Origin of the sequence: Paenibacillus sp. 2TAB23, assembly GCF_052115165.1 — a bacterium.
GTDB lineage: Bacteria > Bacillota > Bacilli > Paenibacillales > Paenibacillaceae > Pristimantibacillus.
The window spans coordinates 1-57,519 of sequence record NZ_JBFRGD010000002.1; the positions used below are offsets into that span (position 1 = coordinate 1).

The following is a 57,519-nucleotide window of genomic DNA, read 5'->3' on the forward strand; positions in this document are numbered from 1 at the left end:
GACTTCGCTTCCGTTACAGATGAGCAACTCGCTGATGCCATTCGTTTGATTAACAACCGTCCTCGTAAATGTCTCGGGTGGAGGTCGGCTCACGAAGCCTTCATGGAAGAGGTGTCGCACTTAGCTTGACAATTCATCAAATAAAAAAAGTTTTGAAAGTTGTTTGAATTTGGCGTAACTTTTTGAGCATGTCCTTCGTCTATCATGTAAGATTAGAATTATGAAAGCTGGTTAAGGAGGGATCGGAAGCGCTAATGGCCATTCCGCAGGAAGAAGATAAGAGCACGGAAGCGCAGCTGGAGCCCACTGAAGAAAAGCGCAATTTACTGACGGTGAATGATGTAGAGCGCACATTTCAAGTTGGCGGTTCTCCGCTGCATGTATTAAAGGGCATTCGAATGGAGCTTAAGGAGAGCCAATTGATTATGCTAAGGGGCAGATCCGGATCAGGCAAGACGACGCTGCTCAATTGTTTAGGCGGTCTCGATACGCCAAGCAAGGGCGAAATCTTGTTTAACGGTTCGCCTTTCCATAGTATGAGTGATAATCAGCGTACATTAGTCAGGCGTAAGCACATGGGCTTTATCTTCCAAGCTTTTGCGCTTATGCCGCTTTTGTCCGCTCGGGAGAACGTAGAGCTTTCCCTTCGCATGGCTGGCATTCCTCGAGCGGAATGGAAAGACAGGGTTGTCCAGTGCTTGGAGCTAGTCGGCCTTGAACGACGGATGAACCATAGACCGTTCGAGCTCTCCGGCGGAGAGCAGCAGCGTGTCGCCATTGCCAAAGCCATTGCCCATAAGCCGATGCTGCTTCTGGCAGATGAACCAACTGCAGAGCTGGACTCAGGCATGTCGGCTCAGATTATGGCGGTATTCCAAGACATTATTCGCACTGAACAAGTTTCTATTTGCATGACTACACATGATCCTACGATTTTGGAGGTTGCCGACCATGTCTATGAAATGGTGGACGGGAAATTTATTTAAGCGTTCATTTGTTGTGGCAATGAGCGTTTCCCTAATATTTGCAAGCGGGTGCTCGCTGCTCCCAGCAGAAGGTGAAGAAGAGGTATTACCAGAAATTGCACCGCCCCAAATTTCGAAAAAGCCAGAATATGAAGTGACGACGGCTACTTTGGAAACGAAGGTGCAGGTTATCGGCAAGCTGATTTCACTGGAAGAAGAGACGTTGTTCTTCACTTTGGACGGCAAGCATTTGAAAGAGCTGAGCGTGAAAGCCGGTCAGCAGATTAAAGCGGGTCAAACCATCGGGCAGCTTGATGTCGATGATCTGGTTAAGACGCTGCGCATGGAACGGCTCGCATTCAAGAAAGAAGAAATTGCGATGAAGGAAACGCTTCGCATGCGTGACGAGATGGATCCGATCGAGTTCGAGGAGAAATCCATTGCTTTTGAAGAACGCAAGCAGAAGCTGGTAGACATGGAAGAGGAGATTGGCAAGGCGACACTGACTGCGCCGTTTAGCGGTACGATTGTTACGCTGAATGTGCAGAAAGGCGATTTGATCAAAGCTTACGCGCCGATTGCAATCGTAGCGGACACAAGTAAAATTACGGCAGCTGCCAAGCTTACCAAAACGGAGATTGAGAAAATAGCTGTTGGACTTGAGGTTGTTGCCAATATCAGCAATGTCGGCACGTTTAAAGGGAAAGTCAAGCTGCTTCCGGTTAAAGCAGACGACCCGAATGCTGGCGGCGGCACAGGCGGAACGCCTGGCGAGACGAAGCCGGAGAGACCAGAGGACTTCATGATCGTTGACCTTAAGGACTTGCCGAAAAACTTAAACCGCGGAACGCCATTATCCATCAACATCATTACGAAGCGCACTGAAAATGCCATCGTCATTCCTCCTTCAACGCTTCGTTCGATCGGTTCCCGTACGTATGTGCAGGTTATTGATGCCGAAGGCAAACGCGAGGTAGACGTTGAGGTAGGTCAGCAAACCTCTACGCAGATTGAGATTCTGCAGGGGTTGAAGCCAGGTCAGAAAGTTGTAGGTCGATAGCCAATGGGAATTCCGCTGTTTCGTTTTTTGTTCCGCAAAATGTGGAACACGCGCTGGCTAACCTTAAGCACGCTAGCAGGACTGACACTGGCGGTTGCTTTTGCAACGAGCATACCCATGTACGCGGATGGCGCACTCAAAAGAGTGGTAGCTGAGTCGCTGCAGCAGAAAAGCACTGGATTGCCGGCGGGCTCCTTACTAATGAGGTATCAATCTCCTGCTGGAGGCAAAACGGACATCACGTCGTTAACGGAGCTTCAACGGTATATCACGGATGGAGTACCTAAGGAGATTGGCTTTCCTTTCAACACGTATGTCAATAGCTATTCCATTCGCGGCTCGGAGGTTGTGCCAGAGGATCCGACTAAAGTGGATGCAGGCCGCAATCGACAGCTCACGATGATGACGATGTCAGGACTTGATAAAAACACGGAGCTTACTCAAGGCAGATGGTTCGTTAATGCCGAGGGCGACGGCGAGCTGATCGAAGCCGTTATGTTCGAGGAAGCGATGTATCGCAATGATATACATATCGGCGATGTGTTTGAATACCCGATATATGGCGGGCTTGATCTTACTTTAAGGGTCAAAATCGTCGGAGCAGTCAAGCCGCTTTCGGATACGAGCTCTTACTGGTATCAAGGCATGGAAAGCTTGCTAAGCTCGCTTCAGATTAGTGAGGCTGCATTCGATAAAATGCTGCTCGCTAAGAAGGGCATACCGCTTCATAATGCGAGCTGGTATTATGCCTTTGATTTATCGGAGATTCAGACGAGTCAACTAACGCCGCTTGGGAAGACGCTTGAGCGATTGAATATCGAATTGTATCAGCGTCTAAAGGATACTAGGGTCGAAATATCCTTTGCATCCACCCTTTCTGAGTTCAAAAAGCAAAGCTTGCAGCTGCAGACGCTTCTCTTTACGCTTGCTGCACCTATGCTGGCAATGGTCTTTTTCTTTATTGCAATGAATGCGCGTCAGTCGCTTGATAAGCAGCGCAGCGACATCGCGGTGCTTCGAAGCCGCGGCGCAGGTACACGGCAAATCATATGGATTTATTTGCTCGAAGGGCTGCTGCTCGGGGGCATTGCACTGGCGAGCGGACCCTTTATCGGCTGGTTTATGGCGAAGAGCATCGGATCGGCCAATGGCTTCTTATCCTTTGTCAATAGGAAGTCGATCCCCGTGGGGTTCTCTACGGAAGCAATCATAGCAGGTGGGGCAGCCGTGCTGCTTGCGCTTCTGGCTACGATTATCCCTGCTGTTATCTATGCAAGATCGTCCATCGTCAGCTATAAGCAGGATCTGGCTCGTTCAGACCGCAAGCCAAGCTGGCAGCGCTGGTTTTTGGATGTATTGCTAATTGGAGCAGCGGGCTACGGCTGGTATATGTTTAACGAGCGCCAAATGCTCACATTCCAGACGGGCATGACAACGGATCAATTAAATGTACAGCCGTTTCTATTTTTCGTACCGGCGCTGTCTATTTTTGCGCTTGGATTATTTTTCCTGCGTCTTTTCCCGTGGCTGCTCAAGTGCTTTACTTGGCTTGGACGCAAATTTTTACCTGTACCGCTGTATTTAACGCTTATGCAGCTGTCAAGGTCATCCAAAGGTTATTATCCATTGATGATACTGCTAGTTCTTACACTGGGACTTGGGGTCTACAACGCATCGGCGGCACGAACGATCGATTTGAACTCAACGGAGCGCACGCTGTATAAGTACGGCGCGGACGTAACGATTCAAACCGTTTGGGAAGGCTCGGCTGAGCTAACAACGACACCTGGCAATGGCGGTTCTGGCGGAAGCGGGGGCGGCTCGGGCAATGGAGGCGGTTCTGGCGGCGGAAGCGGCGGCGGTTCTGGAGGAGGCTCTGGTGGAGGCTCCGGCGGTGGCGGTCAAAGCGTACCGACCAAGATTATGTATACGGAGCCGCCATTTGAACTGTTCCGGTCTCTAGAAGGCGTAGAAGCAGCAGCTCGCGTCCTTCAAGCGAAAGGGAGCGTCGTCATATCTGGCAAGTCAATCGGTCAAGGTACCGTTATGGGAATCGATAACGTCGATTTCTCCAAGGTGGGCTGGTTCCGCAATGACTTGTATCCGGTGCATCCATTTCATTACTTGAATAACTTAGGCTTGTATGAGCAAGCAGCATTAATTCCTTCCAAGGTAGCCGAGAAATATCAGCTGAAGCTTGGCGATCCGGTTTCGGTTGGCTTTGCGGAAGGAAAGGTGGATTTTGTCGTAGTCGGCATTTTGCCATATTGGCCTAGCCAATATCCGGATAAATCGCCATTTATTATTACGAATTTGGATTATATTTATGACCAGCTTCCGCTTATACCATACGAAGTATGGCTCAAGATGAAGCCGGACGCCAAAGTAGCACCGATCGTTACCGAGCTCCAGAAGGCGGGAATCGAGCTTGCCTCAGTTAAAGATGTTAGAAGCGAGCTGATCGCGCAATCGAAGCTTCCTACGCGCGGAGGCGTGTTCGGGATATTAAGCCTAGGCTTTCTAGTATCAGTCGTAATCACGCTAGCTGGATATGTCCTATTCTGGTTCTTTAATCTATCGGGCCGCGTCGTTCAATTCGGCGTCCTGCGCGCGATGGGTTTATCCCGTAAGCAGCTTACCGGGATGCTTCTACTGGAGCAGCTGTTTACTGCAGGGCTAGCAATCGGACTCGGCGTGCTTATCGGGAAAACGGTCAGTCTGCTCTTCCTGCCATTTCTTCAGACCGCAGAGAATGTTGCAGAAACAGTTCCTCCGTTCCGGGTTATTTTCGATTCGAATGATACGAACCAATTGTTCATCGTAGTCGGAGTGATGATGTTTATTGGCGCGATGCTGCTCTTCCTTCATATTAGAAGGCTTAAAGTGCATCAAGCGGTCAAGATGGGAGAGGAACGATGACAACAGCGATGATCGATTGCGAAGGCTTGGTGAAGATTTACAAAACCGACGATCTGGAAGTCGTCGCTCTTCAAGGCCTCAACTTGAAAGTAAACGAAGGCGAGCTTATGGCAATCATCGGCAACAGCGGCAGCGGGAAATCAACGCTGCTGAATACGTTGGGCGGTCTTGACCGCCCCTCTGCTGGTCAGGTGCATGTAGGCCCATGGGATCTCCTTAAGATTACCGAAGAGGATCTTGTCAAGTACAAGCGAGAGACAGTAGGCTTTATATGGCAAAATAACGCCCGCAACCTGCTGCCTTATCTTTCGGCGCTTGAGAATGTAGAGATGCCGATGATGCTGTCGGGCAAGGTTGACCGTGCCTACGCGAAGCAGCTGCTCGAATGGGTGGGACTCAAGGAGCGTATGCACAACAAGCTCCATCAGCTTTCCGGAGGAGAGCAGCAACGAGTTGCCATTGCGATCTCGCTTTCGAACCGACCCAAGCTGTTGTTAGCCGATGAGCCAACAGGCTCCGTAGATACGGCTACTTCCGATTTGATTATGGATATTTTCCGCAGACTTAATCGCGAGATTGGCATCACCATTGTCATTGTTACCCATGATCTAACGCTTGCGGGTAAAGTCGATCGCGTGGTAGCGATCCGCGATGGTTTAACGAGCACAGAGTTTATCAAACGGAATCCGAACATCAATCCTGATGGGAGTGAGGTAGAGCTGCCTGCCGTTGCAACTGGGCTGCAAGCAGTCCATGAAGCGTATGTCGTGGTAGACCGCGTTGGTCGGTTACAGGTTCCGAAGGAATATTTAACAGCTTTAAATATTAAGGACAAAGCGACAATGGAATTTGACGGCGAGCGGATTGTCATTACTCCGCCGAAATCACTAGGGGGTTAATTGGAATGAACAAGAAACGTTTTAATGGAATGGGTATTCGAAAAATAACTTTAGTTAGCTTAACGCTTGCTTTGCTAATCGGTTTGCTAGCAGCATGCAGCAGCGGCTCAGAGGAATCAACCGAGAAGCGCGTGCTTCGAATTGGCGTCTTGTACGGCGGTTCGGACAACGAGCCTTATTTCCGCCAGCAGTACACCGATATGTTCGAAATGTCTCATCCAAACATTGAATTCGAGATCGTAGGCGCAATTAATTACGATGATCAACGTTTTGAGCAGTCAGATCCTGCGAAGCCGACGACACAGCCTGATCCGTACGAGAAAATGAAGGAGATGCTGAACGGCTCGAACCCGGTGGATGTTGTTGTGCTTGATTACAACATGCTTCGCCGTATGACGCAGGACAACTTGCTTCAACCACTTGATCCGTTAGTCGCACAGGATAAGTTCGACCTTACCGACTATGTTCCGACTGTAATCGAAGGAATCAAATCCGCAGGCGACGGAAATTTGTATGCATTGACGCCTACATTCAGCTCATCCGCTTTGTATTACAACAAGAAGCTGTTTGCAGATGCGGGTGTAACGCCTCCGACTGACAAAATGCAGTGGGCAGACGTGCTTAACCTTGCGCGCCAAGTGGCTAAAGGTGAAGGCGAAGACCGCAACTTCGGTTTCTCATTCAACCGCTGGCCGTCTGACGGCTTTAACGACACGCAAATATACAGCCAAGCGCTGCAATTAAAGATGTGGGATGACAAAGGCGAGAAAATGCTCGTGAACAGCGAGCAATGGGAAAGCGTATGGAATACCGTCTCTTCCCTTTATCAAGAAGAAATTATTCCTACTCAAGAATTTATTAACAAATTAAATGAAAAAGCAGTCGCTGACGGTGGAAACGGAAATGATCCGTTCTATGGCGATTTGTTTATCAAAGGCAGAGTAGCTATGACGATCGGTGAATACGGCTATATCAATGAACTGAAGAAAGCATCAGACAATGCTGCCAAAATTAAAGATTACGTACCAGTAGATTGGGATGTCGTTACCGTACCGGTTCACCCGAATGATCCTGAGGTAGGCGGCAGCATTATGCTGAGCCAATTGATGGGCATTAACAACAAAGCACAAAATGATAAAGATGCTTGGGAGTTCATTAAATTTTCCAACAGCAAGGAATGGGCGAAGCTGAAGTCGAGAAGCCTTTATGAAATGGTTGCACGCAAAGAGTTTTTGACGCCAATTGGCGGCTTGCAATACAACATGGACGCTTTTACATCACTTAAGCCGCTTCCACCAACAAGCACGGATTCCGAGAAAATTTTCCGTGAAAAACCAGGTATATGGGAAGCTCAATCACCAGGCTACGAGCTGTTCCAAGAGGTAATTAAAAAGACCAAAACGGCCAAAGAAGCACTTGCCGAATGGGAAACTCGCGGCAACGCAGTACTTGAGAAGCTGAAAACGAATCCTAACGGAGGAATGGACGGCGGCGGCGGTATCGGTGTTATGCCAGTGCCTAGATAATGAAAGATCGTAGATAACGGACCATTTAAAAAGCCCAAGAGCGGTTTCTAACCGCTTTCGGGCTTATTTTACGTCCTAAGTTATCCTCGAAGAAGAAATGATTGATACGCGGTCCAGGAGCCGTTATCGGTCTGATAGAGAAGGTGGATGCGGTCTATCGTCGTTGATAGATCAATCTCCTGCATGCGGAGGTTGCCGTACAAATCATGGAGCTCATCAGCAGACAGCTCTTGTCCGATCGTAAGATGCGGCGTGAATACGTAAGTAGGAGTCTCAACAGCGAGAGGTCCGCTGCATAGCTGCTCGTGAAGCTGTTGCATGGAGACCGTGTCTTGCAGGGCTAGGTATAGCACATGATTGACAGGATAGAAGGTTGATACCCTGTTCAGGTGAATTGAGAATGACGGCAGCATGGAGGTGATTTGTTCCAGATGGGCAACAGCCAGCTGCAGCTGTTCATTTGTCCATTCTTCAGCTTCTCTCACCGTTAGATGCGCAGGAATTGCCGAATAGTGCGGGTCATGCCTTCTTCGCAGGCTGTTTGCGTAATCCTGAACATGCTTTTCCGGAAACACAACGATACCGTATAACATGGATCTCAGCTCCTTCGCAATGATCTTACTTTGAGTATACCCGATTTGCATATAAATTAAGAAACCGAATAGGAGACTCCTCGTTCTATGAAGCCATCTGACATGCCGGTGATTGTGATGAGGAATATTGCATTGATTTATTGTATTATTCCAATTTTGGGGTATTCTAATGGCTACAACCTTTATTGAAGCGGCTAGCATACCGCTAGACATCTTAATCACAGTGGAGGGATTCGCATGAGGTGGGTGTACTGGGTTCGCCTATACGAGACAAAATTTCAGGCGGGGTGCTTGGTAAGAAGAATGGAAAACGACTGGTGGGTTTATGGCTATGAAAGCCCGCGTGAAGTCGAAGTTTTTCGCTCGCGGAAAGGTCGATTTGGCGTTAGATTTATACCGTAAAAAAGGCTCGAAAATAAATTAGAATATTTTGCTTGACTTAAAACATACAACTATAGTATATTATTTTATGTCGCCATTTCAAGAAGCTTTGCTCAAATGGATATACGTCGCGGGGTGGAGCAGCCCGGTAGCTCGTCGGGCTCATAACCCGAAGGCCGCAGGTTCAAATCCTGCCCCCGCAACCAACCTTTCGATGAATACGTTGAAATATACGTTTTTCGAGGGCCCTTAGCTCAGTTGGTTAGAGCGGTCGGCTCATAACCGATTGGTCGGGGGTTCGAGTCCCTCAGGGCCCACCATAGCAAACCTTCACAACATGCCGGGGTGGCGGAACTGGCAGACGCACAGGACTTAAAATCCTGCGGTGGGTGACCACCGTACGGGTTCGATTCCCGTCCTCGGCATACCTAGAAAACATTGATGATTCAATGGTTTTCACGAAGTACATAAGCTCTATAATGATGTAAGTCCTGTGTGTTTAAATGTATTACACAGGATTCACGTAAAGCTGAAAAACCTCTTTTGTAGTATCTGACTCGTTCAGGTACAACAAAGGAGGTTTTTTCATTGGACATAGGATTGAACAGCATAAAACCATACTTTTTTGAGCACGATAAACGTTGGTCGTTTTGACAAAATGAGTGCAAGGGAGGCTTTCGAGATGGTAAACAGAAATTTACAGCAAATCGCTGCCGATCTGCAAGAAAATCAAAAGCTGGAGCAAGCGCAGCAGGAAGTGCTGACGGCTCATCGACAGCTGCAGGAAGAAAATGAGGAGCTGCTCGAGGCAGAGTTGATGCTGCAAGCAGAGACGCAGCATGTGCTGCAAGCACAGCAGCTTGTTAAGAAGGAGCATCAGGACGTTCAGAAAGCACAAGAAAAGCTGCAACAAGCACAAGCTGCAGCGATGTCTTTGCAAAACAATCCGATTCAATAAGCAAATCGTACAAATCTCATCCGAAAGAGCCTGCGAATTCCATCGTGGGCTCTTTCTTCATGTCTGAATTTGCTCGGGCAGCCAGCCTTGCCGCATTATGGGCTAGCCTATGAAGCGCATTGTTCTTTTTATGTTTGCCTATATAACTAATTTTCACGTCTACATTTGGGAAGGAGGCTTGCAGCTGCTCAATTGCAGACCATATTTGATCCCGAGCCTGTCTGTATAACGAATTGGGGAAATAGCTGCTTGCAAGCAGCTGCTGGATTCGGCTGCAGTCGGTGTATATGACGGCGAGCTTCGGCTTATGCTTGGCCAATGCTAGAGCAAGCATATCGAGACTGTGCACGATTGCTAGCAGCTCTCCATAAATGGAGCCTTCATCTTGTTTGATAGGAAGCTGTGTAGAGGTGATCTCTAATTGCCTATTATGGATGATACAGCAGGCTGCACCGTGATTATTGCTAGCTGTGAATCCGGAGTAATCGCAGTAAAGGTAGATGATACCCTTGCTTAGAAATCGTTGCCTTGTACTAGGATAATCATAGGCTTTCTCTATTAACTTCTTCCATGCAGTGTTCATTTGCTATGAGCCTCCTACGAAAAATTTAATGGTTAATAGTCTCATCATAGATTTTAAACCATTGTAAGACATTCTATTCAAGCAAAGTAAGAGATGTTGTCTTAGAACGTCATTCATGCCCCTATACGATTCTTAACGCGCACACGTCTGGTCATGATCCTGCATTCTTGATCATATATCTAGATCCATGGGCGCTTCTTATACAATGAAGCAGGAGGGGGTGCGAGCATGAACGCTGGCTTCTGGGTTCGATTAGGTGCTTCGTTGTTAGATGGTTTGATAGTTGGTGTGCCGCTATTTATTATTTCATTGCTTATTACAGGAGGCCTTGAGGGTAGAGAGTATTTCACGGATATTTTATCATTCCTGTACACGCTGCTGCTTCCGGTCTTCTGGAATGGCTACACAATTGGCAAACGGATATGCGGCATCCGCATTCGCAAGCTGGACGGTTCAAGCCCAGGGATCGGTACGATGCTGCTTCGGAATGTCGTTAGCGGGCTTGTTTATTCATTAACGCTCGGAATAGCAGTCATTATCAGTGCATTTATGGTAGGGCTGCGCGAGGATAAGCGGGCAATTCATGATTTTATTGCAGGGACGGAAGTCGTTTCTGCAGATTAAGGCAATGAAAGAGCTTGCTGCAAGCAGTTGCGGTGAGCTTTTTTGTTTGCGATCATTTCTACTTTTGCTTTCTTGAATTTAAATGAAGTAAACTAGAGTAGACGGAACGTCGCCAAAGCAATGGAAGGCGGGGAATGATATGATCGATCGCAAAAACGGAGAAGCTTCGCTTAAACAAAGCTCGCGTCGTTTATATGCAGAGATTTTCTCCATAAAGGATACGCTTTACAATGACCTGCTTGAGCGTTTTCCAGAGGATGCTTCGCTCAAGGAGCATGCGGAGCAGTGGAAGGTCTGCATCATGACTGCAGCGGTCTCGACCGCGCTATTCAGCACAGCCTTGGCAGGGAGCAAGGAATTTCCTTACGTTTATTCGTATCTTCATTTAAAGCTTCAAGCACTCTATCCTGCAAGCGAAGCCGTATTTGAGGACTGTATGGCTGCAATCGCTAAGCTGCTGAATGGTACGGAATATCACTCAGGCGCTTTTGCTGAAGGACTAGCCTTGTGGCTGTATTTTACGATCCAAGGGAAAGAGTCATTTCAAGAAGAAGAAACACTGCCGTTCCTGCTTGCCGGTCAATATATGAATCAATATTTCTACAATTGGTTCGACACGCAGCAGAGCTAAAGATGAAACGTTTTTGAAACCGAATAGCCAGAGCAAGTCATCGATAACAGGTGCCTAGCTCTGGCTATTCGTTTGTTTAAATAGGAAGTCTAAATGATTGCTTTGCTAGAATGAATCTTTTAGAATGAATAGAGAAAGCGCTTACCCTATTATAATAACGATAATGGAATCATTATTTTATAGAACCTTGACCGATTGCCTGTAAGCCAATATGAGGAGCGATTGTTATGAAAAAAAGCTGGTACCGCCGAATGCTGCTTTCGTATTTCCCTATTTTTTTATTCACGATAACGATGCTGACCTTTTTATCGTTCTTGATGGTTAATGAGCTCTCGAATAATGAAACGGTCAAAGCTGACCGCATATCTACAGGCTATATTATGGATACTTTATCAAGATCCCTGAGAGGAATTGAAACGGACGTATTGGAGGAAATCGAAAAAAATGATTATTACCGTGATTTCATAAATGTTGATCGGGCGTCGGATAATCATGAGGTCACCTTTGGCGTTGTAGACAGTATGAGAGGCTTAGTTGCCAATGACAGCTTAATCGATTCCATGTATGTGTACCGAATTGAGGATAAACAGGTATTAACACGAATAGGGCTTGTATCATGGGATGATTTTGCAGACAAGGCATTTCTAGAGCAAGCTCTTGAACAGTCTGCATACCAAGGCTGGTCTGCCATACGTCCTTACCATGAGCTGAGCCTGGAAACCGACAAAAAAGTCATCTCCATGTACAAACGGGAGCCGCTGCCCTTTGGAACAGAAGGGCTTGTTGTCATTAACGTAAATTTCTATGCCGTCGAACGACTGATTCAATCAATGAAAAATGACTCCGTTACGTTTTTACATATCCGAGACAAGGATGGTCAATTACTATTCTCAACGATGCCTCCAGGCGAAGAAGGCGGCAAAGTTCTTAACCGTGTTGATATGGGAGTTCTAGGATGGACGTTCGAAAGCGGCATAAAGGCGGGACAGCTCTTTTTGTGGGTTTCGGTCATTTCTTACGTATGGGTCGTTATCGGTGTTCTGACGGTTCTGTTTGCCATTATCTATATTTTGTATATAACACGAAAAAACTATAAACCTATCCGTTTAATGATGAATCGGATTGAATCCATCCAGCTTCGAAGCGAGGGGATGGGCGCGGGGAAGATGGACGAGCTGTCGCTGATCGACCATACGCTCGAGAATTTGATTCAGCAAGCGTCCGATTTCGAAAAACAGCAGCAGGATCATATTTTGGCGGGGAGAAGGCAGCTCTTTTTTGACCTTATTCGGGGAGAAGGAGCAGCCAGCGCTGAAGAGAGAATTCTGAAGCTGAAGCTGCTGTCAGCAGGTACAAAGCTAGGGCAATTTTCATTTATCGTCGTTGAAATTGGTCAGTATGGGATTTTCAGCAGCGGTTTTTCTGTCATGGATCAGCATACACTTAAATTTGCTTTGTCTAATGTGCTGCAGGAGTTGGCTCAGGATGAGGGGATGTTTGCTTGGGCAGAATGGATCGGCGAGAGCCGGATGGGCATCATAGTCGGAGCAGACCATGAAAAGCTGGAATTAAAAGAGCGAATTCGTCGATTTGCAGAAAAAGGCGGCGTTTGGGTATCGGATAATCTAAGGATGGCATTAACCTTTGGGATAGGCCCGATTGTCGAGGATTGGGCACCGATCCATGTTTCTTACCAATCGGCAGTGGATGCGATGCTTCATAAACTATCGCTTAACAAGGATGCAGTTGTAATGAGTGATGATCTGCCGGGACAAGCTGGTAACATGTCGTATAAATATTTGCAGATGGCAGCTGATTTGGTACGGGAATTTAGATTGTCGACAGGCAACTGGCGCGAGCATTTGGAGAAGCTGTTCAAGTCATTGGAAGCGGATTGTTTGAAGGACGAAGACGTGAGGATGCTGCTTCAGACCTTGATGGATATGTTGGGTACGGAGCTAAGCAGTGTTGCAGAGGTTTTACATGAGCATTTTACAGCTGAAAACGCGGAGAGATGGAAACAGTCCGTTGATCATACTATGTCACTCACGGAGCTGAATGGCTTGGTTCTGGATCATCTAACAGAGCTGTACCATCATTATGTTGCTTTCTGCGAAACGAAAAACCATCATGCCATGATTACCGAAATGAAAACGTATATCGAACAAAATTTTGCGAATCCAGATCTCTCCTTGAAGCATCTGAGCGATCGTTTTCATATCTCGGGCAAATACGCAAGCTATCTCTTTAAAGAAGAATTCAATATGAAGTTTGTGGACTTCATCGTACAGCTCCGTATGGAACACGCGGAGGTGCTGCTCGCAGAAACGGAGGATTCTGTGCAGAGCATTGCTCTGCAAGTTGGATATGCCAACTCGATTACGTTCGGACGCGTATTTAAGAAAGTAAGCGGTGTAACGCCGGGGGACTTTAGAAGGTTGAAGTTAAAGCCCGGAAAACCCAGTAACCACGCGGGTTTATGAAAAATGTTTAGAATGCGAGCAAAGTTTAACAATCCATAATATGGGAATTTATGCTGAGGTTTATGATTAAGAAACTAGTTTATTGCAGACTATTCGAATGGCATGGCATACTTTGGTCATTCCGATACGGACTGCAATGAAGGGAATGAAAGCGCTGCCTAACGATCCCTGCAGCCCGGTTTGAATACTACTCGATATGATGAAGGGGTTGGAACGATGACTGGAAACACAAACACAACAAAAAAACGGTTCATTGCTTCGAAAACATCAATGCTTGCTTTATTAGTAGTTAGTACGATGGCATTCACGGCATGCTCATCTAAATCAGAACCGGCAGCAAACGGCAGTGATAATGGTAAAGCTGCAGAAGGCAAAAAGGTTACACTTAAAGTAGAAATTTTTGATCGGGGTAACGCTCCAGCAGGTTCTACGATTACAGACAACTACTTATCGAAATTGGTTCAAGAGAAATTCGGAGATGCCAACAATGTGAAAGTCGAATACGTACCTGTACCGCGTTCCGAGGAAGTAGCGAAGCTGAATGTACTGATGGCTAGCGGAAGTGATGTTCCGGATATTGTATTTACTTATGATCCGAATACATTCAACCGTTATGCCAAACAGGGTGGACTTACCGACTTAGGTCCGTTGCTTGAAGAGCACGGACAAACATTGAAAACATTTTTAGGTGATGAAGTACTCGAGTATGGCAAATTTGAAGGGACACAATATGCGATTCCGGCTAAACGTTCCAATACAGGCAAATATGCTTCCTTTATACGTGAGGATTGGCTGACCAAGCTAAACATGCCAGTTCCACAAACAACAGCCGAGCTTTATGAAACGTTGAAAGCATTTAAAGAAAAAGACCCTGGACAAACGGGCGGACAAGTTATTCCGCTTGGTATGACGATCGCATCTGCACAGTATGAGCCTTTGCTCTGGTCATTCATTCAGACGATGACAGAAGAGCAGCAATATACGCTTACCCAGCAGCTTGGATCGAATGATTATCCAATCCTGCTGCCAGGCTTCAAGGACGGACTTCAATTTATGAATAAGCTGTACAACGAAGGCCTGATCAGTAAAGATTTTGGACTAGATAAAGACAAAAAGAAAATGAGCGAAGATATTCAAACGGGTAAAGTAGGTTTCTTCAGCGAAGATGACATTAACATCTACTATAAAGACGGAACCTATGATTTGCTGCAAAAAACGGTAGAAGGTGCTGTGCTTTCAGCGGTTGATGTGTACACGAATGACCAAGGCAAGCATGCTAAACCGCAATACGCACCAAACGGTCTTTACATTATGGTTCCGAAGTCTAGCAAAAATGCGGTAGAAGCAGTTAAATATTTGAATTGGATGGCTTCAGATGACAATTTGTTCAATCTCCAAAATGGTGTATTGGATGAAAACTATTCGTTAGTGGACGGTATTCCCGTGGCGAATGAGAACCCGACGGAAGAGGCCAAAAACCGCTTATTCAATTCAGGTGATTTGGCGATCATTTCCAATGGTAAACAGCTCGGCAGCCTAGAGAAAAATCTCCAAGCAAGAGCCCTTTCCATGCCTAAGCAATTCCAAGAGCAGCTTGCGATTGCACAAGAGATTGCATACGCGGATACGATCCCGCTCGTGATGCTGGACAGACCAATTGAAGCACAAACCAAATATGCTACAACATTGCTCGATAAGTTCAATGAGATTATTGTAAAAACGACTATGGCGAAACCGGATCAGTTCGAAAGCACCTACACTACGATGCTTAAAGATTACATGGCAAACGGCGGTCAAGCGATTTTGGACGAGAGAATTGCAGCTTACAATGAAATGAAATCGAAATAAAGCGAACAAGTTGGAACATGTGCAGGAATCGGCTCTGGTTGAATTCCTGCACAGGCTCCTATTCAAAATTGGAGGCGACCGCTGTGAGCATGGGTGTTTATTTTCGCAGATATTGGCAGCTGTATGCGCTGCTTGTATTGCCGCTGTCATATTTTATTATTTTCAAATACGGACCAATATACGGCATACAAATTGCATTTAAGGATTTCAATTTATTTCAAGGCATCAATGGCAGTGAATGGATTGGTTTCGAGGCGTTTAAAGAAGTATTCGGCATGCGTGATTTCTATTTAACGCTGCGTAATACGCTAATGTTGAATTTCCTTGATTTGATCGTATCATTTCCGGCTCCGCTTATATTGGCAATCATGCTGTATGAATTGAAAACGGCTTGGTTCAAAAAGCTGTCTCAGACAATTCTTTATATTCCGCATTTTATTTCTTGGGTCATTATTGGCGGGATCGTCTATCAAGTATTCGGTACACAATCCGGCATGATCAATAATGTATTGTCTTCTTTCGGTGTAGAGGCGATTCCGTTTCTAACAGACAAAAATGATTGGCTCATCACCTATTTGCTTGTTGGCGTGTGGCAAAGCGCCGGCTGGGGAACGATTATTTATTTGGCCGCGCTCACAGGCATTAATAAGGAGCTATTCGAAGCGGCAGGAATTGATGGAGCGGGAAGGCTGAAACGAATTTGGCATATTACGCTTCCAGGTCTCAAGCCTACTATTATTGTCTTGCTCATTATCAACCTCGGCCATATGATTTCGATCGGCTTTGAACGTCCATATGTCATCGGGAACTTAGCGGTTCGGGAGTATTCGGATGTGTTAAGTACGTTTGTCTATCGGATTGGCATTCAGTCCGGGCAGTATACGCTGGCAACGGTAATTGGCTTATTCCAAGCTGTTGTAGGCCTCGTTTTCGTACTCGGCTCCAATTATGTTTCCAAGAAACTGACGGATGAGAGCATCCTGTAATTTTTTCGCAATATGCCATTAATTCTAGCATGCGACTATTTGAAAGGAGCGGACGTTATGAGAGAACAAACCGCTAACCGTGTATTTGATACGATTAATTTTGTAGTGTTATTGTTGTGCACACTGCTTTGTCTGGCTCCATTTCTTCATATATTGGCAATCTCGCTAAGCTCGGTTAAACCCATTCAAGCTGGCCTAGTAAGCTTAATTCCAATCGATCTGAATTTTGAAGCCTATGCGAAGGTTTTTACAGATCCTGCGATGATTCGCTCCCTTTTCTTCACGATGCTGCTAACCGTGATTTTCACCGTTATGTGCATGGTTTTGACAATCGCTATGGGATATCCTTTGGCGAAAAAGAAACTGAAGGGCCGTAAACTGTTTATGTTTGTCGTTGTCATTACGATGTTTTTCAGCGGCGGTATCATTCCTGAATACATCTTGATCAAAAATTTGGGATTGCTTGATTCCATATGGGCGCTCGTGCTGCCGGGACTTGTTAATCCTTTTTATCTGATTATTCTGATTTCTTTCTTCAATAATATCCCTGAAAGCTTGGAGGAATCGGCCGAAATCGATGGCAGCAGCCATTTCCGGACTTTGCTGAGCATTATGATCCCATTGTCGCTGCCTGTTATTACGACTCTCAGCTTATTCTATGCCGTTGGTCGTTGGAATGGGTTTACGGATACGCTCATGTATATCAACAGCCCGTCGCTTTATCCGCTTCAGCTCAAGCTGTACCAGCTTATTCAGAACAATATGGTCAGTGAGCTCATGCAGATGGAAGGGTCGCAAATGGCTACGGTCGTGCCTGAGAGCTTGAAAGCCGCAAGTGTTATATTCGCGACGGTGCCGATTCTTATCGTATACCCTTGGCTGCAGCGTTACTTTGTAAGCGGTGTAATGCTAGGCGCGGTTAAGGGATAGTCACCTGCAATCGGAATGATATGAGATGAAAGGAATGAAGCGGATGTATAGCAAGCTAGTAAAGATTAATGACGAATGGGTGCAAGAAGGCGCTGAACGCCAAATTATGGATTCAACCAGCCGCTATTATGGCGGAGTAGCAGATTCGGAGAATGGGATTGCCTGGCCGAGTCATGGCGGTACTCCAATGATTATGGCACTGTGGATTGCGGCTCTCGTGAATATGGATTCGAAATATTATCATAACGATGAGCTGGCTACAAGGCTTGTGCTAGGAAGTGAATTTATGCTTCGCTCGCAGCATGCTGACGGTACGATTTCTCCTGGCTGGACGAATATGCATTCACCGCCTGATACAGCATTTGTTGTTGTAGGGCTGGCACAAGCCTATGAGCTGCTGAGAAAGGATGATTGGGAGCCTCTGCAAAAAGCAGCATCGAACACGCTGCTTTTTCTAGAGCGGACGATTCCAGCGTTATTAACAGGCGGCTGCCATACGCCAAATCACCGCTGGGTACTGAGCGCTGCACTCGGATTCCTGTATAAGCTGTCTGGCAATGAGGAGCTGAAGGCGAGAGCGCTTGAATGGCTCGCTGAAGGAATGGATTGCACAGAAGATGGCGAATGGACCGAGCGCAGCAATGGGATTTACAATTCAGTCAGCGATGTGATGTTATTTCATGCGGCGGAGCTGTTGGATAAGAAGGAGCTGCTCGAGCCGGTTCGTCGAAATTTGAAAATGATGGCTTATATGATCCATCCAAATGGCGAAGTCGTTACCGATTATTCCGGACGCCAGGATTTCGGCAATAGCTTCACGATGGACAGCTATTTTCTCGTCAGCAGATTAATGGCCGTCCACGATCAGGATCCTCACTTTGAAGCGATTGCAGAACTTGCCGGTCAGACTTTGAAGCATCCGGGATGGCTGCCTAACAACGCGATGATAAGCTATTTGTTGCGTCCCGAGCTGCGCGAGCCATCCATTCCGCCCGCAGAGCTTCTAACGAACTACCGAGTCGTGGTAAATCGTGATTTTGAGCGTGAACGTTATTTAAGCGAGATGGAGGGTGCCGGGCATCACGGCATCATCTATCACAGCCGGTTGCATCCTGATTTCGGTGCACCGGTCGCTCGTGAACGAGATGGACAAACGAGCTTAACTGTCATGACAGAGTCCAGCTCCATGTTTGCGCTTCGGCATGGTCAAGCGAGGCTGCTAGCCGTACAAATCGGAACCTCCTTCGAGCCTGGGTTTGTCAAAATGAATGATCTAGAAGTGTTGGAGCATGGCTACCGATTGACAGCTGTTGAATCCAAGGGATACTACGGACCTATAAAGAAGAAAGATTTGCCGCAATCGGCTAGCTCGCCAGTAAGCCCTTGGTATTTGCTTCCGCATCATTTGAGAGAAACGACCCATTTGCAGCAGCATCATGTCGAGGCAAAGCTAATGAAAAGCGAGCTTGGCTGGCAGCTTACGATAAGCTGCGAGGAGCCGGAGAGTTTGATGACACAGGTTGTATTTGTATTCGGTGAAGAAGGTGAACTTACGGGAGATGGGGTCGTCCCTGCTGACGATGTCTGCTTCTGGAAGCAGGGAACAGCCCATTTTGCCGCTGGAGACGATTGGATTGAAATGGATTGCGGAGCGCATGAGCATCTTGTCAAAACGTTGAGAAATACAGGCGTTCCGTCAGGCTGTAAGGCGCTTATTGTCAATTTGATGACGCCTTACCACAAAACCTTTGATATTAGACTATCATCTAAAAGAGTGAAGGAAGACGAAGCGGTTGATAGGGAGCTGTTGATATGAGCCCATACTTTGAACCGCGCGAGAGCAGCCGATATTGGTATGGCGAGGATGACAATCGGATACTGGAGGTGCTAGCAGGACGTTATGTCGGAGCGAATCCTGCAGTTCCGTTTGCACTGCGTACGTTTTCCCATGCGGGCATCCTGCAAACGGAAACAGGTTTATATGCAATGAACATGGCTGAGAAGCTGCCGAATGCTGGGATTGGGGAATATGCCTATGTCTATGGGCTAGTCTGGAGCGATGATGAGCGTTCCATTGATAGCATCGTTGAGCCATTCGGGCCAGTGAAGCTGTTTATGAACGAGGAAATGATCTATCGATCATCAGTTGTGGAAGAGCTGAAACCAAAAGCGCAAGCGGTCATTCCTTTGTTGTTTCGTAAAGGATGGAATCGTCTGTTGATTGAAGTACGCAGCACGGTTGCCGGATTCGGCTGCTGCTTCGGTGCTGATGAAGCGAAGGTTCGCATTATGCAGGTTTTGGCGCCATTCGCTGAACGAATGGGTCATGCAGGATGGGTATACTCCGAGCCCGTGCGGAAATCACTTATTAGTGAGGATGGCTGCATATTGTCTTTTGGCGATTCGGAGGCAGAACACCAGCTTAGCTGGCTACCACGTACGACATGGGATGCAGCGGAGTCAAATGTGCCTAATTGCGAGCGTATATTCGGTGCTCCTTCCTGTCGATCAGCCGCATACGGTTGGACGGCGTTATGCCTGCCTGCTGGGGATACTGAGGTGCTTCTCGAAGGCAGCACATGTGGTCCTACTCAAATTTGGCTGAATGGACATCGCGTGGCATCATTTGCTGAAGCGGGAGCTTTCTCTATCAACGCAAGGGTATTCGCCGGAAGAAACGAATTACTTGTGCATACAATCAGCAGCGATTCTGGCTGGGGCTTTGAGTTAAGCGCGCAGTTAGAAGAAAGGGGCCAGCTCAATTTCCAAGCTCCGGTTCATATTCACGGTTATGAGGGTGCGTGGCTGTACGCAGGTCCGCTGAATCCCGATCAGAACCTATTGCCATCTGAGGTATGTTCGACTTCTCAATTATTTAAGGTGATTAACGGAGAAGGAGCGCTTGCTGGAAGCACCTATTGGTCGGTTGATGCCCCACATACGCGCCTACGGCCTTATTATGAGAATGCGATGCTGAGCAACAAATGGACGACGGGCAGTGCGACAAACTATGGTCGTTGGGATTATCCGCTCGGGGTTACGATGTATGGGCTGCTGAGAGCTGCGCGGGAGCTGGATAGAAAAGATTTAATGGATTACACGCTTAGCCATATTCGCGCCTGCACGGATCTGTATGATTATTCCATGTGGGACAAGGAAGCTTACGGATTTCCATCGCTGAATCACCAGCTTGTTTTGATGCATATGCTCGATAATTGCGGTTCATTTGGTTCTGCGATGCTGGAAGCGTACGGGCAGTCTGAAGACGAAACGTTCCTGAGAATTGCAGACCGAATAGCCGATTTTATGCTGCAAAAGCTGGAGCGCAAGGAGGATGGAGCATTCTACAGGGTATGTGACGGCGATTATTCGGCTAATACGATGTGGGCGGATGACTTGTATATGAGTGCGCCATTTTTAATTCGATATGCGGCTGCAACAGGCAATAGCGCCCCATTAAATGAAGCTGCAAGACAGTTTCTTTTGTACAAAAGCTATTTGTTCATGTCGGATGAAGCATTAATGTCTCATGTATTCGATTTCAAATACGGGAAAGCAACTCTTGTTCCATGGGGACGGGGCAATGGCTGGTGCTTATTTTCTTTATCGGAACTGCTTGAGAAGCTTCCGCTTGATCATGACGATCGGCCAGCGCTAGAGACATTTTTCGAGGAGATGTGCGCTGGCGTTGCAGACGTGCAGAGCGAATCAGGTCTTTGGCGGCAGGTATTGAACCGCTCGGATGCATATGAGGAAGCATCTTGTACCGCGATGTTTGCTTATGCAATGGCTCGCGGAGTAAGATTCGGGTGGTTAAAGCAGCGAGATTATTATAGGGATACAGCTTTGCGGGCATGGCAGGGATTAACGGGCTGTGCGATTGATAAGCAAGGCAACGTATACGGAGTTTGCAGCGGCTCACGATATTCTTATTCCCCAGATTACTATATGTACGATCTAAGAACTGTCCTTAATGATAATCACGGCATAGGAATCATGATGCTTGCGGGTGTCGAGATTGGTCGTCTGAAGGCGTATTTGAATAACAATAGACAAATGCCAATTGCGTAATGATAACGGACAAAGAAATGATTGCCAATTTCCAGAAGCTCTGAGCATAATAGAGGTATAGCGACTTTTGCGAGCGAGGAATGTGAATGAAAGCAACCATTTATGATATTGCTAGAGAAGCGGGTGTTTCTATTGCAACCGTTTCCAAAGTGATGAATGACAAAGGGAAAATCAGCGCGGCGCGTCGTAACCAAATACTTTCTATCATGCAGAGGCTTCAATATCAGCCAAGCGCGATTGCTTCAGCTCTGACGGGCAAGCATACCTTCACATTAGGTCTGCTTATCCCGGACATTGCGAATCCTTTCTTTGCCGAGGTTGCCCGTGCTGTGGAGGATCGGGGTCATCAATTCGGCTATAGTGTGATCATCTGCAGTACGGACAATAAGGATGAGCGTATCGAGAGATACATGACCGTTCTGAAGCAAAAACAAGTCGATGGCATAATTATCGGAACGGGTCTTGAAAATCATGCGATGCTGGAGGAGCTGCGCTCTATCATACCAATCGTCGTTATTGGGCGTGAGGTTGCTCCACTGGATGTTCCTACAGTAGTTGCAGATGATTATAGGGGCGGACGGCTCGCTGCTGAGCATTTGCTTGCCCTTGGGCATGTGCGAATGGCAGTCTTGGCTGAAAGCCTGCTCATTAGCAGCAGCAGGGACAGGCTCCGAGGCTTTCGAGATACTATTGAAGATGCGGGGTATGCGCTTCCAGATGACAGCATCATCGCTTGCGGACATGGACTAGAGGATAGCAAGGCGCGAGTCATGAAGCTGCTTAGAGGGGGAAATCGGCCTTCTGGTTTATTTTGCTTCAATGATCTTCTCGCGGTTGGAGCGCTGCAGGCAGCCAAGGAGTCCAATGCTCACGTGCCGTCGGAGTTATCCGTTGTCAGCTTTGACAATACCATCTTGGCTTCCGTAACTAATCCGTCGTTGACCTCGATAGCGCAGCCTATGAATCAATTGGGGGAAGCTGCTGTTGATTTGCTTCTCAGGCAGTTTGATCATGGGGATCTGGTCCATCAACGCGTTTCGCTTCGAACAGAGCTTATCGTACGCCAATCCACTGCTGCTGCGCATCCGCTTAAGCTGTTGTAGTTAGCTGCCCCACTATGCTAGAATATGGCTTAAATAATAGAAATCATTGGCTTGAAGAAGGCTCCTTCGTTTGGATCTGAGTGATCAGGTTTACACGAAGGAGATTTTTGTTTGAGGCATACGGGAAGGGATGCATAGAAATGTCGTTACAGTTAAGCAACGGCTGGCCACAGCGGTTAAATGGCGAGCTTGAGGCGCCTTATATGCGCGAGCTGTTTGACAAGCTTGATGCTTTATATGAGAGCACAACGGTATATCCAGAAAAGTCCGCAATATTCAATGCCCTACATTATACATCCTATGAACAAACGAAAGCGGTGATTTTGGGACAAGACCCTTATCATGGACCCCATCAGGCACACGGACTAAGCTTCTCTGTTCAACCAGGAATTAAGGTGCCGCCTTCGCTTAAGAACATTTATAAAGAGCTGGAATCAGATTTAGGCGTACAGGCGCCTGATCATGGAAGTCTTGAAGCCTGGGCTGGGCAAGGCGTGCTGCTTCTGAATACGGTGCTCACTGTGGAAGCAGGGAAGCCGAATACACATCAGGGATTGGGATGGGAGAAATTTACCGATGCCGTTATTGACGCCTTGAACGAGAGAGAAGAGCCGGTCGTGTTCATTCTCTGGGGAAAAAATGCGGAGGCTAAAGCGGCTGCCATAAATACGGAAAAGCATTTGATTATTTCTTCTCCTCATCCAAGCCCCTTTGCGGCGCGCAAAGGATTTTTCGGGAGCAAGCCGTTCTCGAGGACTAATGCATTTCTTGAGAGTGTCGGGCGAGAACCGATAGATTGGTCAATCCCAAAGTTGTCTGAGCTAATTCACACATAAAAAAAGGATTCCCCGCTTCTTCGAACCAAGGTTCGGAAGAGCAGAGAAGCCTTTTTAAATTGGTTATTGCGCGATGATACCCGAACTAGCTGAACCAGATGATCCTGGAGACGATTGACTTCCGCCTGCGAGTACTGGCTTTAGCTTGCTGTCGATGTAAGTGGATATCGATACGTCGGTTATCACTTGCGGATACATGGTATCTGGATTCGGAAGCAAAGTCTCTAGGTGAATAATCGCTTGCTCACCTTCGAAAGCGATTGAGGAGATCCGAAGTCCATATCCAGGATGAGGCATTTGAGCCGTAATGGTTACTTTGTTGATGTCAGCATTTACGGGCGTAACGTATAGCTTAGGATCGATTGCTGGCTGCTGGGGCTGCTCAGGCTGTTCTGGGATAGGCGTATTCTCCTTTGTGAATTGGATGGCACCATATAGCCAGCCTGCAGCTTCGCTGCGCGTAACGGCTTTCTTGGGATAGAACTTATTGGATTTGTCCAATGTAACCACTTTGCTGATGATTAGCTTCTGAATGCTGTCCATGTAATCCTTATTTACGTCGGCTTCGTCTTCAAGCAGCATGAAGATTTCAATGAAAGCATAGTCGCCTTTCGTAAGCATCGCTTTGAACAAATGGTGAGCGAACTGCTCACGGGTCATCACATCATTGGCTTTTACCGTTTTTGGTATTTCAAGGCCATTTAGACTCGCAATGATAAATGCGTCTGCGTACCAAGCATCATTTTTGAGATTCGTAAAGTAATCCTTTACTTCTGGCGCTTTGATAAAGCGGATATGGTCGATATTCAAATCCAAACCTTTGACAATCAATGATACGCCCTGGGCGTAAGTAAGCTTATCCTTCGGATTGAACTTATCCTGCTTATCGCCGCTTAGTATGCCCAGCTTTTTAAGCTCCGCGATCTTTTGCTCATTCGGATCCTTTTGCACATCCTTGAATGCCCATACGGTTTGTCCCAGAGTGAAAAGCATCATCGCAACTAGGGTTACGATCAATAGGGATCTTTTTTTCATGCGGTCACCTCATTTTTTTATTTGCTATAGCTAATTATTTGACGTTATGAATTGAAGAATGGTTGCAATGATTGTTAAAAAGATGAACCAGGGCCTCAGATTTGTTGAAACTCGCTCGTTTTCATTCGAAGTCACCATGGAGAATTAAACTCTTATATGTATATCATTTCGGTATTTCAAAGCATTTATCCGATATAGGGCGTTTTTTCTGAACGAAGGTTTGAGGAGCTAGACCGCAGTGTGGTAGTAGAGTTATTTTAGGCACGTTACTGGTTCAAGGTCTTGTTACAATTGTTGGAGGGAAATCCGGTTGAGGCAGGCTGGGAATGTAAACTAATCAAAGATCCATCTGCATAGCCGGAAAATTAGTCGAGGGAAGTATACCAATAGTTCTAAAATTATTTCAACAATGTATGAACCGCTCTCTATCTTATTACGTGTTTTGCGCTTCATTAAGCTTCATTCTCCTTTGTTGGTGAGACTTGATTGGGAACCGATTTTTAAAGATGAAGATCATAAAGAGTAGCTAGAGAGTCATTTAAAAACGAAGCTAGCAGTCGTTCTAGATGAGATGGGGCTTACTGCTGTCCGAAACGGAAAATTTGTCTAAAGTCGCTGTGCTGCTCCTATTTGTTTAAGGGGACGAGTGGGGGTGTTTAATCAAATGCTTTAGTTGAGCAAAGGGCACCAAATTCGCACCATTGCGGTTAGAATGCCATAGTTGTTTTAATCTCGAATACAACGAAAAAACCCCGCAATCCCTTATAGTAAAGAGAATTGCGGGGTTTTAATTCGATGATCTGAACAGGGTTCGAACCTGTGACCCCTACCCTGTCAAGATAGTGCTCTCCCAGCTGAGCTACCAGATCATATTAGCGACAATTAATAATATATCAGGGCGAAGAAGAGAAGTCAACATTTATTATTTGCCAATGCCCAGGAATATTCATTGAGGAGACGATCCAGCTCCTGGCTGATCTTGACGACGGCTTGATCGGTGAAATTGTTACAGGCTTCAAATAATCTGATCATTTCTGCTCTTAGTTCTTCAATTTTTTGCTGATAAAATCCTTGTTCCATGACAATCCCTCCAACTTTTCATCTGTTAAGACAAGAATAAACGAAGGTTGTTAGAATTTTTCCAAAATGCAATTAGATTAATGTTAGTTTTTCGAACATTGCGCTAGTTTGCAGCCTTCGTATGAAATTAACTACACGGTTTAGACTATTCTGAAACAACTTCAGAATGACTTATCTGTAACTTTAAGGAAATAAGAGCAATACCCAATGGGGATTTGCTTCGAACAGATGAAATTTAGACGCGAATATCAATTGTTTGTCCTAGGTTTGGCTGTGCGCTTTTTAGCATGTTCACGATATCTTGTCCTTGCTGCTTAGCTTGTTCTTTCGCTAGAGATAACACTTGAATGCTGGCTGCCAGTGCTAGACTGTTTTGATTCATGACGATAGATGCTGCTGCGATATCCATTTCACACCTCCTATTTAAGTTATCGGCATAAAGCAGGAACTTTTTTACATGTAAGGTACAATTAAAGGCGTTTTAACGATCTTGAGCTTGTTTTCGTATACTAAAGACGAAATTCTCGGCATACCTTTAAAGAAAGCGCGCAGGAGGCGGTTTCTGTTGGCTGCAGAGTATGCCTATTTAGCCCTCTGGCTATTAGGGATGTTTGGCATTATCGGAATAGTTATCGGTGCTGTGGCGAAGTTTGCCATGGAGGATTCATTATCGCATGACGAGCAATTCGTATGGAGAAGGCGGCTTCCGGCAGATGCAATGAAAAGGAAATAAAATAAAGGAACCGGCTTTCGCCTCTTAATAGGCTAGCCGGTTTTTATTCATTTCGCGCATAATAATCCTATACGAATGGGAACGATATAGATTGGCTTAAACAACTTGAATAGAAAAGAGGTATTCACGATGAACGATTTGAATGGCGGACAGAATGCGAGAGAGCATATTGTAGCTGTGCAAAAGGATGGAGACGGAGATCTTACAGCCTTTAAGACAAGCAGCGGGAGAGTTCTTGATTATGGAACAGCTCTTCAAGAAGTACAAGCCGGCAATATTGCAGGGGTGAATACGTTTAAAGGCAGGGATGGAGAGTTCTATATCCGAGGCGACGCAGATGGAGATCCAACTAATAATCTGGACCAGCTACCTCTTTTCTAAGCGAAGTAGTTAATGCTATTAAATATAGGGACACAACTCCACAAAAAAAGGCGCCTGCATGCATCGTTGCGGCGCCTTTTTTCGTTTAAGCAAGCTCGTAAGTGACATGTTGCTCGACGATACGCATGAAGCCGGTACGACCTGCGTGCTGATCAATCGCGTCTCCATAATGCATCAGCCAAGTTTTCTGCTGGATTGCGACAGGAAGACTAAGTAGTTCATCCAGAGTGGCATGAACGACACCAGGGGCTTCTAGCTGACAGTCGTGGTAAATCGTTGACACGCCCTCATCAACCAATTGTTGGAGGAGCTCTGGGTCAAATCGCATATCTGCCGTATAAAAGAAGCTTCCGTTAAATAGGATGGAGTAGCTCGGCTTGTTAGGTATATGCTTGGTTTGGATGAGCTTAACCTTAAGTCCAGGACTTAGCTCGGTTTCAATATCTGGTTTTATCGGACGGACCTCAAAGAAATCCTCGAGACGCTCAAGAGGCCCTTGCGTTAATCCGCCGCGCAAGGTCTGCTCCCAAAGGGGATCGACCAGTGATTCAGCAATATAGAGAACAGGTTTGCGATTATATTTGAACATCATCTGGAAGGCATATTCCTCCAACCCGCCGACATGGTCGCCATGAATATGACTGATCAACACCCCGTCAAGCTCCTGAAAAGAAATGCCTTGCTGGTGTAAAGCCTTCGGCAGCGTAATGCCGCAATCTACAAGCAGTCGAAAGCCGTTCACTTCAATAAGCGCATTGTTATTATCGTATTTTTTGGCAAAAGCACTGCCTGTTCCAATCATCGTTATGTTCATGCCAGTACCTCCTTCATCATTCCACATGTTTAATGTAGCAAATTTTTCATGCTCCTGACAATTGCTGATGCACATTCGCCCTTCGTTACATACAATGCTAAAGCGATACGCATAGTGGAGGCGAATGAAGGATGAGCAAAGGAAAAGGTAAAGTAGCTAAGAAAAAACAGCCTGCAAGCGACCGGAAACAGTACAATTACAAGCTTGTTCTCTCGGATACGTGTGCGGTTTGCAAAACACCCTGTGCAAGAGGCATGAATTATTTGGCCAGAATGAGAACGGCTGGTTCACTCGGGAAAGGCATTCCATGCGTACTGACGAGAACCTATGGGTAATGATGAGAAATAATCATGTGTATTTCCCAGGCAAGCGCAGGTTTCAACAACTTTTGACAGCGTTGGTCCTCTAGTACTACGGTAAAATAGTTTGTTCTCCTGCGCAACTTTGCCTGAGTTTCTGAGTATAACCTTTCATCCAGGCTATCGGATGGAGGGCTTACAACTATGAAACTCAGAAAAGTTGGAATTCTGCTGCTGCTGTTGTCAGTGTGGGGCGGTACAATGATGTTTGCGGATTCCGCATCTCAGAAGGTACGCGTCATTATTAACGGATCAGAGCAGGATGACGGCGGATTAATTGCAGAGAACAAAACCTACTTGCCGCTTCGTCAACTAGCTAATTCGATGCAAGCAATCGTCGAATGGGATAATCAAAGCAAACGGGCTACGGTTTATAAGCCAAATGTCCATATGTTCTTATTCCAGAATAATGCGGTATTCGGCAACGTAGCCAAAGGCTATCAAGGAAAGTTTAAAGTTTTTGCACAAATTGATAATTTAAAAACAGATGTTACAGCCGTTAAGGTATCGATATTCGATCCGAACGGGAAAGAAAAAGTGATTCAAACGGAGAGCGTGAATACTTCCAAAGACAATTTCTGGTATGCGACGGATGAGATCGATTATAAATTCGAAGCCAGCGGCAAGTACCCCATTCGGTTCTTTCTAAAGCTGAAAGGTTCGGATGAATGGACTGTCGTTTCCGAGAAATTAATTTCTTCCCTTTAAATGCAGCAGACACACATCCGGACGCTCCGTTTCCATAAGGAGCGTTTTCGTTTGACCATTGATAGAATGTCATGTTACTATACGATAGTCTGTAAACATTATTGAAATGGGGTAATAACATGAGCGAGCATCAGCATGGCGATGATTGCGGATGTGGTGAAGATCACGAGCATGAAGAGCATGTCTTTATCGTGACTGACGACGAGGGCCAGGAACGTGAAATGGTCATGGTTTATACGTTTGAATCGGAAAACAATGTATATGCTGTATTGTTGGATCGCAATGATCCAGAAGCAGACGGCGTAATTTTCCGTATTGAAGAAGAAAACGACGAGTCCTTCCTAGTCGGTATTGAAGATGATGCAGAGTGGGACCGCGTTACTGCGATTTATGAGGAAATTGCTCGTACGGAGAGCGAAGAGAAGTAATCCTGCTTCGAATCCAAGTAAGCACCGAATGACAAAAGATCGGCAAGCGATGCTTGCCGATCTTTTTTTGTGTTCCATGCCTCAGCTATGATGTTATTTCCTCGGATTAAAATAAATCGTTCGGCCATTGAACATGGTCAGCTCCGCTTTCAGTCGGCCGGCAATGTATTTACATAGCTCGTTGGCCTTCGACTTATCACCGTGTGTAGCTTCGTCGGGTAGAACGACCTGAATGCAGGGGACGATGCTGCCTGAAACGCTAGCCGCCATGCCTGGACCGAATATGATATGTTTATATAGCGGATTAAGGCCCTTTAAGTAAAACCAACGGTCATCTTGCTTTTCTTCTATCGTGTACGGAAAGGCGGCCTCAGCATAATTCCAATCAAGCTGAGAGCCCGTAAGGGCGGTTTGCTCACGGTAATGAACGAGCTGGTTCTTGATTTCCGCTACATCAAGTTTATCAACGACAGAACCTTGCACGAATTTTATGTATGCGCTTTGACTCATCGCGACTCACCTCTCACAACATCATAGCACGCCAATTTTAGGTTGACAATAAGTGGAATGGTGGCAGAGAGTATGCAGAAAGGAACTGCCCTAAGTCATCCTGGTGACTTTAAGAGCAGTTCCTATTTCCGCATCTATGAAATCGCAGTTTCTTCAACAATGACTTTGACAAATTCAATGCTTCGATCTTCAGGACCTTTAACCGGAAGTCCGACCTGCACATGATCGACGATATAATCGATATTTTTTTGCGTAATAACCTCGCCGGGCAGCAGAATCGGAATACCTGGCGGATACACATAAATAAATTCGGCAATGATTCTTCCGGCAGATTCTTTGAATGGAAGCACTTCAGTCTCTCCGTAGAAAGCGTCGCGCGGCGTTAGCGACAGCTGAGGGATATCTGGGATTTTGACGACAAGTTCTCGTGCTTCAGCGCCCTCATGGAACCTCTCAGACAGTCCGCGAAGCGATACCAGCAATTTTGAAATGGAATCAGAGGTATCACCAGGCGTAACTAGGCAAAGAATGTTATACATATCGCTCATTTCAATCTCAACATTATAATTGTCGCGAAGCCAGTTTTCCGTTTCATATCCGGTAATGCCAAGGTGGCGAACGTGAATGGAAACCTTGGTCGGATCGTAATCATAGGTCGCTTCGTCGCCAAGGATCTCCTCGCCGAAGCAGTAGAGACCAGGAATTTCATTGATTTGCTTGCGTGCGTATTGTGCATGTTCAATGGCGCGTTCTGCGATAGCATGTCCATTCAGAGCGAGATTGCGTCTTGACGTATCGAGCGAACCTAGCAAAATGTATGAAGTAGACGTCGTTGTCAGCATACTGATGACCGTTTGAATTCTGTGCGGATTAACTCTGCCTTTGCGAACGTTGAGAACAGAGCTCTGCGTCATGGAACCGCCAAGCTTGTGGACGCTTGTTGCGGCCATATCCGCGCCAGCCTGCATCGCTGACATCGGAAGCTTCTCATGGAAATGGATAAGCACGCCATGCGCCTCGTCGACGAGTACGGGAATATCGAAGCTATGAACAAGATCGACGATTTCCTTAAGGTTCGCGCATATGCCGAAATAGGTTGGATTAATGACAAGAACAGCCTTGGCATCCGGGTGGCGCTCCAGCGCTTTGCGAACGGAACGTGTTGTTATCCCGTGATCGATTCCAAGATTATTGTCCCTTGCTGGAGAAATGAATACAGGTCTGGCGCCCGCGAATATAATGGCAGCCATGATCGATTTATGAACATTGCGCGGAACAATAATTTTGTCTCCAGGTGCGCATACGGTTAGAATCATGGTCATGATGGCTCCGCTTGTCCCTTGCACGGAGAAATAAGTATAATCCGATCCGAAGGCATCGGCGGCTAGCTTCTGCGCTTCTTCAATAACGCCTGTTGGCTGATGCAGGTCATCGAGCGGTGCTATATTGATTAAATCGATCGACAACGCGTTATCGCCGATAAATTCGCGGAATTCCGAATCGCTGCCCAATCCTTTTTTATGTCCAGGAATATGGAATTGTACGGGATCCTGCTCCGCATGACGGCGAAGCGCGGTGAATAGCGGGGTTTTATTATGATCCATCGCTCTCATCCCTGCCTTTCATTAGAGGTTACAAACAAAGTTGAGTATAGCAAATACAGGGGGGAATGCAAGCTTCAATTTTATGAAGAGCATGTGGCAAGCCGATTTGTTCTTCAATTGTTCATACATCGTTGATAAATGGTTATGGTAACATAGGTTGGTGGAGGGGGTGCAGCATGAAGGATAAACGAATACTAATCGTAATGGCAATACTAATGACGACATTTATAGGTTTTGGGATTATCATCCCGGTAATGCCGGAAATTATTCAAGCGGCAGATCCGAATAAAGCGGAACTGCATACTGGACGAATGCTGGCTATTTATTCAGCCGTTTCCTTTTTCTTATCCCCATTCTGGGGTGGCTTATCCGACCGCATCGGCAGGAGACCGATCATTCTAATCGGCGTACTGGGCTTTGCGGCAAGCTTTCTGTTGTTCGGCTTGTCATCAGGAAACTTGACGCTAATGTACCTTTCAAGAGTGCTTGGCGGGTTGTTCTCCGGGGCAGTCGCATCCGTCATTGTGGCCTATGTCGCAGACATTACGCCGCCGGAAGAGAGAACCAAGGGCATGGGGCTTGTTGGAATGTCGATTGGACTCGGATTTACGATTGGGCCAGGCGTTGGCGGATTGCTGAGCGTATTCTCGCTGGAAATGCCATTTTACACGGCGTCTGCTCTAGCTTTAATTACCTTTGTGCTTGCTGTTTGGAAGCTCAAGGAGTCACTCCCGCAGGAGCAGAGGAGAAGGGGCACGGAGAAAAAGGTATCAAGATGGGCGGCATTTACCGGACCGCTTAAGTACTTGTATATCCTTGCCTTTTTCGTAACCTTCACACTGGCGGGCATGGAAGCTACACTTCAGTTTTTCGGCATGAGGCGCTTCGATGTAACACCACTGCAGGTCGGCATATTGTTTTTTGTTTGCGGTTTTGTGGGAGCACTCGTGCAGGGCGGAATTGTGCGTCGCCGAATTAAGAAAGGCGAGGAGCCGAAGTATATTGCAATCGGCTTGGTCATTTCAGCGATCGGATTCTTCCTACTGCTCGGTGCGCATTCGCTATGGTGGGCTACGATGTCCTTGGCTGTGTTCGGTATCGGCAATTCCTTGATCAGACCTTGTGTCACTTCTCTTATTACGCAAAAGACAACAGTAGGCCAAGGCGTTGCATCTGGGCTCAGCTCTTCAATGGACAGCTTAGGCCGCATTGCTGGACCGCTGCTAGGTTCCTTGTTTTTTACGATTCAAATGGGTTTGCCTTATTTGCTAGGCGGGATATTATGCCTAGCCGCATTGCTGCTGCTGCTTCGCTTCCGCCAGTTGGACAAGCCCAGGCTCGTTGAACGGGAAGCACAGGCTGCCAAATAAGTAAAAGCCGATTGTCCGTATTCTGCGGATGATCGGCTTTTTTTCAATTATAAGACCTTATATATTTCACGCGATAAAGTATTCTTCTATTTCTGCGAGAAACGGATAACCTCGCCTTGCAGAGGACGGCGTAGCCGTTTCTTCTTGATGAGGATTATGGAGTCAGTCCCTTAAGTATAAAAGTGATTGTGGCTTCTCTTTCCGTATCGTCTTGCCATGTCGAGTCCGGAGCATGGATGGAGAGGGAACGGCAAAGCACATAGCCAATCAATGCAGATGCCGTTAATCGGATAACGGTAACGGGAGACCAGTCAATAATGCTGCCCTGCTGTTGAAACTTTCGGACGTTGATACTGAGTTTATCGAGCACCTTGGAGAGGATAAGCTTCTGGAACTGCTCCTGAAGGTCCGGATGGAACGGGATCTCTTGAATGAAAATTTTAAACACCTGCATATGCTTCTCAAGGAAGGCGATGCGGTTCTCGATGATTGCACGCAGCAGCGCATCGTAGCTGTCAAAGCTGCCGTCGAGCACTTTGTAAAAATCTCGCAGCACAAACGGGGCTACAAGCTTGGCCATCACAGGCGCAACGATGGAAAGCAGCAGCTCTTTTTTTGTTTTGTAATGGCGAAATATCGTTCCCTCCGCAACACCTGCCCGCTGAGCGATCTCACTCGTCGACGAAGCGGCAAAACCTTTCTCCGCGAATATTTCGGAAGCCGCCTGTACGATTTTTATTTGTTTTTCAGTCATTTTGGTTTCGTCGTTGTCTAGCTTCAATAACTCTTCGAGCCATTGATCAACGGGTTCCTGCATGAAAGCCACTCCTTCGTACAACACCTTTCTGTCCATTATAGCAAATGCTCGGCTTACCTACATACGGCGATGCTTTTTGAGCGCTACGACATTCATGAGCGCAAACAAGACGGAGAAGCCAATCAGCACATAAACATCGAGCTGCAGGTCAGACCAGCCTTCTCCACGCAGCATAATGCCCTGCATAGCATCTGCGCCGTAAGTGAGCGGCATGATCAAGCTTAGCTTTTGAAGCCAAGGATTCATCGCATCCATATTGAATAAGCCGGAGAAAAAGGCTTGCGGCACGATGACGATCGGGATGAATTGAATGATCTGAAATTCACTGCTCGCAAAGGAAGACAGCAGCGTTCCGAGCGTTAATGCTGTTAAAGACAACAAAACATTGATGAGCAGCATAGATCCGATGCTTCCAGCCATATACAATCCCAGTACATGGACCGAATACCAAGCGATTAATGTAGCTTGCAGTAAAGTGAATATGCCGAACCCTGCTAAATAGCCGGCCACAATCTCGCTTCTTCTAATCGGAGTAGCAAGCAAGCGCTCCAAGGTCCCGCTTGTTCGTTCCCGCAGGAAGGAAACGCCTGCAAGCAGGAAAACGAAGAAGAAAGAGAAGAAACCGATGAGGACGGGACCAAATGAATCAAAAGGAGCCAGATCAGGTCCGCCATGCAAATAGTTTACGACAGCTGCAGTATGGCCTCCTTCTATTTGTGTGGCGTTCTGTACCAGCAATAAAACCGCCCGGTTAACCGAAGGGTCGCTTCCCTCAAGCAAGAGCTCGGGTATTCCGCTGCCAGCTTGGAGAATGGCGTCAAGCTCGCCTGCTTGCAGAGCTGCCTTCGCGATTTCGTAGTTGTCATACGGTACAATTTCAGCATCTGCCTTTAATTGCTCGAATTTATCCGTAAACGCAGCTGGAGCATCCATAATTCCGATTACAGGAGATATGGCTTGGCCTCCAAAAACAAGCTTCATTAAGCTAAGAATGAGCAGGGGAGCAAGAAATAGTAAAGCGAGTGTCCGTTTGTCTCTTAGAAACTGATTGACAATACGGACGGCAAGTGCGCGTACTCTCATTCCCGTTCACCAAGAGTGATAAAAGCATCCTCAAGCGTGCTGCTTCCCGTATGCAGCTTAATGGCGTCCGGGGTATCTAGGGCAATCAGCTTGCCGTTCTGGATCAGTCCGAGCCGATCACATTTCTCAGCCTCGTCCATGACATGCGTGGTTAGTATTATTGTGATTCCTTGCTTGGTTAAATGAACGAGTTCTCTCCAAATCGATTTTCGCAGCAAAGGGTCGATGCCTACCGTCGGCTCGTCGAGCACGAGCAGCGACGGCTCATGCAGCAAAGCTATGGCGAGCGAGAGTCGACGCTTCATACCCCCGGAGTAGGCAGAGATTTGCACATTCAGATGTTCGTGTAAAGAGACGAGCTCTATTGCGTACTGAATCCTGGATTCAAGCGCGCTGCCCTTCAGACCAAACATCGCTCCAAAGAATGCTAAGTTTTGTTTGCCAGTCAATTCATTATATAGCGCATCAGATTGTGCCATATAGCCGAATGTCTGCAGCATTTTAAGTTGAGGCATGGTTTCGCCGTGCATGTGAACCGTCCCGGAATCTGCCCGATCAATTCCAGTCATTATCTTTATGAGCGTTGTTTTTCCTGAGCCTGATGGCCCAAGCAAGCCAAAAAGCTCGCCTTTAGGTATGGAGAGGGTAATACCGGAAAGTACTTTACGCCTGCCAAAAGCACGTGAAATGTCATGGATTTCAATGGCAGGACAGATTTGCGATATATCGGATGACGTAGACCTCATATCTTCACACTCCTTTTTAAAAAATGAGTAAGTACTCACTCTATTATAAGTCGAAATGTATGCGCGTCAAAGGGAGGTTATGCTCTTTTTCTAAAAAAACAATATCGGTCTTCAGGCGTAGGCGTCTTACGACCATGGGCGAGAGTGAAAGCCGTTCTCTGGACGTTTTTGCATGCCTTTTCTTCCCATTATGATTAGAAAAGACAAAACAAATAGAAAACCGTAGAGGGAAAAGGAGTCGGAATTAAATGAGTAAATTAACAGAATGGTCTTTCCGAAATAAAGCGGCCATTATCCTGATCGTCATTATGGCTTTAGTTATGGGGGTAATCAGTTATCTAAGGCTGCCAATGGAGTTTCTGCCTGCAGCTGACAATCCGCAAGTCATGATTACGGCAATCGGGCCAGGAAATGACGCAAAGTCAATGGAGCAGAAAGTGACCAATCCGTTAGAAGCGGCTGTTACATTCGTGAAAGGAAAGACGAGTATGCTCTCGACCTCTGGAGACGGATACGCGCAAATCAATCTGAACTTCGACTCTAAAACAAACATGAAAGAAACGAAGGCTGAAATTGAGCGCATAGTCGACCAAGTTCAGCTGCCATCGAATGTAATGAAGCCGTTTGTCGTTCAATTCAACACATCGATGATTCCCATTGCATGGGTAACTCTCACTTTTGATGAAGGAATGAGTGAGCAAGAGAAGGAAGCGAAGCTAAAGGAAGTCACGACCGAGCTGCAGAAATCGGAAGGTGCTGGCTCTGTCAGTATAAGCGGCAAATCAACGCCAGCCGTACATGTCATTCCGGATACAGCTAAGCTGGCCCAGAAGGGGATCACCTTGCAAGCTTTGATGGGCGTACTGCAGGGAAGAGGCGCTTCCGTTTCGATCGGTGAGAGAACGATCGATGGGGCTGCGGGCAATATTAATGTGTTTGACCAGGTAACGGGATTGGAGACGCTTCGCAAGCTTCCGGTAGCTGCTAGCGTTACGCTAGCAGATGTCGCGACTGTTGAGCTTTCGAAAGACCAAGAGAGCATCAGCAGAATGAACGGTAAAGATGCCATTATGTACACCATTTCGAAATCGGCGGACGCCAACGCCGTCACCGTTGGCAATGGCATCGAAAAAACGGTTGAACGCTTGAATACGGACATGAAAGGCATCGAGGCTTCTATCATTTTGAGTACTTCGGACTCCGTAGTTTCTTCAGTCAACAGCATGCTTCGTGAAGTTTTGCTGGGAGCCTTATTCGCAACTATCGTTATCTTATTGTTTATGCGTAATTTCAGAGCAACGATCGTAACGATCGTATCCATTCCATTATCACTTGGCATTACTTTATATCTCCTGCAGCTGTCAGGCGTTTCTCTAAATATTATTACGCTTGGGGGCGTTGCAGTCGCGGTAGGCCGCCTTGTCGATGACAGTATCGTCGTGATTGAGAACATCTACAGAAGACTTCAGAAAGAGTCGTTCTCCGTCAAGCTGATTACGGAAGCGACGAAAGAGGTTGCATCCGCCATTACTTCGTCAACGCTTGTAACGGTTGCGGTATTTCTACCGATGGGTCTCTTGCGGGGCTCCCTGCAAGCATTCCTGTTGCCGTTCGCTCTTACGGTTGCGTATTCGCTGCTTGCTTCCTTGCTAGTCGCACTAACTGTCGTACCGCTCCTGAGCGCCGTATTACTGAAAGGGACGAAGGAGAAGGAGCATGCGGGTTCACCCAAGTTCGCCGCATTTATTCGCTGGAATCTCGCACATAAATGGGTGCCGCTTCTGATCGCCGTCGTGTTATTCGCAGGTTCAATCAGCGCTTACGTGTTCATGCCTAAAGGAGCGCTTGATTCTTCTAGCGCGGAGAACATAAATGTAACGCTGCAATATCCGAGTGAAACACCAGCCGAGCTAGTACAAGAGGAAGGGAAGAAATTTGAAAGCATTCTGACTGCCGATCAAGATATTGAATGGGTCATGATGATGCTCGGCAACAGCTCCGATGCTGCCCAATATGGTTCTGTATCCTCACCTACGCTAATCACCTATATGATCGATCTGAAGGATGGCGTAGATGCTGAAGTGTTTATGGACAAAGTAAAATCGCATAAAGAAAGCTTTAAAGACGCTGAGCTGACAGCAGACGCTTCAGATCTCATTATGGGAGGCGGCTCCTCGCAAATTTTTATTGACGTAACAGGCGACAATGTGGAAGAACTCACGCAGACGGCAGAGAAGTTGATTGCGGCTATTAAGCCGATTGACGGTGTTCAAAAAGTGGAAAGCAATCAAGAAGAAAAGAAATCGGTTTATTCCTTTAAAGTTGAGCCTACTTTGGCAAAAGGCCAAGAGGTTGCCGTACAGCTGCAAAGCATGTTGAATCCTCTACCTATCGGTTCCATTCAGATAGAATCCACCGATACCCAGGTTCTGCTGCAGCCCGTTGTCAATCCGAATTCCAAAGCAGCGCTTGAGAAGCTGACTGTTATGACAGAATCGGGCCCAACCCCAATCTCTGAGGTGGCAGAGCTGATTCGAACGGAGGAACCGGCGCTATTCTACCATAAAGATGGAAAAACCTATCTTCGCGTGACAGCGAGCGCTGATCCGAAAGAGCTTTCTGTCGTTGGCTCAAAGATTAATGAAGCAGCCGCAGCGGTTCAATTGCCGGAGGGTGTTGCGATCGCAGTCGGAGGCGCATCGGCTGAACAATCCAGTGATTTTGCGGATTTAGGATTAACGGCATTAATTTCAATCGGTCTCGTGTATTTGATTATGGTGCTGACATTCAAGACGCTTCGCGCGCCGCTTGCGATCATGATCTCGCTGCCGCTAGCTGCTATCGGAGCTGTGACCGGCCTGCTCATATCAGGTGTTACCCCTGATTTCACGGCTATGTTCGGCGCGTTGATGCTAATCGGCATTGTTGTGACCAATGCAATCGTGCTCATTGATCGCGTGAAGCAGAATGAGCAATCTATGTCGATACGTGAGTCGCTAATTGAAGCTGCCACTACGCGTATGCGTCCGATCATCATGACGGCTGTAGCTACCGTGTCGGCTATGCTGCCTTTGGTATTCGGCTCGCATGAATCAGGCAGCATTGTATCGCAAAGCTTGGCTATCGTCGTCATTGGAGGCTTGATCGCGGCTACGCTGTTGACCTTGATTATCGTCCCGTGTGTCTATGAATTGTTGTTTTTCAAAGTCTCGCGGAATCAAAGAAGGGCAAATGCGGCTATCGCGCAAGCAGAAGCAGCTGCGACGCTGCAGGCATAAATGTATGGAACGGAGAACTGCTGATTGCCAAGCGATGCTTGTCATCGTATGGCTTGAATAATAGAGAAATGGCTGAACAGGCAAAGCGCCTGTTCAGCCATTTTTTGTAATACGAAGCCTGTTAGCCATTGCGAGGACAAGCTTGTTTATGCTCAAATCATGATTTTCATTTAGAGGTTAGCCATGCGATAAAGAGGCATGAGCTTCTCATATGTGGAAGAAGCAAAGGCGAGCAGCGCATCTCCGTCGCGTAGGATAGGGTCGCCAGCCATGACATGTCTTCCAATTAGCAGCTCGGCTTTCTGTACGTCACGGAAACGGATAAGCGCATCTTTCCAGTCTTGCTTGGTCATCGTGGCGATAGGGGTCGATTCCTTTTTCATATGGTCGAGCGAGAGGACATAGTCCTGCGGCACAACAGCGATAACGTCATCGATTTGATTCAGGAAAGCGGTAGCGATATTCGATTTGTTCGGAACCTCGTAAATAAGCGCCATCCATAGGAATAAATGATCGTCAAACAAGCCGAGCTGGAAATGGGGATGTGCTTTATAGCCGCGTTTGTTCGCGGCGATCGCAAGCCAAGTATCCTTAGGCGGGTTGACCTTGCGGCGCGCATGCCTAGCAACGTGCAGATACATTTCATTGCCTGCATGAACGGCCGCATCTACTGTAAGCTGTCCGCCAATTGCGTGAAATTTCGGCTGAATCTGATTCTGGATTGCTGCCATTCGCTCTTCAAGTCCAACTAGGTTGAACACGTCGAAATCGGCTTGTGTGAACCCGTCTAGCTTGGAAGTTGTAGTCTGTGCTGTCATCGTTGTGGTCTCCTTCATGAATAAACTATTATTGGTGGATTAATTTCAAATAAAAAATGGCGATTTGCGTTCGATCTCGAAGCGCGAGCTTGTTTAATATTTCGGTAATATAATTTTTGACCGTTCCTTCACTCAAAAATAAGGAAGCTGCCATCTCTTTGTTGGATTGACCGTCTGCAATTAATTGGACGATCTGAACCTCGGCGGGCGTTAGACCGTTTATCGTTAATGGTTTTCCCGGCTCGGCGCGCGGCGTCTCCAGCATGCCTGCCAGCTTGCGGGCAATGTCCGGATGAATGAGAACGTTGCCCTCATACACGGTTTTAATGCCGCTGATAATGCGGCTTGGCGGCACGTTTTTGAGCAAATAGCCGTTCGCACCATTCCGTATCGCCTGAGCGATATACTCATCGTCATCAAATGTCGTCAGTATTAGCACGGCAGGCGGGGTTTCAAGCGCTCGCAGCAGCTTAGTTCCTTCTACGCCGTCACAGACAGGCATTCGAATATCCATCAACACGACATCAACAGCCGTTTGACGGACAAACGCTACAGCATCATGACCGTTACCACATATCCCAGCCACATGTAAATCATTATCGAGATCTAAGATGACCTTCATGCTCTCGCGAATAAAAGGATCATCGTCTACCACAAGCACTTTAATCATAAGGCAACTCCATTTCTGCATGCTCTCAAAATTTGCTAGCCGCCTAGAAGGGGGAGGGTTGTCGTAATGGAGAAACGAGCGCCGCGATCCCACTCGATCTGTCCCCCGACCAGTGCTATTCGCTCTTTCATGCCTTTCATGCCTAGTCCTGCTTCAATTGGCTCGTTCGGGATGATCCCGTCATTTGCAATCGTCAGTGCGACATGCGCGGCATTAAAAGCCAGATCAACCGTAACGGATGTCGCTCTCCCATGCCGAACGGCATTCGTAATCGCCTCCTGCGCATTTTTGAAGAGTATGAGCTCCATGCTCGGATAAATCGGGCGTGCATGGCCGGTAATTCGGAAGCTTACCGCTATCCCCATAGCGATTGCTGACTCTTCCACCAGGCGATCCAGTGCATACCGTCTAACATCCTGTTCTTGGTCAGAAGCGATTCTTCTGACGGTTCGACGCATGAGCTCCATGCTGTCCTGCAGCTGATCGCGTATCTGCTCGACGGTCAACCTTGCTCGGTCTGCATCGGCATAAAATAAATGCAGCGCTGCTTCCGACATCATCTTGACGCGAATAAGCCGGTGACCCAAATCATCGTGGATGTCTTTGGCAATGCGGTTTCGTTCCTCAATCTGAGCCTGCTGCTCGACTTGCCGCGCATAATCCTGCATCCTGCGCCTTGCGGCGTCAAGCTCAGCGTGGCTTGCAGATAAAGCCTCATACAAATCCTCGATTTGATGCTGCTTATTCTCATATTCATTTGCGGCATAAAGTATGGCAGATGTGGTGATCCAAAGCAGCGATGCAGATAACAATAATACTTGTTGACTGTCCTGCAGTGCAGAGAGCAAGGCAACCAATCCAGCTAGCGACCAGATGATGCTGGCCGCACGCTCAGGTTTGTATCGGCAGGAAGCGATGAGAGTGGAGAAAAGCAATAGAAACAGCACTCCGCCGAACGAATGAGCAAGCCATGAAAAGCAGATAAGCTCAGCCAGCAGCAATAGAATACGATATTTAAGGTGAATCGAGCCTGATCTTATGAGCAGCAGCGCAAATAGCACACAGGCTGTGTATATGGCATAATGGCTGGGCGCAACGTTTGCAATGCTCAGGACCGACGGGACTGCAACAAGCAGTGTCCGAATTCGGTTTAGCAATATATTCATTTGATAGAGGCTCCCGCTGCTGAATTTGCTTCATTATAGCATAATCACCTTGGCTCTAACGAGCAGGTTGTTTTCTTTTCATACAACCTTCATGCTGCAGTATGGCTGTTGCAGAGGATATGACTTTTGTCACTTTGAGGTTATGACTTTATAGACCTGTTTCCAGCGTGCGAATAACATACAATGGGTTTATCAGATACGAAACAGGGAGTTGAAGAAACGATGAGTCTAGTTGTATTCCGCGAGGTTGTTAAAAAATACGATACGGCAATAACAGTTAATCATCTTAACTTTTCAATAGGTGAAGGAGAGATTTTCGGCTTGCTTGGACCTAACGGTGCAGGAAAGAGTACGAGCATCCATATGCTGTCCGGTTTGCTTGCGCCAAGCGGAGGAGATATTCTGGTGGACGGCTATTCCATTCGCAAGCAGCCCATCGAGGTAAAAAAGAAAATTGGGCTCGTACCGCAGGAGCTCGCGATTTACGAAATGCTGACTGCCCGAGAGAACGTTACTTTTTTTGCGAAGCTTTATGGACTTCGAGGCTCGCTGCTTCGAGACCGTGTCGATGAGGCCTTGCAATTCGTTGGTTTGCTTGAAAAGGCGAAGGATAAGCCCTCTACTTTCTCGGGCGGAATGAAGCGGAGACTTAATATAGCATGCGCAATCATGCATCGGCCAAAGCTGATCATTATGGATGAGCCGACTGTCGGCATTGATCCGCAGTCTAGGAATCACATTTTGGAATCCGTAAGATCATTGAACAAACTCGGATCTACGGTGATATACACGAGCCATTATATGGAGGAGGTCGAGGCGATATGTACGAGAATTGGCATCCTCGACCAAGGCAAATTGATTGCTTGCGGCACGAAGGATGAATTAAAGCGTCAAGTCGGTCAAGGTGAGAAGCTGATCTTCGAAATCGATCGCAATTCGGTTGAAATGCAGAGAGAAATCTCAGAGCATCCTGGCGTGCAGCATTTGGATGAAAGTGATCTGGGATTAAAGCTTACAGCCACGGTGAAAGAATCACCGTCGATCCTACAGGATTTATTGTTCATCATTCAGAAGCACGGCATTAATCTCCGAAAGTTGACCAGGGTCGATCCGAATCTGGAGTCGTTATTTCTACAAATGACCGGACGCACTTTGCGAGACGAATAGGAGGAGTTAAGCGATGAGAGCTTGGTGGACGACCGTTTATTATGAATGTGTGAAATACAGCCGGATGCGTTCGTTGCTTGTTATCCTTATTGGGCTGCCACTGTTATTGATCCTGCTGCTAGGCAGTGCGTTTAATACGGATATCAAGCCCGCAAAGGTTGCAGTATTCAATGCTGACCACGGGAATATGAGGGAAGGCGTTTCATTATTCTGGGAAGAGGCAGCCGCAGGTCCATATATTAAGGTATTGCAAGCGAAATCCGCGAGCGAGGTGCAGGATTGGGTGCGCGAGGGAACTGTAGATTATGGGGTGAGTATTCCCAGCGATTTCTCCTTGCAAGTAGAGGCAGGAAAAGCTTCAGAATGGCTGACCTATGCCGGCCGATACGAAGAGAAAAATATAGCAGCGGATGCTGTGGTCAATCGCTATTTGTCCACTGTTAACTTGCAGCTTGCAGCTGCCTTGACTCTAGGTGTGACGAATGCGGGGGACATCCAAAAGGATTCATCGGCTGAAAATTCCATCCTTGTCCATAACTTAGGCATGGGAGATAGCGAGATTTTCGGAGAGACGTCCGCTATCCAATACTATTCGGCAGCGTATTTGATCATGTTTTTAATGTATGGCGGAATGGCTGCTGCAATTGCATTAATCAATCAACGCGAGAGCGGTACACTACAGCGCATGTATACGAATCCCTCTTCCTTTCGCATGATGATGTTAGGCATTATCTGCGGAGCGGGTATGCTTGCTGCTCTGCAAGCGATTGTCATCCTTGCATTTACGAGCTTTGTGTATGATGTGGATTGGGGCGGTCAGTACGGAATCATTGCGTTAATTTGTTTATTAACAGCCGCAGCGGGAGTCGGTTTGGGGATTACGATTGCCTCTTTTGCCCAGAACAAAAAAACGACTCAGACGTTTTTTTCAATCATCGTCTTCAGTATGACTTTTTTGAGCGGCGGCATGATGACCGGCATTGAGAAAATGGTAGGAGGAGCTAATAAGTTAACGATCAATCATTGGGCAAGCACGAGTCTTAGAGCTGTCATGACGGGGACTGGACAAACGGAAGTCTGGCAGGAAATTGGCGTACTGGCATTGTTTGCACTCAGTCTTCTTATTATTGCAATCATTAGATTGCCAAAGGTGGTGAAAAAGTATGCTTAGCTTGCACATTGCCGCCCATCTCATTCGCAGAACGATGGGTTCGCGGCGCGGACTGATCATGAATGTCCTGCTTCCTGCCATTATTTTATCCATTATGGCAGGCTTGCTTTCTGGGTTGATGGGCAGTAAACCGGTTATCGTCGTAAATAATGCGGATACAGGCAGCTTGGGAGCTTACCTGGCTGCGGCATTGGAGAAGGAACCGCTTTTTGTGATTCAAAAAGACGCAAACCTGAAGGATGGAGATCTAAAGGCGCTTGTCAGCGACGGGAGAGCGGATGCTGCAGTGTATGTTCCGGCTGATTTCTCTTCACAGATGCTAAACGGGACTCACTCCAAAGCTATCGTATACCAGATGAACGAACAATTATGGAATGCCTCGCTATCGGCTATGCTGGCTGTTGAGTCAGATAGGCTCTATGCGACTGCAGAACTTATGAGGGGAAATGAGGCATATGCAGCCGATCCATCACTGCTTACAGCGCTGCTTGAAGCGCAAGCAGCACCAACAATTACTGCCATTCAATCAGAAATGAAGCTAGGGCAAGTTGTATCTAATCCGATGATGATTGGCCTTATCCTCATGTTTCTCTTGCTTCTTGTCAGCCAATCGATCGGATTTGTTATGGAGGATCGTGAGACGCGAACGATGGCTAGAATGTACACAGCACCATTGAGAGCTTTTGATATTGCCTTCGGCAATTTTATGGGAAGCATGCTTGTAGGCACGATTCAACTCATCATTGTGCTGAGCTTGCTATACTACGCATTCGGCTATTCTCTGGGCATTCCGTTTGGCTCGCTGCTTCTCGTTCTGGAATGCTATCTGCTTGCAGCAGTGGGACTCACCTCTGCCATAGCAGGTCTTGTTCGCAACAGCACGCAGCTGTCGCAAATCAACAATCTCCTTATCATTCCGTCCTGCCTCGTCAGCGGCTGTTTTTTCCCACTTTCGATCATGCCCGATTTCATGCAGAAGCTGGCTAATTTCACTCCCCAAAAGTGGGCGATCCAAGCGATTGACCGGTTAGGCGGAGGTTACAGTTTTTCTGAAATTGGCTTGCAGCTGTTGATTCTGCTTCTATTCGCGGCAGTGCTGATCACGTTCGGGTCCGTTGTGCTGCGGCCTAACCGTACCAGCTAACATGAACAGGCAACGGTTGGAATTTGCGCTTGACTTCATCACATTTGTATTGTAAGTTTGTCAAAAGTTAATGACAAAACAACAGCTTTGACCAAGACTATGTTGATCAGACCACGTTTATGCAGAGAGGAAGCTCGCAGGCTGCAAGGCTTCCATAAACGATTGATCAATTCCTATCTTGCGAGCTGCGGAAGCAAGCTGAGGAGCCTGCTGCTGCCGGAACATTCATTCCGTTATCGAATAAGAGCTGTTTTTGCTTGACTGCAGCTATATTAGGGTGGTACCACGAACGCATTCGTCCCTTTCGAATGCGTTCTTTTTGTATCTGGAAAAGGGGAACTCGAATGAATGGGAGTGTTGTTTGAGATGAGACAAAGTCAACTATTAATGCCAACCCTGCGTGAGTCGCCTTCTGAGGCAGAAGCAGCAAGCCATCAATGGATGCTGAGAGCCGGATTGATCAGACAGCTCGCGGCAGGCATATATACGTATTTGCCTTTGGGCAGGCGAGTGCTAAGAAAATTGGAGCAAATCGTACGGGAGGAAATGGATCTGGCAGGTGCTCAAGAGGTATTGATGCCGGCTATGCAGCCTGCAGAGCTATGGAAGGAATCCGGGCGTTATAAGGTATACGGCCCTGAGCTGATGCGCCTGCGCGACCGTCATGATCGGGAATTCACCCTCGGCCCGACACATGAGGAAGTGATTACGAGTCTCGTACGCGGCGAGGTGAGCTCTTACAGGCAGCTTCCTCTTACGTTGTATCAGATCCAGACGAAGTTTCGCGATGAGAAACGGCCGCGTTACGGTTTGCTGCGCGGCAGGGAGTTTCTGATGAAGGATGCCTACTCCTTCGATGCAGACTGGGATGGCTTGCACCGCAGCTATACCAGCATGTATGAAGCTTATCACCGGATATTTACGCGCTGCGGACTTTATTTCCGCTCGGTCGAGGCGGATGCAGGTTCGATTGGCGGAGAAGGCGGCACGCATGAGTTCATGGCTCTTGCCGATATTGGCGAGGACACGATAGCGGTATGCGATTCATGCAGCTATGCGGCGAATTTGGAAAAAGCGGAATACGGAAATAAGGAGCAGGGGCAGGAGCAGGCTGCAGGCGCAGAATCGTCTGTAAGGGATGAGCACGAGGCGGAGCTTGTTCGGCATCATACGCCGAATATTAAAACGATCGAGCAGCTTTCACAGGCGTTCGAGCTCGGAGCGTCGGCTTTTATCAAAACATTGATTTATGTGGTAGATGGCAAGCCTGTGGCCGTTGTCGTACGGGGGGATCATGAGGTCAACGAAATAAAAGTGAAAAACAAGCTGTCTGCAGCGCATGTTGAGCTTGCGGATCAAGCCACTGCAGAACGTGTCACGGGAGCACAGACGGGCTTCGCCGGTCCAATAGGGCTTCAGATTCCGATTCTTGTAGATCATGCGGTGCTTGCTATGGAAAGCGGAATTGCGGGAGCGAATGAGACAGACTTTCATCTTGGCAACGTCAAGCCGTTCATTCATCTCTCGCAGGCGGCAGCGGGTGATTTCCGGAACGCAGAAGCGGGAGATTGCTGCCCTCGCTGCGAGGAAGGCCGATTAGCCTTTCACCGCGGCATTGAGGTCGGCCATGTATTCAAGCTGGGTACGAAATATAGCGATGCTTTGCAGGCGACTTATTTGAATGCGTCAGGGAGGGAACAGCCTTTTATCATGGGATGTTATGGAATCGGCGTTTCTAGGCTGCTGTCAGCTGTGCTGGAACAGCATTCTGATCATAATGGCATTATATGGCCGCGTGCGATTGCTCCGTATCAGGTTCATGTCGTTCCTGTATCTGTTAAGGATACGGTGCAGATGGACTTGGCCGCACATATTACGGCTAGGCTTAGTGAGGCTGGAGTCGAGGTGCTTATGGATGATCGAGATGAGCGGCCAGGCGTTAAATTCAAGGATTCAGACCTCATTGGCATTCCACTGCGAATCGTGATCGGCAAACAGGCTGCAGAAGGAATCGTGGAGCTGAAAACAAGAAAAACTGGCGAGGTGAAGCAATTGGGCCTTGAGGAAGCGTTGGCTTTTGCGACCGGAGCAGAATATTAATGCAAGGCCGGCCTCTGCACAAAAGCAATTCTGAATCAAAAATATCCGCGAGCGCCTATAGCATATAAGCACATAAAGGGTGCGAGCTGTCTTCATTTGGAGGCAGCCGCGCCCTTTTTTAAGGAAAGTAGCCTTTCGGCGTAAAATTAGTCAATAATCCAAGTTGCCAGAACATAAGATGGAGTATAAGATAAAAGTAAGAACAAATTATCAGAACATTTCGTCAACTATACTGAGGTAAGGGAGGGATTGCCGTGAACAAAAGCCATGAAGTCGAATATTGCAATTTGGAACTGCGATTTGACCGCCGGCAAATCCAAAATCTCATCCGCGATCTTATTCAGGAGGGTTATTCCTTGTATTGGAGTGAGACGGAGGGACAATTTCTAGTTTCGATCCGGACCGGCCGCAAGCTGGTGAAGCTCCAATTCCAACGCATGAAGAACCGCTACAAAATCGTCGGAGACTACATTATTAAAGACGAGAAGCTGTCAGAGTTGATTGAAAAGCTGATTAATGACACACGTGGACATGCGGTTGTGAAGCGTATCAAAGATCGTCAAATCGTCATTGAGAGTATCATGTTCGGTGAGATTATACGACTTGTGGAGGTGTCCGGTATGGAACATCGGATTATTTATCAGAAGAAGCCTTTCGTTACAATAGAAGAAATGATTAGAGCCTTCCAATCGAAGCGGGCAGAAGAAAGAGCCATCGTGCTCCGCTATGAGCTTGATTACGAGTTGTCGATGCTGTTTGACGCGCTGCAGGGCACGGATGAGGAAGCGGTTTCGGAGTCAAAAGAGCGATTGATGGCACTTCGCTCGGAAATGCTGCAACTGGAACTCTGATGATAGATGTTGATTCCCCCATGAAAACCTAAAAACGATCAATCGCTGTGGATCCCTCCAGCAATTGGTCGTTTTTAGGTTGTGCGAGAGATTAGAATTTACGTTTGTTCCATAGGGCAAAAAGGAGCGATTATGACAAATATAAGATAATCTTTTTGAATCGGTCAATAATTCTAATGCCGCATATTCGACATTTTTCCGCTTAGACAGTTTTCTTCTTGGGATAAAAAGAGTAAAATAAAACTATTGTGACCCAAAATAGATGATGAAGGATGGAAGAAACCAGATGTCAAAACAGCAAATTGGCGTAATCGGATTGGCCGTAATGGGCAAAAACCTTGCTCTTAACATTGAAAGCAGAGGCTTCACGGTATCGGTGTTCAACCGTTCCCGCGAGAAGACAGATGACCTCGTACAAGAAGCAGCAGGCAAAAACCTTGTTCCAACATACAGCATCGAAGAATTCGTACAATCTCTTGAAGTTCCGCGCAAAATTCTAATCATGGTGCAAGCAGGCGCTGGTACAGATGCAACAATCGATTCACTCGTTCCTCATTTGGCTGAAGGCGATATCATCATTGATGGCGGCAATGCTTATTTCCCTGATACGGTTCGCCGCAGTAAAGATTTGGAAGCTAAAGGCTTCCGTTTCATCGGTACCGGCGTTTCCGGCGGCGAAGAAGGCGCATTGAAAGGCCCTTCCATTATGCCAGGCGGTCAGAAATCCGCATATGAGCTTGTTGAACCTATCCTTAAAGCGATTTCCGCTAAAGTTGGCGATGATGCTTGCTGTACATATATCGGTCCAGACGGTGCAGGCCACTATGTGAAAATGGTGCATAACGGTATTGAGTACGGTGACATGCAGCTTATTTGCGAAGCTTATGACCTGCTCAAAAACGTGCTGGACGTTAGCGCGGAAGAGCTTCACGAAATTTTCTCAGAGTGGAACAAAGGCGAGCTAGACAGCTACCTTATTGAAATTACAAGAGATATCTTCTCCAAATATGATCCAGAGACTGGCAAGCCGATGGTAGATGTAATCTTGGATTCCGCTGGCCAAAAAGGGACAGGCAAATGGACAAGCCAAAGCTCGCTTGATCTTGGCGTACCGCTTTCTATTATTACGGAATCGGTATTCACTCGCTTCTTGTCCGCAATGAAGGAAGAACGCGTTGCAGCAAGCAAAGTGCTTAACGGTCCCGCAAAAGTGCCTTTCACAGGCGACAGAGCCGCATTCATCGAGTCCGTTCGCAAAGCACTGTTTGCAAGTAAAATTTGTTCGTACGCGCAAGGATTTGCTCAAATGCGTGCTGCTTCCGAAGAATTCAACTGGGATCTGAGCTACGGCGAGATCGCTATGATTTTCCGCGGCGGCTGCATTATCCGTGCACGCTTCCTGCAGAATATCAAAGATGCTTACGACCGTGATCCTAACCTGCGCAACCTGTTGCTCGATTCCTACTTCCAAAACATCGTTGAGTCTTATCAAGGCGCATGGCGTGAAGTGATTGCAGCAGCTGTTACAAACGGTGTACCGGTACCAGCTTTCTCAAGCGCGATCGCTTATTATGACAGCTACCGTACAGAGCGTTTGCCAGCTAACCTTCTTCAAGCACAACGCGACTACTTCGGTGCGCATACGTTCAAACGCTTGGACAAAGAAGGAAGCTTCCACTTCAACTGGATGCAGTCATAATACCAATCAGCTATTACGGCTTTGGCTCGCGAGGATTGACGTTATGCAAGCCGTAAGTTGCTTGACGCAGCCACTCGCGCAGCCGGTCCGCTTCTTGATCAGAGCAATGCCTCCGATGAATAAGGGACATGGCCGCTTCCGCAAAAAAACGAAAGTTCTGTAATAAACGTGGCTGCGAAAGATCCAGTAAAGCTGGATCCTCGTCAGCCACCTTTTTTTTAATATATTCAAGCATCCAGACGACATCCTCTCGGCAGAGGGGATGATCAGGATCAAGAATACGATGAATACGCTTTTGCGTCGGATGGAGATCTTGCAGTGGTTGATCACTGGTCATCGCTAGCGTCACTCCTGTTCTTGAAATAACATCATTATCATCCATACGACATATGCAACTTTTTTATACCCTAGAATAATAAAAAAATGATATGATGTTGTAGAAAAAATGGTTTAGGATGAATGAAAAGGGTGAATCGTTCACGATGGAAGAGCAACGTGGTAGTAAATTAGTGCTGATCGGGTTTATGGGAACCGGCAAATCTACCGTAAGCAGGCTGCTTGCAGAGAAGCTAGGCTGGAAGCGGGTCGATGGCGACGAGGAAATCGAGAAGCATGAAAATCGGCAAATTTCCGAAATATTTGCATCTGATGGAGAAGCAGGCTTTCGGGATATTGAATCGAAGGTGCTTCATCATATTTTGGCGGATGAGGATTGCTGCGTTGTTGCAACCGGAGGAGGCGCCGTTCTTCGCGAAACGAATCGCCAGCTCATGCTCGGGAATGGATTCGTCGTTGCGCTTAAAGCAAGCCCCGAACAAATCTTGGCCCGTGTGAAGACGGATACAGCTCGTCCACTGCTGCACGGTGATGCAGAAGAACGCGTGAACCTTCTGCTTGAGCAGCGCAAGGAAGCTTATGATTTCGCGCATCTGACGATTGACACGACGAGCTTGTCTGCGGAAGAGGTCGTTGCTGCAATATTGGAGCAATCGCGATTTAAGCAATCATAGATGGATCATCATTTTATTTGGCTTCGACACCATCTAAAGTGTATATATGAATAAAAAGGGAGATCATACGAACTATGGACGTTTTAGTGACACCAACGCCTAAGCTTGAGGGRGAACTTCAAGCCCTTTCTTCAAAAAATTACACAACTCGTTATTTGTTGGTTGCAGCGCTTGCAGAAGGGACAAGTACGATTTATTTCCCTGCGCATAGCGAGGATAGCGATGCAATGCGCCGTTGTATCCGTGATCTTGGCGCGACCGTTGAAGAGGATGAAGAAAAAATCGTTATTACAGGCTTTGGCAGAAACCCAAAGCCGGTAGAGCAGCTTGATGTAGGAAATGCAGGCGCAGTATTGCGTTTCTTGATGGCGATTGCCGCTTTGTGCCCTGATGTAACCTTCATTAACCGATATCCGGACTCGCTTGGCAAAAGACCGCATAGCGACCTTATTGAATCTCTAAGCGCTATGGGTGTTACCATCACGCATAATGATGGTAAATTACCTATTCGCATTCAAGGTGGGGCTCCAAAAGGCGATAAAATTCAAGTTTCAGGAAATATTAGCTCGCAATTTCTAAGCGCGCTTCTGTTTCTTACACCTTTATTGCCGGAAGACAGCGAGATTGAAGTGCTTCATGATCTGAAATCGAAGGTTGTCGTCGGTCAGACGCTGGAAGTATTGGAACAAGCCGGCATTGTCATTCATGCCGATGAGGATTATATGCGCTTTCGTGTACCTGGTGGCCAAAGCTATGCAGCGAAGACGTATTCGGTTCAAGGAGATTACCCAGGTTCCGCGGCGATTCTTGCAGCTGCTGCGGTAACGCAGTCAGATGTTATTGTTCATCGATTGGAAGAGCGCAGCAAGCAAGGAGAACGTGCTGTAGTCGATGTGCTTCAGATGATGGAGGTTCCTCTCACTCACGAGAACGGTATCGTTCATGTTAAAGGCAATGGAAAGCTAAAAGCAGTCGAGTTCGATGGAGACCATGCAACGGATGCGGTGCTTGCTATGGTAGCTGCAGCCGTATTTGCAGAAGGAACATCACGTTTCTATAATGTAGAGAACTTAAGGTACAAAGAATGCGACCGTATTACGGATTACCTGAATGAGCTGCGGAAAGCTGGCGCCAATGTGGAAGAACGGCAGGCGGAAATTATCGTCCACGGACGCCCAGAAGGTGTTGAGGGCGGAGTTGAGATAAACGCGCATTATGACCACCGTGTTATTATGGCATTGACGGTTGTCGGCTTGCGTGCGAAGCAGCCTATTCGTATTCGAGACGCACATCACGTCGCCAAATCTTATCCTATTTACTTCGACCATTTGAAAGCATTGGGAGCAAACGTGGAGTGGATTGAAGGTTAGTGCGAGAGTGAAGCAATAGCAGTCTTTTTCAAAATAAGAAAAGAGGTGTTTAGGATGGCTTTCGAAAATCCTTCGCGTGAGCAGATAAAGGTTATTCTTGAGAGAAGCATGACGGTTGCGGTAGTCGGATTGTCCGACAAGCCTGATCGTGTATCGTACATGGTATCCGAAGCTATGCAAGCTAAAGGCTATACGATTATCCCCGTTAATCCAAACGCCGATTCGATATTGGGTCAAAAAAGCTATGCTTCGCTAAAGGACATTCCAGTGCCTGTTGATATTGTCAATGTGTTTCGCAGAAGCGAGCATACGCCTCCTGTCGCGCAAGAGGCAGTTGCGATAGGCGCTAAAACCTTGTGGCTGCAGCTTGGCATATCCAATGATGAAGCGGCTGAAATTGCGATTTCTGGCGGTCTTGAGGTTATTATGGATCGTTGCATCAAGGTGGAGGATTCAATCCTGCTTCCTGGAGGGAAATCCAAAATATAACGGTTATAAAATAGTGGTCACTTCTACAGAATAAGAAGGCTTCATAAGCGAGTGCTTTACTTGCTTGAAGACTTTATGTTTGTAATCCAAGGAGGACACGACGTGAATCAATATTCGCAACAACCGGGTAATTACCAAGGGCAACAAAGCTACCTTAACCAAGGCACGCACTTTGAGCCAACGGGCAATGTGCAATCACACTATCAAGGACAGCTTAGCCAACCGACTTTTGGCAGACAAACGAACTCCATTGTGTCGAATACGCCAGGAGGTTATCAAGCGTCTAATTCTTATAGCCAAGGTATGCAGCATTTCACACCTAACAGCTATTCGAATTCGACTCATCCGGTAGGAACGAATCATTCATTCATCTCGCATCAGCCGGTTCAAAGCCACGCGCAATCGCCGGCAACGGCATTTGGCAATGTTGGCCCGGTTATCGCACATGTCGGCTATCAAGCTGGATATGACAATCAGCAATCGTTTTACCAGCCAACGTCTAACATCGGATCGAATTTTGCACAGCAGAACTCCAATTCCCATTTCGGAGGTTACGCACAGGCAAACCAACAGAATGGATACGGAATGACACCGACTCATTCGAATACTTCGCTCCATCCTGTTTATGAAGCGACCAATGCCTATCAACAATCGGGTCCGGTAATTTCACATGTCGGCTGGCAATCCCAAAGCGCTGCTAATTCCCCTTACTCGGGCGGCATGCGATAACATCGTTTTAAAATCATAGGAAAAGAATCATCAACACCGGCGGGCCCTTACAGGCTCGCCGTTTTACTTTGACAAAAACGCAGCAAACGCTTAACATCGATATAGAAATGTTGGGAGCTCACGTACGAAGTCAGTTTTGCTATGCAAAACTAAGTTAATGCTTACGAGGTCAGTTTTGCTACGCAAAACTAAGCTAATGCTTACGAAGTCAGTTTTGCTACGCAAAACTTTAAGGAGGTGCAAAATGGTTTTCATTGGGAGCCTGCAGCAACTCGGTAGAGCATTTATGCTGCCGATGATTGTATTGCCAGGCGCGGCCATATTTTTAAGCTTAAGCAAGCTGCCATGGGCATATATTGGCTTGCCGGGAATGGAAGGTTATTTAGTCGCTGCCAGCGAGGCGATATTTACGTTTCTACCTTATATTTTCGCGGTAGGCATATCGCTCGGATTGACGGGAAATGCGCTCGCTGCGGGCATGGCTGCTCTTATAGGAATGATTATATATAGCGGCATAACCAGCACTGCTGAGGTGCAGATTGAGCCGACTGTCCTGATTGGTACCTTAATCGGCATTATTGCAGGTGTAAGCCATGAACGATTCAAAAGCTTGCGCTTGCCGGAATACATACAGTTTTTTGGCGGTCCGAGGTTCGTTCCGCTGTTTGTCAGTTTTGTGTGCTTGCTTTTTTCCATCGGCATGATTAATATAGCGCCGTATTTGCAAAAAATGCTTGTGGAGCTGGGTGAAATTGTTGCTTCTGGCGGAGGCTTCGGTGTTTTCTTGTATGGCTTTGTACATCGCATTCTAGTCGTATTCGGCTTGCACCATCTTGTGAGTCATGTGTTCTGGTTCCAGATTGGAGGCTACGAGACGGAAGCCGGTCAAATGGTATATGGCGATCTGCCTCGATTCTTTGCAGGCGATCCAACGGCAGGGGTGTTCATGGCTGGATTGTATCCGACGATGATGTTCGCACTGCCAGCTATAGCCTTGGCTATTATTCACGAAGCTCGCGAGGACTTGAAGCCCAAAATTAGAAAAACGTTTCTATACGCTGCGTTAGCCTCCTTTTTGACGGGCGTTACCGAACCGGTTGAGTTTGCTTTTTTATTCGTAGCTCCTTACTTATACGTCGTTCATGCCATCCTTTCAGGCATTATTATGTGGGTGACCTATGAGCTTGGCATCAAGCATGGCTTTTCCTTTTCGGCAGGAGCCATTGATTTTGTAATCAACGAGCATTTGGCAACGAGAGGCTGGCTTATTATTCCAATTGGAATTGTTGTCGGATTCGTTTATTATTTCTTATTTCGCTGGGCAATCCGCAGATTCCGTATTCCGACACCTGGTCGAGAGGAAGGCTCGCAGCTCGATGAGTGGGCGGGAGATATTCCTTACCGTGCACCGCTTATTCTACAAGCAATTGGCGGGAAGCAGAATATTGTCAAAATGGAATCCTGTATCACTAGGCTGCGGCTTAAAGTGTCGAATGACAAGCTGCTGGATGTAAATGCGCTTCGAAATCTAGGTGCAGCCGGCGTCATCAAGCTTGGCGGAGGGCAGGTACAGGTCGTATTCGGCACATACTCCGAACTCATTCGCGAAGAGATGATAAAGACGATTCATCGGGATCAAGCACAGGTGCTGTTCCACTCGCCGATGCAGGGAAGAATGATTCCGCTTGATGAGGTACCCGACCCGATATTCGCAGGAAAGCTGGTAGGACAAGGTGTTGCTTTTATACCGGATAGAGGAGAATTGGTATCTCCCGTGAAAGGGAAGGTTATTCATATTTATCCGACAATGCACGCGATAGGCTTGCTTACTCCGGAGGGACTGGAGGTTCTGCTGCATATCGGCATCGACACCTCTGGATTAGCAGGAAAAGGCTATTTTAATGCGCTTGTTAAAGAAGGGGATGAAGTGACGCCTGGCATGATGCTGATCAAGTTTGATTTGCAGCGGGTACGTAAGGAAAGCAAGTCGCTTGCTACGCCTATGGTAATCACCAACTCTGATCTCGTCCATTCCTGGCGGTTTGCACCGTTTAAAGCGGTGAAAAAAGGGCAGTCCTCAGTTTTGTCTGTTGTTCTTAAAGAGAGAAATGGTGGAGGGGAAACACAATGATTCAAGGAATTGGGGCTTCAGCTGGCATAGCGATTGGGAGATCGTTTGTGCTTCCGAATTGGGAATGGGAATTGCCTGAGCAGAAGATCGATGTAGCTGACTTTGCACGGGAGTTCGAACGCGTATATGAAGGCATCCGCACCTCCAAATCGGAAATCGAACAAATCAAAGATGAGCTGCGTGATGTTGTTGGTTCTGAAGAGACGCATATATTCGATGCTCATATCGCGATTCTGGATGATCCTGTTTTTATGAACGAAATCCAGGGCATCATCCAGCGCCAGTACAAAGCTGCTGAGGTTGCCGTAAAGGAAGCCATTGATCATTTCGTCACCATGTTCGATCTGCTGGACGATGAGTACATGAAGGAGCGGGCTCTTGATATCAAGGACGTAGGAAACCGACTGCTGAAGCATTTGCTTGGAGCACCGGAGATTACCCTGCCATCTGACACACAGCCCTTTATCCTGATTGCAAAGGAGCTGTCTCCCTCACAGCTGGCGCATATTAACCCGCAGCATGTTCTTGGTATTGTTACCCTTGCTGGCAGTACAACCTCGCATTCAGCCATTATGGCAAGAGCGCTTGGCGTACCGCTAGTAGTTGGTGTGGAAACTAAGCTGGCAGAACCGATTCAAACGGGCCAGACGCTTGTCATCGACGGTACGGACGGCAGCGTATTTATAGAACCTGAGCAAGAAGTCATTCAAACCTATACAGATCTTCATAATCGCCAAACAGAAGCGAAGCAACAATTGCACGGCATTGCTAATCATCGGCCTGTTACGCCTGATGGCAAGAGACTTGACCTTGCTGCGAATATCAGTTCATTCAAAGAGCTGGAAATCGCATTGTCAAGCGGTGCGCATGGCGTAGGTTTGTTCCGAACAGAGTTTTTGTATATGGATCGAAATCGTTTTCCGAAGGAAGAAGAGCAGTTCGAGGTTTATCGAAGTGTTGCCGAAAGACTTGGAGGCGAGCCGCTCGTTATTCGAACGCTCGATGTCGGCGGAGATAAACAACTGGATTACTTTGAGCTGCCAGAGGAAGATAATCCATTTCTTGGCTATAGAGCAATCCGCATTTCTCTGGATCGCAAAGATTTGTTCAAGACGCAGCTCCGCGCCATACTACGAGCAAGCCATTATGGGGCAGTTAAGCTGATGTATCCGCTTATTTCATCCGTCGATGAGGTCAGAGCTGCCAACGCTGTGCTTAACGAAGCAAAGCTAGAGCTGGAAGAAGCCGGCATTCCGTATGACAATGGCATGAAAATAGGTATCATGATCGAGGTGCCGGCAGCCGTTATGATTGCAGATCTTCTGGCTGAAGAAGTCGATTTCTTCAGTATTGGTACGAATGATCTTGTCCAATTTACGCTTGCGGTCGATCGGATGAATGAAGAGATTTCCCATTTATATGAGCCATACCATCCGGCATTAATCCGGATGCTGAAAATGACTGTAGAAGCGGCGAAAAAAGCAGGTATTACGGTAGGCGTATGCGGTGAGCTTGCGGGTGATTTAAGAGCTTTGCCGATCTGGCTGAGCCTAGATGTCGATGAGCTGAGCATGTCCTCCCATTCGATCTTGCAAGTGAAGCAGCGTCTTCTTAGCACGTCTCAGGAAGAGAGTGGAGAGGTGTTTAAGAAGCTGCACAGCTGTCGCACGAGTACGGAGGTACTTGCACTGCTTAACGCCTTCATGGAGCGGGTAGACAAAAAAACAGCGAATGGTTAGCCCATTCGCTGTACAAGAGCGTCTACAAATGCTTTGGCATAAGGCGGGAGATCAGGCGGACGACGTGCCGAGATGAGATTTCCGTCTACAACAACCGCTTCATCAAACCACGTTGCTCCAGCATTCTCCATATCGTCGCGAATGCCTGGCGTCGAAGTGACCTTGCGGCCCTCGAGTATTTTGGCTGAAATCAACACCCACCCGGCATGGCAAATTTGGCCGATCGGTTTATCCTGCGCATTAAGCTCTTGAACGAGCTGAAGCACTTTCGGATATCTGCGAAGCTTGTCAGGTGCCCAGCCGCCTGGAACGAGCAGCCCGATGATATCTTCACTGTTTACTTCGTCGAAAGACAAGTCGGCAACAGCAGGTACGCCATACTTGCCAATATGCTTTTTGCCTTTTTCAGGTCCGGCATATAGAACCGTTGCGCCAGCCTCTCGAGCGCGATAGACCGGATACCATAATTCCAAATCCTCGAATTCGTCGTCTAGCAAGCAGATGACGGTTTTGTTTTGTAAGGACATCTTTTCCCCTCCATCTATGAATGATCTCTATTATTGTAACGAAGGAGCAACAATGAAGCAAATGAATCAGGTATCCAAACGTTTCTCATATACAAGACTCTTACGTTTCCTGCCGGCAGTTATTTGGATGATAGTGATCTTTGTCTTGTCTTCGAGAACGAGTGACGAGATCAATACCTTTCTTCCTTTCTTTCAAACTTTTTTTCCGTTCATGGAGGGCTTTGATTGGGGGCATTTTGTCTCTTACTTCATACTTGCATTAACCATGGATTACGGCATAGGCAAAACAGCTGACCGTCTATGGATGAAGGTCATTATCGTTTTGCTATGCGGACTTTACGGCGTGACCGATGAATACCATCAATCATTTGTCGGAGGCAGGATGCCGGACGCAAT

At 47.1% G+C, this 57,519-nt stretch carries 52 protein-coding genes, 4 tRNA genes and 1 pseudogene (1 of these 57 only partly in view); 40 read left to right on the forward strand and 17 right to left on the reverse strand.

What is annotated here, in order from left to right; translation table 11 throughout:
- The 6 genes and pseudogenes from AB4Z29_RS02660 to AB4Z29_RS02685 all read left to right on the forward strand — a co-directional run.
- Nucleotides 1-129, forward strand: a pseudogene (locus AB4Z29_RS02660) (IS30 family transposase); the annotation flags it as partial.
- A 125-nt stretch (nt 130-254) separates the two neighbouring features.
- The gene (locus tag AB4Z29_RS02665; protein ID WP_441941594.1) at nt 255-986 is read left to right on the forward strand and encodes an ABC transporter ATP-binding protein; all 732 of its coding nucleotides are present in this window, start codon (nt 255-257) and stop codon (nt 984-986) included.
- The gene (locus tag AB4Z29_RS02670; protein WP_441941595.1) at nt 952-2,025 is read left to right on the forward strand and encodes an efflux RND transporter periplasmic adaptor subunit; all 1,074 of its coding nucleotides are present in this window, start codon (nt 952-954) and stop codon (nt 2,023-2,025) included. Before AB4Z29_RS02665 ends, AB4Z29_RS02670 begins: the two co-directional genes overlap by 35 nt.
- Nucleotides 2,026-2,028: 3 nt before the next feature.
- Nucleotides 2,029-4,944: an ABC transporter permease gene (locus tag AB4Z29_RS02675; RefSeq protein ID WP_441941596.1), complete on the forward strand. Its 2,916-nt coding sequence runs from the start codon at nt 2,029-2,031 to the stop codon at nt 4,942-4,944.
- A gap of 8 nt (nt 4,945-4,952) precedes the next feature.
- Nucleotides 4,953-5,843, forward strand: a complete 891-nt coding sequence (locus tag AB4Z29_RS02680) for an ABC transporter ATP-binding protein (RefSeq protein WP_441941999.1) — start codon at nt 4,953-4,955, stop codon at nt 5,841-5,843.
- A gap of 5 nt (nt 5,844-5,848) precedes the next feature.
- Nucleotides 5,849-7,369 (forward strand): ABC transporter substrate-binding protein, encoded by a 1,521-nt coding sequence (locus AB4Z29_RS02685; protein ID WP_441941597.1) that lies wholly within the window; start codon nt 5,849-5,851, stop codon nt 7,367-7,369.
- An 80-nt stretch (nt 7,370-7,449) separates the two neighbouring features.
- On the opposite strand, the gene AB4Z29_RS02690 is transcribed toward AB4Z29_RS02685, so the two are convergent.
- Entirely contained in the window at nt 7,450-7,962 is a 513-nt protein-coding gene (locus AB4Z29_RS02690) for a 2'-5' RNA ligase family protein (RefSeq protein ID WP_441941598.1), read from the reverse strand.
- A 510-nt stretch (nt 7,963-8,472) separates the two neighbouring features.
- Here AB4Z29_RS02690 and AB4Z29_RS02695 point away from each other — a divergent pair.
- The 4 genes from AB4Z29_RS02695 to AB4Z29_RS02710 all read left to right on the forward strand — a co-directional run bounded on the left by AB4Z29_RS02695 (nt 8,473) and on the right by AB4Z29_RS02710 (nt 9,301).
- Nucleotides 8,473-8,549 (forward strand) — tRNA-Met (locus AB4Z29_RS02695).
- Nucleotides 8,550-8,586: 37 nt separating this feature from the next.
- Nucleotides 8,587-8,663: transfer RNA gene (locus AB4Z29_RS02700), tRNA-Ile, on the forward strand.
- Between the two features lie 19 nt (nt 8,664-8,682).
- Nucleotides 8,683-8,768: transfer RNA gene (locus AB4Z29_RS02705), tRNA-Leu, on the forward strand.
- 257 nt (nt 8,769-9,025) lie between these two features.
- Nucleotides 9,026-9,301 carry a hypothetical protein gene (locus AB4Z29_RS02710; RefSeq protein WP_441941599.1) on the forward strand — a complete coding sequence of 92 codons (276 nt, stop codon included), beginning with the start codon at nt 9,026-9,028 and terminating at the stop codon, nt 9,299-9,301.
- Between the two features lie 16 nt (nt 9,302-9,317).
- Here AB4Z29_RS02710 and AB4Z29_RS02715 read toward each other — a convergent pair whose 3' ends face one another.
- On the reverse strand, nt 9,318-9,884 hold the full coding sequence (locus AB4Z29_RS02715; RefSeq protein ID WP_441941600.1) for a hypothetical protein: 567 nt from the start codon (nt 9,882-9,884) through the stop codon (nt 9,318-9,320).
- Between the two features lie 228 nt (nt 9,885-10,112).
- Between AB4Z29_RS02715 and AB4Z29_RS02720 the strand changes: the two genes are divergently transcribed.
- The 10 genes from AB4Z29_RS02720 (at nt 10,113) to AB4Z29_RS02765 (ending at nt 23,396) form a co-directional block, all read left to right on the forward strand.
- Nucleotides 10,113-10,508: an RDD family protein gene (locus AB4Z29_RS02720; protein ID WP_441941601.1), complete on the forward strand. Its 396-nt coding sequence runs from the start codon at nt 10,113-10,115 to the stop codon at nt 10,506-10,508.
- A gap of 139 nt (nt 10,509-10,647) precedes the next feature.
- Entirely contained in the window at nt 10,648-11,139 is a 492-nt protein-coding gene (locus tag AB4Z29_RS02725; RefSeq protein WP_441941602.1) for a hypothetical protein, read from the forward strand.
- 227 nt (nt 11,140-11,366) lie between these two features.
- On the forward strand, nt 11,367-13,622 hold the full coding sequence (locus AB4Z29_RS02730) for a helix-turn-helix domain-containing protein (protein ID WP_441941603.1): 2,256 nt from the start codon (nt 11,367-11,369) through the stop codon (nt 13,620-13,622).
- Between the two features lie 216 nt (nt 13,623-13,838).
- Nucleotides 13,839-15,470 carry an extracellular solute-binding protein gene (locus AB4Z29_RS02735; RefSeq protein ID WP_441941604.1) on the forward strand — a complete coding sequence of 544 codons (1,632 nt, stop codon included), beginning with the start codon at nt 13,839-13,841 and terminating at the stop codon, nt 15,468-15,470.
- 83 nt (nt 15,471-15,553) lie between these two features.
- Nucleotides 15,554-16,456: an ABC transporter permease gene (locus tag AB4Z29_RS02740; RefSeq protein WP_441941605.1), complete on the forward strand. Its 903-nt coding sequence runs from the start codon at nt 15,554-15,556 to the stop codon at nt 16,454-16,456.
- A gap of 57 nt (nt 16,457-16,513) precedes the next feature.
- Complete coding sequence (locus AB4Z29_RS02745; RefSeq protein WP_441941606.1) at nt 16,514-17,386, forward strand: carbohydrate ABC transporter permease; 873 nt, start codon at nt 16,514-16,516, stop codon at nt 17,384-17,386.
- A gap of 34 nt (nt 17,387-17,420) precedes the next feature.
- On the forward strand, nt 17,421-19,202 hold the full coding sequence (locus AB4Z29_RS02750) for a hypothetical protein (protein ID WP_441941607.1): 1,782 nt from the start codon (nt 17,421-17,423) through the stop codon (nt 19,200-19,202).
- Entirely contained in the window at nt 19,199-21,457 is a 2,259-nt protein-coding gene (locus tag AB4Z29_RS02755) for a glycoside hydrolase family 88/105 protein (protein WP_441941608.1), read from the forward strand. Before AB4Z29_RS02750 ends, AB4Z29_RS02755 begins: the two co-directional genes overlap by 4 nt.
- Before the next feature lie 86 nt (nt 21,458-21,543).
- Nucleotides 21,544-22,560, forward strand: coding sequence for a LacI family DNA-binding transcriptional regulator (locus tag AB4Z29_RS02760; RefSeq protein ID WP_441941609.1), 1,017 nt, complete (start codon nt 21,544-21,546; stop codon nt 22,558-22,560).
- 140 nt (nt 22,561-22,700) lie between these two features.
- Entirely contained in the window at nt 22,701-23,396 is a 696-nt protein-coding gene (locus AB4Z29_RS02765) for a uracil-DNA glycosylase (RefSeq protein ID WP_441941610.1), read from the forward strand.
- A 63-nt stretch (nt 23,397-23,459) separates the two neighbouring features.
- On the opposite strand, the gene AB4Z29_RS02770 is transcribed toward AB4Z29_RS02765, so the two are convergent.
- The 4 genes from AB4Z29_RS02770 to AB4Z29_RS02785 all read right to left on the reverse strand — a co-directional run bounded on the left by AB4Z29_RS02770 (nt 23,460) and on the right by AB4Z29_RS02785 (nt 25,920).
- The gene (locus tag AB4Z29_RS02770; RefSeq protein ID WP_441941611.1) at nt 23,460-24,431 is read right to left on the reverse strand and encodes an S-layer homology domain-containing protein; all 972 of its coding nucleotides are present in this window, start codon (nt 24,429-24,431) and stop codon (nt 23,460-23,462) included.
- Nucleotides 24,432-25,227: 796 nt separating this feature from the next.
- Nucleotides 25,228-25,300, reverse strand: a tRNA-Val gene (locus AB4Z29_RS02775).
- 43 nt (nt 25,301-25,343) lie between these two features.
- A complete protein-coding gene (locus AB4Z29_RS02780; RefSeq protein ID WP_441941612.1) occupies nt 25,344-25,511 on the reverse strand; it encodes an aspartyl-phosphate phosphatase Spo0E family protein in 168 nt (55 codons plus the stop codon).
- Nucleotides 25,512-25,746: 235 nt separating this feature from the next.
- Nucleotides 25,747-25,920, reverse strand: coding sequence for a YjfB family protein (locus tag AB4Z29_RS02785; protein WP_441941613.1), 174 nt, complete (start codon nt 25,918-25,920; stop codon nt 25,747-25,749).
- Between the two features lie 156 nt (nt 25,921-26,076).
- Here AB4Z29_RS02785 and AB4Z29_RS02790 point away from each other — a divergent pair, with 156 nt between their 5' ends.
- Nucleotides 26,077-26,244 carry a hypothetical protein gene (locus AB4Z29_RS02790; RefSeq protein WP_183562045.1) on the forward strand — a complete coding sequence of 56 codons (168 nt, stop codon included), beginning with the start codon at nt 26,077-26,079 and terminating at the stop codon, nt 26,242-26,244.
- Nucleotides 26,245-26,373: 129 nt separating this feature from the next.
- Nucleotides 26,374-26,625, forward strand: coding sequence for a DUF3892 domain-containing protein (locus AB4Z29_RS02795; protein ID WP_441941614.1), 252 nt, complete (start codon nt 26,374-26,376; stop codon nt 26,623-26,625).
- A gap of 85 nt (nt 26,626-26,710) precedes the next feature.
- Here the strand turns inward: AB4Z29_RS02795 and AB4Z29_RS02800 are convergent, their stop codons facing one another.
- Nucleotides 26,711-27,439 carry an MBL fold metallo-hydrolase gene (locus AB4Z29_RS02800; RefSeq protein WP_441941615.1) on the reverse strand — a complete coding sequence of 243 codons (729 nt, stop codon included), beginning with the start codon at nt 27,437-27,439 and terminating at the stop codon, nt 26,711-26,713.
- Between the two features lie 131 nt (nt 27,440-27,570).
- On the opposite strand from AB4Z29_RS02800, the gene AB4Z29_RS02805 reads away from it, so the two are divergent.
- The 3 genes from AB4Z29_RS02805 to AB4Z29_RS02815 all read left to right on the forward strand — a co-directional run bounded on the left by AB4Z29_RS02805 (nt 27,571) and on the right by AB4Z29_RS02815 (nt 28,934).
- A complete protein-coding gene (locus AB4Z29_RS02805; RefSeq protein WP_183562168.1) occupies nt 27,571-27,774 on the forward strand; it encodes a hypothetical protein in 204 nt (67 codons plus the stop codon).
- 168 nt (nt 27,775-27,942) lie between these two features.
- Complete coding sequence (locus AB4Z29_RS02810; RefSeq protein WP_441941616.1) at nt 27,943-28,506, forward strand: stalk domain-containing protein; 564 nt, start codon at nt 27,943-27,945, stop codon at nt 28,504-28,506.
- Nucleotides 28,507-28,625: 119 nt separating this feature from the next.
- Nucleotides 28,626-28,934, forward strand: coding sequence for a DUF1292 domain-containing protein (locus AB4Z29_RS02815; protein ID WP_138751746.1), 309 nt, complete (start codon nt 28,626-28,628; stop codon nt 28,932-28,934).
- A gap of 93 nt (nt 28,935-29,027) precedes the next feature.
- On the opposite strand, the gene AB4Z29_RS02820 is transcribed toward AB4Z29_RS02815, so the two are convergent.
- Both AB4Z29_RS02820 and AB4Z29_RS02825 read right to left on the reverse strand, forming a co-directional pair.
- Entirely contained in the window at nt 29,028-29,444 is a 417-nt protein-coding gene (locus AB4Z29_RS02820) for a DUF1885 family protein (RefSeq protein ID WP_441941617.1), read from the reverse strand.
- Nucleotides 29,445-29,578: 134 nt separating this feature from the next.
- A complete protein-coding gene (locus AB4Z29_RS02825; RefSeq protein WP_183562033.1) occupies nt 29,579-31,048 on the reverse strand; it encodes an aminotransferase class I/II-fold pyridoxal phosphate-dependent enzyme in 1,470 nt (489 codons plus the stop codon).
- 176 nt (nt 31,049-31,224) lie between these two features.
- On the opposite strand from AB4Z29_RS02825, the gene AB4Z29_RS02830 reads away from it, so the two are divergent.
- On the forward strand, nt 31,225-32,418 hold the full coding sequence (locus AB4Z29_RS02830; protein ID WP_441941618.1) for an MFS transporter: 1,194 nt from the start codon (nt 31,225-31,227) through the stop codon (nt 32,416-32,418).
- Between the two features lie 154 nt (nt 32,419-32,572).
- Here AB4Z29_RS02830 and AB4Z29_RS02835 read toward each other — a convergent pair whose 3' ends face one another.
- From AB4Z29_RS02835 to AB4Z29_RS02845, 3 genes are read right to left on the reverse strand one after another with little or no spacing between them, the layout of a single operon-like run.
- Nucleotides 32,573-33,235, reverse strand: a complete 663-nt coding sequence (locus AB4Z29_RS02835) for a TetR/AcrR family transcriptional regulator (protein ID WP_441941619.1) — start codon at nt 33,233-33,235, stop codon at nt 32,573-32,575.
- 57 nt (nt 33,236-33,292) lie between these two features.
- A complete protein-coding gene (locus AB4Z29_RS02840; RefSeq protein WP_441941620.1) occupies nt 33,293-34,318 on the reverse strand; it encodes an ABC transporter permease in 1,026 nt (341 codons plus the stop codon).
- Complete coding sequence (locus tag AB4Z29_RS02845; protein WP_441941621.1) at nt 34,315-35,064, reverse strand: ABC transporter ATP-binding protein; 750 nt, start codon at nt 35,062-35,064, stop codon at nt 34,315-34,317. Before AB4Z29_RS02845 ends, AB4Z29_RS02840 begins: the two co-directional genes overlap by 4 nt.
- A gap of 248 nt (nt 35,065-35,312) precedes the next feature.
- Between AB4Z29_RS02845 and AB4Z29_RS02850 the strand changes: the two genes are divergently transcribed.
- Nucleotides 35,313-38,342, forward strand: a complete 3,030-nt coding sequence (locus AB4Z29_RS02850; protein WP_441941622.1) for an efflux RND transporter permease subunit — start codon at nt 35,313-35,315, stop codon at nt 38,340-38,342.
- A gap of 170 nt (nt 38,343-38,512) precedes the next feature.
- Here the strand turns inward: AB4Z29_RS02850 and AB4Z29_RS02855 are convergent, their stop codons facing one another.
- The 3 genes from AB4Z29_RS02855 to AB4Z29_RS02865 are packed head-to-tail and all read right to left on the reverse strand — an operon-like array spanning nt 38,513 to nt 40,996.
- A complete protein-coding gene (locus AB4Z29_RS02855) occupies nt 38,513-39,160 on the reverse strand; it encodes a DUF1054 domain-containing protein (RefSeq protein ID WP_441941623.1) in 648 nt (215 codons plus the stop codon).
- A 28-nt stretch (nt 39,161-39,188) separates the two neighbouring features.
- Nucleotides 39,189-39,830: a response regulator transcription factor gene (locus tag AB4Z29_RS02860; RefSeq protein ID WP_441941624.1), complete on the reverse strand. Its 642-nt coding sequence runs from the start codon at nt 39,828-39,830 to the stop codon at nt 39,189-39,191.
- A 35-nt stretch (nt 39,831-39,865) separates the two neighbouring features.
- On the reverse strand, nt 39,866-40,996 hold the full coding sequence (locus AB4Z29_RS02865; RefSeq protein WP_441941625.1) for a sensor histidine kinase: 1,131 nt from the start codon (nt 40,994-40,996) through the stop codon (nt 39,866-39,868).
- A gap of 222 nt (nt 40,997-41,218) precedes the next feature.
- Here AB4Z29_RS02865 and AB4Z29_RS02870 point away from each other — a divergent pair, with 222 nt between their 5' ends.
- The 6 genes from AB4Z29_RS02870 to gndA all read left to right on the forward strand — a co-directional run bounded on the left by AB4Z29_RS02870 (nt 41,219) and on the right by gndA (nt 49,128).
- A complete protein-coding gene (locus AB4Z29_RS02870; RefSeq protein WP_441941626.1) occupies nt 41,219-42,163 on the forward strand; it encodes an ATP-binding cassette domain-containing protein in 945 nt (314 codons plus the stop codon).
- A 13-nt stretch (nt 42,164-42,176) separates the two neighbouring features.
- Nucleotides 42,177-43,334, forward strand: a complete 1,158-nt coding sequence (locus tag AB4Z29_RS02875) for an ABC transporter permease (RefSeq protein WP_441941627.1) — start codon at nt 42,177-42,179, stop codon at nt 43,332-43,334.
- Complete coding sequence (locus AB4Z29_RS02880) at nt 43,327-44,478, forward strand: ABC transporter permease (protein WP_441941628.1); 1,152 nt, start codon at nt 43,327-43,329, stop codon at nt 44,476-44,478. The genes AB4Z29_RS02875 and AB4Z29_RS02880 overlap by 8 nt, the downstream gene beginning before the upstream one ends.
- A gap of 366 nt (nt 44,479-44,844) precedes the next feature.
- Nucleotides 44,845-46,578: a proline--tRNA ligase gene (locus AB4Z29_RS02885; RefSeq protein WP_441941629.1), complete on the forward strand. Its 1,734-nt coding sequence runs from the start codon at nt 44,845-44,847 to the stop codon at nt 46,576-46,578.
- A gap of 254 nt (nt 46,579-46,832) precedes the next feature.
- Nucleotides 46,833-47,429 (forward strand): hypothetical protein, encoded by a 597-nt coding sequence (locus AB4Z29_RS02890; RefSeq protein WP_308994679.1) that lies wholly within the window; start codon nt 46,833-46,835, stop codon nt 47,427-47,429.
- Between the two features lie 286 nt (nt 47,430-47,715).
- Entirely contained in the window at nt 47,716-49,128 is a 1,413-nt protein-coding gene (gndA, locus tag AB4Z29_RS02895) for an NADP-dependent phosphogluconate dehydrogenase (protein ID WP_183562008.1), read from the forward strand.
- 13 nt (nt 49,129-49,141) lie between these two features.
- Here gndA and AB4Z29_RS02900 read toward each other — a convergent pair whose 3' ends face one another.
- The gene (locus AB4Z29_RS02900) at nt 49,142-49,465 is read right to left on the reverse strand and encodes a hypothetical protein (RefSeq protein WP_441941630.1); all 324 of its coding nucleotides are present in this window, start codon (nt 49,463-49,465) and stop codon (nt 49,142-49,144) included.
- 145 nt (nt 49,466-49,610) lie between these two features.
- On the opposite strand from AB4Z29_RS02900, the gene AB4Z29_RS02905 reads away from it, so the two are divergent.
- From AB4Z29_RS02905 to ptsP, 6 genes are all read left to right on the forward strand, one after another.
- Nucleotides 49,611-50,138 (forward strand): shikimate kinase, encoded by a 528-nt coding sequence (locus AB4Z29_RS02905; RefSeq protein WP_441941631.1) that lies wholly within the window; start codon nt 49,611-49,613, stop codon nt 50,136-50,138.
- A gap of 74 nt (nt 50,139-50,212) precedes the next feature.
- On the forward strand, nt 50,213-51,508 hold the full coding sequence (gene aroA / locus AB4Z29_RS02910) for a 3-phosphoshikimate 1-carboxyvinyltransferase (protein WP_441941632.1): 1,296 nt from the start codon (nt 50,213-50,215) through the stop codon (nt 51,506-51,508).
- Nucleotides 51,509-51,562: 54 nt separating this feature from the next.
- Nucleotides 51,563-51,997 carry a CoA-binding protein gene (locus tag AB4Z29_RS02915; protein ID WP_441941633.1) on the forward strand — a complete coding sequence of 145 codons (435 nt, stop codon included), beginning with the start codon at nt 51,563-51,565 and terminating at the stop codon, nt 51,995-51,997.
- A gap of 102 nt (nt 51,998-52,099) precedes the next feature.
- Complete coding sequence (locus AB4Z29_RS02920; protein ID WP_441941634.1) at nt 52,100-52,726, forward strand: hypothetical protein; 627 nt, start codon at nt 52,100-52,102, stop codon at nt 52,724-52,726.
- A 244-nt stretch (nt 52,727-52,970) separates the two neighbouring features.
- Complete coding sequence (locus AB4Z29_RS02925; protein ID WP_441941635.1) at nt 52,971-54,857, forward strand: glucose PTS transporter subunit IIA; 1,887 nt, start codon at nt 52,971-52,973, stop codon at nt 54,855-54,857.
- On the forward strand, nt 54,854-56,596 hold the full coding sequence (gene ptsP, locus AB4Z29_RS02930) for a phosphoenolpyruvate--protein phosphotransferase (RefSeq protein ID WP_441941636.1): 1,743 nt from the start codon (nt 54,854-54,856) through the stop codon (nt 56,594-56,596). The genes AB4Z29_RS02925 and ptsP overlap by 4 nt, the downstream gene beginning before the upstream one ends.
- On the opposite strand, the gene AB4Z29_RS02935 is transcribed toward ptsP, so the two are convergent.
- Nucleotides 56,593-57,123, reverse strand: coding sequence for a type 1 glutamine amidotransferase domain-containing protein (locus AB4Z29_RS02935; RefSeq protein ID WP_183561992.1), 531 nt, complete (start codon nt 57,121-57,123; stop codon nt 56,593-56,595). The genes ptsP and AB4Z29_RS02935 overlap by 4 nt on opposite strands.
- Nucleotides 57,124-57,175: 52 nt before the next feature.
- Between AB4Z29_RS02935 and AB4Z29_RS02940 the strand changes: the two genes are divergently transcribed.
- A protein-coding gene (locus AB4Z29_RS02940; RefSeq protein ID WP_441941637.1) for a VanZ family protein crosses the window boundary here: on the forward strand, nt 57,176-57,519 show its 5' portion. Its footprint extends 94 nt past the window's final position; the window shows 344 of its 438 coding nt (coding positions 1-344); its start codon is at nt 57,176-57,178; its stop codon lies beyond the right edge, outside the window.

Excerpts from the sequence above, each read along its gene's own strand:
- AB4Z29_RS02760 (WP_441941609.1), top strand. The coding sequence starts at position 21,544 with ATGAAAGCAACCATTTATGATATTGCTAGAGAAGCGGGTGTTTCTATT.
- AB4Z29_RS02665 (WP_441941594.1), top strand. The coding sequence starts at position 255 with ATGGCCATTCCGCAGGAAGAAGATAAGAGCACGGAAGCGCAGCTGGAG.
- AB4Z29_RS02720 (WP_441941601.1), top strand. The coding sequence starts at position 10,113 with ATGAACGCTGGCTTCTGGGTTCGATTAGGTGCTTCGTTGTTAGATGGT.
- AB4Z29_RS02805 (WP_183562168.1), top strand. The coding sequence starts at position 27,571 with ATGAGCAAAGGAAAAGGTAAAGTAGCTAAGAAAAAACAGCCTGCAAGC.
- ptsP (WP_441941636.1), top strand. The coding sequence starts at position 54,854 with ATGATTCAAGGAATTGGGGCTTCAGCTGGCATAGCGATTGGGAGATCG.
- AB4Z29_RS02835 (WP_441941619.1), bottom strand. The coding sequence starts at position 33,235 with ATGCAGGAACCCGTTGATCAATGGCTCGAAGAGTTATTGAAGCTAGAC.
- AB4Z29_RS02715 (WP_441941600.1), bottom strand. The coding sequence starts at position 9,884 with ATGAACACTGCATGGAAGAAGTTAATAGAGAAAGCCTATGATTATCCT.
- AB4Z29_RS02845 (WP_441941621.1), bottom strand. The coding sequence starts at position 35,064 with ATGAGGTCTACGTCATCCGATATATCGCAAATCTGTCCTGCCATTGAA.
- AB4Z29_RS02830 (WP_441941618.1), top strand. The coding sequence starts at position 31,225 with ATGAAGGATAAACGAATACTAATCGTAATGGCAATACTAATGACGACA.
- AB4Z29_RS02770 (WP_441941611.1), bottom strand. The coding sequence starts at position 24,431 with ATGAAAAAAAGATCCCTATTGATCGTAACCCTAGTTGCGATGATGCTT.
- AB4Z29_RS02915 (WP_441941633.1), top strand. The coding sequence starts at position 51,563 with ATGGCTTTCGAAAATCCTTCGCGTGAGCAGATAAAGGTTATTCTTGAG.
- AB4Z29_RS02795 (WP_441941614.1), top strand. The coding sequence starts at position 26,374 with ATGAACGATTTGAATGGCGGACAGAATGCGAGAGAGCATATTGTAGCT.
- AB4Z29_RS02935 (WP_183561992.1), bottom strand. The coding sequence starts at position 57,123 with ATGTCCTTACAAAACAAAACCGTCATCTGCTTGCTAGACGACGAATTC.
- AB4Z29_RS02820 (WP_441941617.1), bottom strand. The coding sequence starts at position 29,444 with ATGAGTCAAAGCGCATACATAAAATTCGTGCAAGGTTCTGTCGTTGAT.
- AB4Z29_RS02785 (WP_441941613.1), bottom strand. The coding sequence starts at position 25,920 with ATGGATATCGCAGCAGCATCTATCGTCATGAATCAAAACAGTCTAGCA.
- AB4Z29_RS02680 (WP_441941999.1), top strand. The coding sequence starts at position 4,953 with ATGATCGATTGCGAAGGCTTGGTGAAGATTTACAAAACCGACGATCTG.
- AB4Z29_RS02825 (WP_183562033.1), bottom strand. The coding sequence starts at position 31,048 with ATGGATCATAATAAAACCCCGCTATTCACCGCGCTTCGCCGTCATGCG.
- AB4Z29_RS02850 (WP_441941622.1), top strand. The coding sequence starts at position 35,313 with ATGAGTAAATTAACAGAATGGTCTTTCCGAAATAAAGCGGCCATTATC.
- AB4Z29_RS02780 (WP_441941612.1), bottom strand. The coding sequence starts at position 25,511 with ATGGAACAAGGATTTTATCAGCAAAAAATTGAAGAACTAAGAGCAGAA.
- AB4Z29_RS02840 (WP_441941620.1), bottom strand. The coding sequence starts at position 34,318 with ATGAGAGTACGCGCACTTGCCGTCCGTATTGTCAATCAGTTTCTAAGA.
- AB4Z29_RS02865 (WP_441941625.1), bottom strand. The coding sequence starts at position 40,996 with ATGAATATATTGCTAAACCGAATTCGGACACTGCTTGTTGCAGTCCCG.
- AB4Z29_RS02880 (WP_441941628.1), top strand. The coding sequence starts at position 43,327 with ATGCTTAGCTTGCACATTGCCGCCCATCTCATTCGCAGAACGATGGGT.
- gndA (WP_183562008.1), top strand. The coding sequence starts at position 47,716 with ATGTCAAAACAGCAAATTGGCGTAATCGGATTGGCCGTAATGGGCAAA.
- AB4Z29_RS02800 (WP_441941615.1), bottom strand. The coding sequence starts at position 27,439 with ATGAACATAACGATGATTGGAACAGGCAGTGCTTTTGCCAAAAAATAC.
- AB4Z29_RS02675 (WP_441941596.1), top strand. The coding sequence starts at position 2,029 with ATGGGAATTCCGCTGTTTCGTTTTTTGTTCCGCAAAATGTGGAACACG.
- AB4Z29_RS02725 (WP_441941602.1), top strand. The coding sequence starts at position 10,648 with ATGATCGATCGCAAAAACGGAGAAGCTTCGCTTAAACAAAGCTCGCGT.
- AB4Z29_RS02750 (WP_441941607.1), top strand. The coding sequence starts at position 17,421 with ATGAAGCGGATGTATAGCAAGCTAGTAAAGATTAATGACGAATGGGTG.
- AB4Z29_RS02755 (WP_441941608.1), top strand. The coding sequence starts at position 19,199 with ATGAGCCCATACTTTGAACCGCGCGAGAGCAGCCGATATTGGTATGGC.
- AB4Z29_RS02870 (WP_441941626.1), top strand. The coding sequence starts at position 41,219 with ATGAGTCTAGTTGTATTCCGCGAGGTTGTTAAAAAATACGATACGGCA.
- AB4Z29_RS02810 (WP_441941616.1), top strand. The coding sequence starts at position 27,943 with ATGAAACTCAGAAAAGTTGGAATTCTGCTGCTGCTGTTGTCAGTGTGG.
- AB4Z29_RS02765 (WP_441941610.1), top strand. The coding sequence starts at position 22,701 with ATGTCGTTACAGTTAAGCAACGGCTGGCCACAGCGGTTAAATGGCGAG.
- AB4Z29_RS02685 (WP_441941597.1), top strand. The coding sequence starts at position 5,849 with ATGAACAAGAAACGTTTTAATGGAATGGGTATTCGAAAAATAACTTTA.
- AB4Z29_RS02860 (WP_441941624.1), bottom strand. The coding sequence starts at position 39,830 with ATGATTAAAGTGCTTGTGGTAGACGATGATCCTTTTATTCGCGAGAGC.
- AB4Z29_RS02900 (WP_441941630.1), bottom strand. The coding sequence starts at position 49,465 with ATGACCAGTGATCAACCACTGCAAGATCTCCATCCGACGCAAAAGCGT.
- AB4Z29_RS02875 (WP_441941627.1), top strand. The coding sequence starts at position 42,177 with ATGAGAGCTTGGTGGACGACCGTTTATTATGAATGTGTGAAATACAGC.
- AB4Z29_RS02815 (WP_138751746.1), top strand. The coding sequence starts at position 28,626 with ATGAGCGAGCATCAGCATGGCGATGATTGCGGATGTGGTGAAGATCAC.
- AB4Z29_RS02905 (WP_441941631.1), top strand. The coding sequence starts at position 49,611 with ATGGAAGAGCAACGTGGTAGTAAATTAGTGCTGATCGGGTTTATGGGA.
- AB4Z29_RS02885 (WP_441941629.1), top strand. The coding sequence starts at position 44,845 with ATGAGACAAAGTCAACTATTAATGCCAACCCTGCGTGAGTCGCCTTCT.
- AB4Z29_RS02855 (WP_441941623.1), bottom strand. The coding sequence starts at position 39,160 with ATGACAGCACAGACTACAACTTCCAAGCTAGACGGGTTCACACAAGCC.
- AB4Z29_RS02710 (WP_441941599.1), top strand. The coding sequence starts at position 9,026 with ATGGTAAACAGAAATTTACAGCAAATCGCTGCCGATCTGCAAGAAAAT.
- AB4Z29_RS02735 (WP_441941604.1), top strand. The coding sequence starts at position 13,839 with ATGACTGGAAACACAAACACAACAAAAAAACGGTTCATTGCTTCGAAA.
- AB4Z29_RS02670 (WP_441941595.1), top strand. The coding sequence starts at position 952 with ATGTCTATGAAATGGTGGACGGGAAATTTATTTAAGCGTTCATTTGTT.
- AB4Z29_RS02730 (WP_441941603.1), top strand. The coding sequence starts at position 11,367 with ATGAAAAAAAGCTGGTACCGCCGAATGCTGCTTTCGTATTTCCCTATT.
- AB4Z29_RS02925 (WP_441941635.1), top strand. The coding sequence starts at position 52,971 with ATGGTTTTCATTGGGAGCCTGCAGCAACTCGGTAGAGCATTTATGCTG.
- AB4Z29_RS02690 (WP_441941598.1), bottom strand. The coding sequence starts at position 7,962 with ATGTTATACGGTATCGTTGTGTTTCCGGAAAAGCATGTTCAGGATTAC.
- AB4Z29_RS02745 (WP_441941606.1), top strand. The coding sequence starts at position 16,514 with ATGAGAGAACAAACCGCTAACCGTGTATTTGATACGATTAATTTTGTA.